The organism is Paenibacillus cymbidii, from assembly GCF_004764705.1.
GTDB classification, from domain to species: domain Bacteria; phylum Bacillota; class Bacilli; order Paenibacillales; family NBRC-103111; genus Paenibacillus_AN; species Paenibacillus_AN cymbidii.
This window is the reverse complement of sequence record NZ_SHLX01000053.1, coordinates 1-50962: the sequence shown is the minus strand read 5'-3', so window position 1 is coordinate 50962 and position 50962 is coordinate 1. Positions and strand designations below refer to the sequence as shown.

Annotated in this window: 56 protein-coding genes, 2 pseudogenes and 1 riboswitch; of the genes and pseudogenes, 7 read left to right on the top strand and 51 right to left on the bottom strand. The window is 58.4% G+C overall.

What is annotated here, in order from left to right; translation table 11 throughout:
* Nucleotides 1-206: hypothetical protein (locus EXY20_RS39635; RefSeq protein WP_207671401.1), on the top strand; the 206-nt coding region annotated here is incomplete at its 5' end.
* 128 nt (nucleotides 207-334) lie between these two features.
* Here the strand turns inward: EXY20_RS39635 and EXY20_RS37415 are convergent.
* The 7 genes from EXY20_RS37415 to EXY20_RS37385 all read right to left on the bottom strand — a co-directional run bounded on the left by EXY20_RS37415 (nucleotide 335) and on the right by EXY20_RS37385 (nucleotide 8459).
* Complete coding sequence (locus tag EXY20_RS37415; RefSeq protein ID WP_235886387.1) at nucleotides 335-1117, bottom strand: LamG domain-containing protein; 783 nt, start codon at nucleotides 1115-1117, stop codon at nucleotides 335-337.
* A gap of 79 nt (nucleotides 1118-1196) precedes the next feature.
* The gene (locus EXY20_RS37410) at nucleotides 1197-2732 is read right to left on the bottom strand and encodes an extracellular solute-binding protein (protein ID WP_167859791.1); all 1536 of its coding nucleotides are present in this window, start codon (nucleotides 2730-2732) and stop codon (nucleotides 1197-1199) included.
* 91 nt (nucleotides 2733-2823) lie between these two features.
* Nucleotides 2824-3696 carry a carbohydrate ABC transporter permease gene (locus EXY20_RS37405; RefSeq protein WP_235886386.1) on the bottom strand — a complete coding sequence of 291 codons (873 nt, stop codon included), beginning with the start codon at nucleotides 3694-3696 and terminating at the stop codon, nucleotides 2824-2826.
* Between the two features lie 38 nt (nucleotides 3697-3734).
* Entirely contained in the window at nucleotides 3735-4697 is a 963-nt protein-coding gene (locus EXY20_RS37400) for an ABC transporter permease (RefSeq protein WP_235886385.1), read from the bottom strand.
* A gap of 113 nt (nucleotides 4698-4810) precedes the next feature.
* Nucleotides 4811-6649: a cache domain-containing sensor histidine kinase gene (locus EXY20_RS37395; RefSeq protein WP_135557542.1), complete on the bottom strand. Its 1839-nt coding sequence runs from the start codon at nucleotides 6647-6649 to the stop codon at nucleotides 4811-4813.
* Entirely contained in the window at nucleotides 6646-7641 is a 996-nt protein-coding gene (locus EXY20_RS37390) for a response regulator transcription factor (protein WP_135557541.1), read from the bottom strand. The genes EXY20_RS37395 and EXY20_RS37390 overlap by 4 nt, the downstream gene beginning before the upstream one ends.
* Before the next feature lie 47 nt (nucleotides 7642-7688).
* Nucleotides 7689-8459 (bottom strand): phytanoyl-CoA dioxygenase family protein, encoded by a 771-nt coding sequence (locus EXY20_RS37385; RefSeq protein WP_135557540.1) that lies wholly within the window; start codon nucleotides 8457-8459, stop codon nucleotides 7689-7691.
* 149 nt (nucleotides 8460-8608) lie between these two features.
* On the opposite strand from EXY20_RS37385, the gene EXY20_RS37380 reads away from it, so the two are divergent.
* Nucleotides 8609-9448 carry a helix-turn-helix domain-containing protein gene (locus EXY20_RS37380; RefSeq protein ID WP_167859790.1) on the top strand — a complete coding sequence of 280 codons (840 nt, stop codon included), beginning with the start codon at nucleotides 8609-8611 and terminating at the stop codon, nucleotides 9446-9448.
* Nucleotides 9449-9469: 21 nt separating this feature from the next.
* Here the strand turns inward: EXY20_RS37380 and EXY20_RS37375 are convergent, their stop codons facing one another.
* The 16 genes from EXY20_RS37375 to EXY20_RS37300 form a co-directional block, all read right to left on the bottom strand.
* Nucleotides 9470-10327: an AraC family transcriptional regulator gene (locus EXY20_RS37375; RefSeq protein ID WP_167859789.1), complete on the bottom strand. Its 858-nt coding sequence runs from the start codon at nucleotides 10325-10327 to the stop codon at nucleotides 9470-9472.
* Nucleotides 10328-10471: 144 nt separating this feature from the next.
* Nucleotides 10472-10984 (bottom strand): DNA-deoxyinosine glycosylase, encoded by a 513-nt coding sequence (locus EXY20_RS37370; RefSeq protein WP_235886384.1) that lies wholly within the window; start codon nucleotides 10982-10984, stop codon nucleotides 10472-10474.
* A complete protein-coding gene (gene murA, locus EXY20_RS37365; RefSeq protein ID WP_135557537.1) occupies nucleotides 10975-12297 on the bottom strand; it encodes a UDP-N-acetylglucosamine 1-carboxyvinyltransferase in 1323 nt (440 codons plus the stop codon). The genes EXY20_RS37370 and murA overlap by 10 nt, the downstream gene beginning before the upstream one ends.
* Before the next feature lie 187 nt (nucleotides 12298-12484).
* The gene (locus EXY20_RS37360) at nucleotides 12485-12736 is read right to left on the bottom strand and encodes a DUF1146 family protein (protein ID WP_135557536.1); all 252 of its coding nucleotides are present in this window, start codon (nucleotides 12734-12736) and stop codon (nucleotides 12485-12487) included.
* A 21-nt stretch (nucleotides 12737-12757) separates the two neighbouring features.
* On the bottom strand, nucleotides 12758-15580 hold the full coding sequence (locus EXY20_RS37355) for a S8 family serine peptidase (RefSeq protein WP_135557535.1): 2823 nt from the start codon (nucleotides 15578-15580) through the stop codon (nucleotides 12758-12760).
* Between the two features lie 1158 nt (nucleotides 15581-16738).
* Nucleotides 16739-18256 (bottom strand): NADH-quinone oxidoreductase subunit N, encoded by a 1518-nt coding sequence (locus tag EXY20_RS37350; RefSeq protein ID WP_135557534.1) that lies wholly within the window; start codon nucleotides 18254-18256, stop codon nucleotides 16739-16741.
* Between the two features lie 3 nt (nucleotides 18257-18259).
* Complete coding sequence (locus EXY20_RS37345) at nucleotides 18260-19888, bottom strand: complex I subunit 4 family protein (protein ID WP_135557533.1); 1629 nt, start codon at nucleotides 19886-19888, stop codon at nucleotides 18260-18262.
* On the bottom strand, nucleotides 19878-21800 hold the full coding sequence (gene nuoL, locus EXY20_RS37340; protein WP_135557532.1) for an NADH-quinone oxidoreductase subunit L: 1923 nt from the start codon (nucleotides 21798-21800) through the stop codon (nucleotides 19878-19880). The genes EXY20_RS37345 and nuoL overlap by 11 nt, the downstream gene beginning before the upstream one ends.
* 76 nt (nucleotides 21801-21876) lie before the next feature.
* On the bottom strand, nucleotides 21877-22188 hold the full coding sequence (gene nuoK, locus EXY20_RS37335) for an NADH-quinone oxidoreductase subunit NuoK (protein ID WP_135557531.1): 312 nt from the start codon (nucleotides 22186-22188) through the stop codon (nucleotides 21877-21879).
* 1 nt (nucleotide 22189) lies between these two features.
* Nucleotides 22190-22726 (bottom strand): NADH-quinone oxidoreductase subunit J, encoded by a 537-nt coding sequence (locus tag EXY20_RS37330; RefSeq protein WP_135557530.1) that lies wholly within the window; start codon nucleotides 22724-22726, stop codon nucleotides 22190-22192.
* On the bottom strand, nucleotides 22710-23168 hold the full coding sequence (gene nuoI, locus EXY20_RS37325; protein ID WP_135557529.1) for an NADH-quinone oxidoreductase subunit NuoI: 459 nt from the start codon (nucleotides 23166-23168) through the stop codon (nucleotides 22710-22712). Before nuoI ends, EXY20_RS37330 begins: the two co-directional genes overlap by 17 nt.
* A 19-nt stretch (nucleotides 23169-23187) precedes the next feature.
* Nucleotides 23188-24195 carry an NADH-quinone oxidoreductase subunit NuoH gene (nuoH, locus tag EXY20_RS37320; RefSeq protein ID WP_135557528.1) on the bottom strand — a complete coding sequence of 336 codons (1008 nt, stop codon included), beginning with the start codon at nucleotides 24193-24195 and terminating at the stop codon, nucleotides 23188-23190.
* Complete coding sequence (locus EXY20_RS37315) at nucleotides 24195-25295, bottom strand: NADH-quinone oxidoreductase subunit D (protein WP_135557527.1); 1101 nt, start codon at nucleotides 25293-25295, stop codon at nucleotides 24195-24197. The genes nuoH and EXY20_RS37315 overlap by 1 nt, the downstream gene beginning before the upstream one ends.
* Before the next feature lie 6 nt (nucleotides 25296-25301).
* Nucleotides 25302-26324, bottom strand: a complete 1023-nt coding sequence (locus EXY20_RS40560) for an NADH-quinone oxidoreductase subunit C (RefSeq protein ID WP_135557526.1) — start codon at nucleotides 26322-26324, stop codon at nucleotides 25302-25304.
* The gene (locus EXY20_RS37305) at nucleotides 26321-26839 is read right to left on the bottom strand and encodes a NuoB/complex I 20 kDa subunit family protein (protein WP_135557525.1); all 519 of its coding nucleotides are present in this window, start codon (nucleotides 26837-26839) and stop codon (nucleotides 26321-26323) included. Before EXY20_RS37305 ends, EXY20_RS40560 begins: the two co-directional genes overlap by 4 nt.
* Nucleotides 26824-27189, bottom strand: a complete 366-nt coding sequence (locus tag EXY20_RS37300; RefSeq protein ID WP_135557524.1) for an NADH-quinone oxidoreductase subunit A — start codon at nucleotides 27187-27189, stop codon at nucleotides 26824-26826. The genes EXY20_RS37305 and EXY20_RS37300 overlap by 16 nt, the downstream gene beginning before the upstream one ends.
* Nucleotides 27190-27645: 456 nt before the next feature.
* Here EXY20_RS37300 and EXY20_RS37295 point away from each other — a divergent pair, with 456 nt between their 5' ends.
* Both EXY20_RS37295 and EXY20_RS37290 read left to right on the top strand, forming a co-directional pair.
* A complete protein-coding gene (locus EXY20_RS37295; protein WP_135557523.1) occupies nucleotides 27646-28185 on the top strand; it encodes a hypothetical protein in 540 nt (179 codons plus the stop codon).
* Nucleotides 28186-28212: 27 nt separating this feature from the next.
* A complete protein-coding gene (locus EXY20_RS37290; RefSeq protein ID WP_135557522.1) occupies nucleotides 28213-28797 on the top strand; it encodes a hypothetical protein in 585 nt (194 codons plus the stop codon).
* A 79-nt stretch (nucleotides 28798-28876) separates the two neighbouring features.
* Here EXY20_RS37290 and EXY20_RS37285 read toward each other — a convergent pair.
* The 8 genes and pseudogenes from EXY20_RS37285 to EXY20_RS40770 all read right to left on the bottom strand — a co-directional run bounded on the left by EXY20_RS37285 (nucleotide 28877) and on the right by EXY20_RS40770 (nucleotide 33772).
* Nucleotides 28877-29848: pseudogene (locus EXY20_RS37285) on the bottom strand (ABC transporter permease).
* A gap of 149 nt (nucleotides 29849-29997) precedes the next feature.
* Nucleotides 29998-30375 carry a helix-turn-helix transcriptional regulator gene (locus EXY20_RS37280; RefSeq protein WP_135557521.1) on the bottom strand — a complete coding sequence of 126 codons (378 nt, stop codon included), beginning with the start codon at nucleotides 30373-30375 and terminating at the stop codon, nucleotides 29998-30000.
* 122 nt (nucleotides 30376-30497) lie between these two features.
* Nucleotides 30498-30938, bottom strand: coding sequence for a CdaR family protein (locus tag EXY20_RS37275; RefSeq protein WP_268966457.1), 441 nt, complete (start codon nucleotides 30936-30938; stop codon nucleotides 30498-30500).
* A gap of 39 nt (nucleotides 30939-30977) precedes the next feature.
* The gene (locus tag EXY20_RS37270) at nucleotides 30978-31241 is read right to left on the bottom strand and encodes a hypothetical protein (RefSeq protein WP_135557519.1); all 264 of its coding nucleotides are present in this window, start codon (nucleotides 31239-31241) and stop codon (nucleotides 30978-30980) included.
* On the bottom strand, nucleotides 31238-32287 hold the full coding sequence (locus EXY20_RS37265; protein WP_135557518.1) for a cache domain-containing protein: 1050 nt from the start codon (nucleotides 32285-32287) through the stop codon (nucleotides 31238-31240). The genes EXY20_RS37270 and EXY20_RS37265 overlap by 4 nt, the downstream gene beginning before the upstream one ends.
* A gap of 65 nt (nucleotides 32288-32352) precedes the next feature.
* Complete coding sequence (locus EXY20_RS37260; RefSeq protein ID WP_135557517.1) at nucleotides 32353-32565, bottom strand: sulfatase/phosphatase domain-containing protein; 213 nt, start codon at nucleotides 32563-32565, stop codon at nucleotides 32353-32355.
* On the bottom strand, nucleotides 32562-33047 hold the full coding sequence (locus EXY20_RS37255; protein WP_135557516.1) for a sulfatase-like hydrolase/transferase: 486 nt from the start codon (nucleotides 33045-33047) through the stop codon (nucleotides 32562-32564). The genes EXY20_RS37260 and EXY20_RS37255 overlap by 4 nt, the downstream gene beginning before the upstream one ends.
* Nucleotides 33048-33496: 449 nt before the next feature.
* The gene (locus EXY20_RS40770; protein WP_407944956.1) at nucleotides 33497-33772 is read right to left on the bottom strand and encodes an FAD-dependent thymidylate synthase; all 276 of its coding nucleotides are present in this window, start codon (nucleotides 33770-33772) and stop codon (nucleotides 33497-33499) included.
* Between the two features lie 68 nt (nucleotides 33773-33840).
* Here EXY20_RS40770 and EXY20_RS40555 point away from each other — a divergent pair, with 68 nt between their 5' ends.
* The gene (locus EXY20_RS40555; protein WP_328592626.1) at nucleotides 33841-33984 is read left to right on the top strand and encodes a DUF6809 family protein; all 144 of its coding nucleotides are present in this window, start codon (nucleotides 33841-33843) and stop codon (nucleotides 33982-33984) included.
* A 233-nt stretch (nucleotides 33985-34217) separates the two neighbouring features.
* On the opposite strand, the gene EXY20_RS37245 is transcribed toward EXY20_RS40555, so the two are convergent.
* The 20 genes from EXY20_RS37245 to EXY20_RS37150 all read right to left on the bottom strand — a co-directional run bounded on the left by EXY20_RS37245 (nucleotide 34218) and on the right by EXY20_RS37150 (nucleotide 49833).
* Nucleotides 34218-34619 (bottom strand): F0F1 ATP synthase subunit epsilon, encoded by a 402-nt coding sequence (locus EXY20_RS37245; RefSeq protein WP_135557515.1) that lies wholly within the window; start codon nucleotides 34617-34619, stop codon nucleotides 34218-34220.
* Nucleotides 34620-34634: 15 nt separating this feature from the next.
* Nucleotides 34635-36041 (bottom strand): F0F1 ATP synthase subunit beta, encoded by a 1407-nt coding sequence (atpD, locus tag EXY20_RS37240; RefSeq protein WP_135557514.1) that lies wholly within the window; start codon nucleotides 36039-36041, stop codon nucleotides 34635-34637.
* Between the two features lie 96 nt (nucleotides 36042-36137).
* Complete coding sequence (gene atpG / locus EXY20_RS37235; protein ID WP_135557513.1) at nucleotides 36138-37001, bottom strand: ATP synthase F1 subunit gamma; 864 nt, start codon at nucleotides 36999-37001, stop codon at nucleotides 36138-36140.
* Nucleotides 37002-37017: 16 nt separating this feature from the next.
* Nucleotides 37018-38532, bottom strand: a complete 1515-nt coding sequence (gene atpA / locus EXY20_RS37230) for a F0F1 ATP synthase subunit alpha (RefSeq protein ID WP_135557512.1) — start codon at nucleotides 38530-38532, stop codon at nucleotides 37018-37020.
* Between the two features lie 16 nt (nucleotides 38533-38548).
* Nucleotides 38549-39097: a F0F1 ATP synthase subunit delta gene (locus EXY20_RS37225; protein ID WP_135557511.1), complete on the bottom strand. Its 549-nt coding sequence runs from the start codon at nucleotides 39095-39097 to the stop codon at nucleotides 38549-38551.
* Complete coding sequence (gene atpF, locus EXY20_RS37220; RefSeq protein ID WP_135557546.1) at nucleotides 39094-39579, bottom strand: F0F1 ATP synthase subunit B; 486 nt, start codon at nucleotides 39577-39579, stop codon at nucleotides 39094-39096. The genes EXY20_RS37225 and atpF overlap by 4 nt, the downstream gene beginning before the upstream one ends.
* Before the next feature lie 105 nt (nucleotides 39580-39684).
* On the bottom strand, nucleotides 39685-39909 hold the full coding sequence (atpE, locus tag EXY20_RS37215) for a F0F1 ATP synthase subunit C (protein ID WP_135557510.1): 225 nt from the start codon (nucleotides 39907-39909) through the stop codon (nucleotides 39685-39687).
* Between the two features lie 103 nt (nucleotides 39910-40012).
* Entirely contained in the window at nucleotides 40013-40804 is a 792-nt protein-coding gene (gene atpB, locus EXY20_RS37210; RefSeq protein WP_135557509.1) for a F0F1 ATP synthase subunit A, read from the bottom strand.
* Between the two features lie 124 nt (nucleotides 40805-40928).
* A complete protein-coding gene (locus EXY20_RS37205; RefSeq protein WP_135557508.1) occupies nucleotides 40929-41303 on the bottom strand; it encodes an ATP synthase subunit I in 375 nt (124 codons plus the stop codon).
* The gene (locus EXY20_RS37200) at nucleotides 41296-41526 is read right to left on the bottom strand and encodes an AtpZ/AtpI family protein (protein WP_135557507.1); all 231 of its coding nucleotides are present in this window, start codon (nucleotides 41524-41526) and stop codon (nucleotides 41296-41298) included. Before EXY20_RS37200 ends, EXY20_RS37205 begins: the two co-directional genes overlap by 8 nt.
* A gap of 205 nt (nucleotides 41527-41731) precedes the next feature.
* Complete coding sequence (wecB, locus tag EXY20_RS37195) at nucleotides 41732-42877, bottom strand: non-hydrolyzing UDP-N-acetylglucosamine 2-epimerase (RefSeq protein WP_135557506.1); 1146 nt, start codon at nucleotides 42875-42877, stop codon at nucleotides 41732-41734.
* Between the two features lie 63 nt (nucleotides 42878-42940).
* Nucleotides 42941-43570, bottom strand: a complete 630-nt coding sequence (gene upp, locus EXY20_RS37190) for a uracil phosphoribosyltransferase (RefSeq protein ID WP_135557505.1) — start codon at nucleotides 43568-43570, stop codon at nucleotides 42941-42943.
* Between the two features lie 29 nt (nucleotides 43571-43599).
* A complete protein-coding gene (locus EXY20_RS37185; RefSeq protein ID WP_135557504.1) occupies nucleotides 43600-43926 on the bottom strand; it encodes a hypothetical protein in 327 nt (108 codons plus the stop codon).
* Between the two features lie 20 nt (nucleotides 43927-43946).
* Complete coding sequence (locus tag EXY20_RS37180) at nucleotides 43947-44648, bottom strand: pirin family protein (protein ID WP_135557503.1); 702 nt, start codon at nucleotides 44646-44648, stop codon at nucleotides 43947-43949.
* Nucleotides 44649-44772: 124 nt separating this feature from the next.
* A complete protein-coding gene (locus EXY20_RS37175) occupies nucleotides 44773-45705 on the bottom strand; it encodes a cell wall anchor protein (RefSeq protein WP_135557502.1) in 933 nt (310 codons plus the stop codon).
* A 152-nt stretch (nucleotides 45706-45857) separates the two neighbouring features.
* Entirely contained in the window at nucleotides 45858-47108 is a 1251-nt protein-coding gene (locus EXY20_RS37170; RefSeq protein ID WP_328592625.1) for a serine hydroxymethyltransferase, read from the bottom strand.
* Nucleotides 47109-47157: 49 nt separating this feature from the next.
* Nucleotides 47158-47787: a TIGR01440 family protein gene (locus tag EXY20_RS37165; protein ID WP_135557501.1), complete on the bottom strand. Its 630-nt coding sequence runs from the start codon at nucleotides 47785-47787 to the stop codon at nucleotides 47158-47160.
* Between the two features lie 54 nt (nucleotides 47788-47841).
* A complete protein-coding gene (gene rpiB, locus EXY20_RS37160; protein ID WP_135557500.1) occupies nucleotides 47842-48300 on the bottom strand; it encodes a ribose 5-phosphate isomerase B in 459 nt (152 codons plus the stop codon).
* Between the two features lie 98 nt (nucleotides 48301-48398).
* Nucleotides 48399-48479, bottom strand: a riboswitch (ZMP/ZTP riboswitch).
* A 75-nt stretch (nucleotides 48480-48554) separates the two neighbouring features.
* Nucleotides 48555-49133 (bottom strand): low molecular weight protein arginine phosphatase, encoded by a 579-nt coding sequence (locus EXY20_RS37155; RefSeq protein ID WP_135557499.1) that lies wholly within the window; start codon nucleotides 49131-49133, stop codon nucleotides 48555-48557.
* Between the two features lie 133 nt (nucleotides 49134-49266).
* On the bottom strand, nucleotides 49267-49833 hold the full coding sequence (locus EXY20_RS37150; RefSeq protein ID WP_135557498.1) for a manganese efflux pump MntP: 567 nt from the start codon (nucleotides 49831-49833) through the stop codon (nucleotides 49267-49269).
* A gap of 143 nt (nucleotides 49834-49976) precedes the next feature.
* On the opposite strand from EXY20_RS37150, the gene EXY20_RS37145 reads away from it, so the two are divergent.
* Entirely contained in the window at nucleotides 49977-50522 is a 546-nt protein-coding gene (locus EXY20_RS37145) for an MOSC domain-containing protein (RefSeq protein WP_135557497.1), read from the top strand.
* 271 nt (nucleotides 50523-50793) lie between these two features.
* A pseudogene (locus tag EXY20_RS40830) lies at nucleotides 50794-50962 on the top strand (IS1182 family transposase); the annotation flags it as partial.

Here is a 50962-nt window from a genome sequence, read left to right as displayed (position 1 = left end):
TACGGAGCAAAAAAATAACCTCCCGCGCCTTCGCTTGGGCTACGGCCGCCCACAACCTTTTACACCAAACAAATGACCCCCATCGTCCCGATGGAAGAACCTACTACACAAACTACTTGACGGCACCCACCAACGAAGAAATAGCCAGTGAAATCACTGGCTATTTCGCTAAAAAGGTCGATTTTGAGGCTGTCTGGTCAGAATAACCAGTGTTTTCGCTGGCTATTTTCGACGAAGCACCTGAAATAGAGGAAATAGGCCATTTTTCATGGCCTATTTCCCGGAAGCGGGCACCTGCCGCGCCCACCCGCGCCGGAGCGACCCGCGCCGCCCGCTACTCCCGCGTCGCCGCGGCCAGCTCGCGCAGTTCGTCCGCGCCGAGCGCGCGCTCGAACACCGCCAGGCCGCCCAGCAGGCCGGTGTAGAAATTGCCCGGCTCGCCGGAGCGATCGACCGCGCACACGGTGAAGTCGGCGCCCTCCGCGCCGCCGTCGAACAGGCCGCCTTCGTAGCGGTACGGGTTGTACGTCTCCCGCGCGTCCAGCCGGCCGTCCAAATAGGCGCGCGCTTCCTTGCCGTCGTACGTAAACGCGACGAAATGCCACTCGCCGCGCGGGACCGGCGTCGCGCCGATGGCCGAGTCCATACAGTACTTGTACCCCGGCGTCGGACCGCCGACGGACGACACATGGCCGCACACCTGCTCGGCGCTGTCCCAGATGCGCAGGTTCAGAAACAGGCAATACTGCCGCATCTTGCGCGACTCGTCCCACTGACCGGCAATCGCCTCGCAGCCTTTGTAATCGGACTCGCCCCAATGCACCCACGCCGCCACGGTCACCTGAGCCTCCGGCCCGTGCAAATCAAGCGCCGGGCACGCCGCCCGCGGAATGCTGAACCATTGGCCGAACGCCACATCGGCCGCATAAGGGCCGAACACGCCGTCCTCCGCCCGCTCCACCGGCCCTGCCATTTCCCGCAGCCGATACGGGTGCGGGCCTTGCGCCACCCGCTCCTCCCCGGCTCCCTCCTGGAAATCCCAGAAGCTGATCAATCCTGGCCGCTCCAGCACCGCCTGCGCCCGCGCCTGTCCCCGCTCCGCACTCGTCATCCCCATCGTCTCCCTCTCCTCTCCTCGAATCGGCACAATCGCGGCAAAACCGCCCCCGCACCCGGGGACGGTTTCGTCGCGAGATTTACTTCGCATTATAAGCGTCGGCCAACGCTTTGACAACATCTTCGCCGCCGGCCTTTTGCCACTTGCCGACGAATTCGTCGAAAGCCGAAAGCGGCATCGCGCCGGTAATGATTTTCAGGAAATACTCCTGCTTCAGGTCGAGAATTTCTTTGCTCTTCTTGTCGGCCGCTTCGACCGGAGGCAGCAGGTCCGTGACGTTCTCATACTTGGACGACTTGAGCAGCGGGTTGAAGTAAGGCGCGAACCCTTTCTGCTCCATACGCTGCAGGCCAAGCTCGATCGTGTCGAACATGTTGTAGTAGACGCGGAACCGGATTTTTTCCGCTTCCGGCGTGGCGACGTATTTGCCGTCCTGTTTATTGTAGTGTTTGCCAAGATCGCCGAAGGAGATGTAGTCGATCAGTTCGTTCGTCGATACCTTGTTCAGGAACTGTACGACTTCCTTCGCCTTTTTGCTCGCCTTCGGCACGACCATATAGCGGGTCACGGAGCTGAGCTTCGACATGCCGTTGGCGCCGTTCGTGCCCGTCACGGCGTCAATGTAGCCGAGATCGGATGTGGCGATTTTCGCCTTGATCGCGTCGCCGGTCGTTTTGGCGTCGGCCCAGCCCATCGTCGTCATGAACGCCTTGCCGCTGACGAGCTTCTCCTTGACGTTCTCCGACTTGTTGACGACCGACTCCTTGTCGAGCAACCCTTCGTTGTACAGCTTGTTGGCGAAGGTGAGGAAATCTTTGGCCGCCGGCTGCGCCGGGTTGTAGGTGACTTTGCCGTTCGCGTACGTATAGTCGACCGGCGGCACGAACATCGCCATGATGCCGTCGAGGCCGGACAGCCCCTGCGAAAGGTTCGCCGTATACGGAATCATATCCGGCTTCTTCTCCTTGATCGCCTTGAGCGCCGCGTACAGCTCATCCTGCGTCTTCGGCTCGGCGATGCCAAGCTCCTTCAGCACGTCCTTGCGCGTCAGCAGGCCGGAGTTCGGCGTGCCGAAGTAAGCGGCGCGAATGGCGTACAGCTTGCCGCCGGACATAGCCGATTTCATCTGGTCGGGCGTAAATATTTTTTTGATGTCGGGGCCGACTTCGTTGACCAGCGCATCGAGCGGCGCCAGCAAACCTTGCTGCACGAAGCTGCCGAACAGCGCCTTGTCGTTCATAATCAGAAGGTCTGGCGTATCGCCGGAAGCCATCGTCAAATTCATTTTCTGGCGCGCCGCCTCGGCGTCTTTCGGCAGCAGCTCCCATTGCACGTTGAAGCCGGTTTTTTCGCGGATCATGTTAGCGATTTCATTGTTGTTCACGTCGGAGCCGGCCGGAAATTCTTCCACGTTGTTCGGTACGAGCACCTTCAGCGTAACTTTCTCCTTCGGCGCGGCGGATGCAATCGCCGTCGGCGCGGACGAGCCGGCCGGCGACGAAGAAGCAGCCGTCTTCGTATCTTCCGTTTTGCCGCCGCAGCCGGCGAGCGCGGTGCCGGCGAGCAGCGTCGCCGCCATCGTCAGCCCGATCTTTTTCGTGTAGCCCTGTGTCATCGGTAAATCCTCCCCTGATTTCATAGTAATCGCTTCCCCATTGACTGACCAGATGCCTACTCTTGCCATTTGCCCGGCATGTTGCGATATATCAGCCTTTTACGGCGCCAAGCACGACTCCTTTGACGAAAAAGCGCTGCAAGAACGGATACACCAGCACGATCGGCAGCGTTGCCGCCACGACGGTCGCGCCGCGGATCGACTCCGTCGACACGTTCACTTGCGACAGCATGTCGACGTTGTTGCTCGCATCCGACGCGTTCAGAATCATTTCCCGCAGGAACACCTGCAGCGGCAGCAGCTTCGCGTTGTTGATATACATCAACGCTTCGAAATAACTGTTCCAATACTCCACCGCGCAGAACAACGCAATGGTCGCGATAACCGGCATGGCCAGCGGCACCATGATCGATGCCAGAATGCGGATGTTGCTGGCTCCGTCTATTTTGCCCGACTCTTCCAGGCTATCCGGCAAGTTCATGAAATACAGCCGGACGATAATCATATTGAACGGACTGACAAGTCCCGGGATGATGAGCGCCCAGAGCGAGTTGACCAGGCCCGCGCTTTTGACAATCAGATAGGTCGGAATAATGCCGGCGCTGAACAGCATCGTGAACACGTACAGCATCATGATCGTCTTCTGTCCCTTCAGCCGGCTGCGGGACAACGCGTATCCGGTGCATACCGTCAGCAGCACATTGATCAAGGTGCCGGCGATCGTGATGAACACGGAATTGCGGAACGACGTCAGAAATTTCTGGCTGCCCAGCACAATATCGTAAGCCCCCGTCGTAAAATGCACCGGCCAGATCAGTACCTCGCCGGCCATGACGCTCGCCTCGTCGCTGAGCGATTTGGCGGCGATATTGAGCACCGGAATCAGGCAGGCCAGGATGATCAGGGAGAGCAGCCCGTAATTGAACCATTCGAAAATCATTTCGCCCCTCGTCCGAAGCTTCATGGCGATCTCCTCGCTTTCTCTCTCGCGGGCCGTCCCGCTTACCACAGGCTGCGTTCGCCGAATTTTTTGCTGAAATAGTTGGCCGTGGCGATCAGCGTCATGCCGATGACCGACTGGAACAAGCCGATGGCGGTCGTGAAGCTGTACTTCATCTCGGTAAGACCGATCCGGTACACGTATGTGCCGATGACGTCGCCGACGCTGTACACGAACGGGCTGTAGAACATGAGCACCTGCTCCAGGTCGTTGCCGAGCGCGCTGCCGATTCGCAGCAGCACGATGAAAACGATGACGCCCCGGATACCGGGCAAGGTGATGTGCCAGATCTGACGCATTTTGCCCGCGCCGTCGATGCGCGCCGCTTCGTATTGCCCCGTGTCGATGCCCAGAATGGCCGACAGGTAAATGATCGAAGACCAGCCGGTTTCCTTCCAGGCGGTCGACAGCACGAGAATGCCGCGGAAGAAGCGCTCGTCGGCGATCATCATGATGTCCTGCATGCCGAACAGCGAGAACAGCCCTTTCAGCACGCCCGTCTGCGGCGACAGCAAGTTGATGAAGATCGCGCTGATGATGACCCACGACAGGAAGTGCGGCAAGTACGAGATACTTTGCGTGATTCGCTTGAAGGCGAGGTTGCGCACTTCGTTAATCATGAGCGCCAGCATGATCGGCAGCGGGAACTGGAACACCAGCTTATAAAAGTTGATCAGCAGCGTGTTGCGCAGCACCTCCCAGAACTTCGGCTGGTCCATCAGCTCGCGGAAGTGTTTCAGCCCGGCCCAGGGGCTTCCCCAGATGCCGTCGAACAGGTTGTAATCCTTAAAGGCGATGATCGCCCCGAACATCGGCGCGTACCGGAACATCAGCAGGACGATCAGCCCGGGAACGAGCAGCAAATACAGGTCGTAATCGTTTCGCAGTATGGTTCGCCAGGCGCTTCGCCTTGCTGCAGGCTGCGCTTTCGGCGCTGTCATCGTGCCTTGCTGCGCATTTGCCATGTGTCGGCCCTTCCTTTCCATGTTGCCATCGCTTGTCTGGTTGCAATCGCTTTCACTTGACTCTTCTGATTATAAGAAACAAAAAAAGCCCCGAAAACGGGGCATCCCTACGATTAGGTGTCTGATCTTACGCTCTTTGGTTGCGCTTCCAACGAGGCCGCGGGCGCCGTTGACGCCGCCAGCAGCCGCAGCCGGATGGCGGTTCCGCCTCCGGGCTTGCTGCGGATCTTCACGCCGAACCCCGGCCCGTAAGCCAGCTGCAGCCGCTGGTGCACATTGCGCAGCCCGTAGCCGGGGCTTTCCGCCAGCAGCAGCGACGCTGCCGTTTCACGGCTCATGCCCGCCCCGTTGTCGAAGATGACAAACTCCACGATCTCCCCGCGCAGTTGCCCGCGCAGCGTAATCGTACCCGCTTTGCCCGCACGTTTATTGATCCCGTGGACGATCGCGTTTTCGACGATCGGCTGGAGAATCAGCTTCGGAATTTCGATTTTCTCCAGCTCCGGCTGGACGCGCGCGTCGTAATGGATCAACCCGCTGAAGCGGATGTTCTGAATCTCCATATACGCGCGCACGTGTTCGAGCTCCTTCTCCACGGCGATCGTCTCCCGGCCGCGGTTCAGGCTGATGCGGAAAAACTTCGACAAATTCGTCACCACATGCGCGATATCCGGCACCTTCGAGGCCAGCGCCAGCCATTTGACCGTATCGAGCGTGTTGTACAGGAAGTGCGAGTTGATGCGCCCTTCCAGCACCTTCATCTCCTCGCGCTGCTTGTTGATCGTGATCGTGTATACTTCGTCGATCAGGCTTTTGATCTGCACGGACATTTTGTTGAACCGGCGCTGCAGCAGCGAAATTTCGTCATTGCCCGACACCTCGACAACCTGGCCGAAATGGCCCTGCTCGATGCCCTTCATTTTCTCCCCGAGGATGTGGATTCGCTTCGTGAACGTGCGCGACAGCAGCACGGACAACGCCAGCACCAGCACGACGACCGACACCGACAGCAGCAGGATGTACCAGCCGAGCGACTTGCTCTGGCTGGCGATGCTTACCGCCGGCACGAGCACCGCAAGATGCCAGTCGGCGTTGCCGACCGGCTGCGTCAGCAGCAAATAATTGCTGCGGCCGAGCCGGACGTTGCGGTAGCCTTGTTCGGTCGCGGGAATTTGCCGCACCAGCCGCGCCAATTCATCCTTATCCGCGGCGAGTTGATCCGGCAGCTGCGCATACGTCGAGACGAGCGAATCTCCCTTGTACAGCATCGCGCGGTAAGGCAGCGCCAGGCTCATGTCCTCCAGCACGCCGGTCAGCGTCGCCTCGTCCACGTCGATCGCCATGAAGCCAAGCGTCTCGCTGACCGCTTCAAAATCCTTCATGACCCTATACAACGACACGATCGATTTCTGTACGTTGCCGATGTAGTTCGTCGTCCCCAGATAACGCCATTCCATCGCGCTCGGCTGCGCCGCGAGCTCCTTGTCCAGCTTGGCCGACTCCTCCGGACTGATCGGAAAAATGTTGTAGTTCTCCGTCGTGTACAGCGGATTGTTCGGCACCAGCAGCCGGATGCGGAAAATGTTGCGGCTCTTCTCCAGGTTGCGGATGATCTCGATGATCGCCTTGTAGTCGCCGATGACGTCGCCGATCGTCAGCTCCTGCCGATTCGCGCGGCGCAGGATGTTCTGCAGCTGCACGTTCGTGTAGATGATTTCGGCAATGTTCTCGACTTCGGTCAGTCGGTACGAAATGTTGATCGACGTCTGGCGCAGCGCCTCCAGATAAGCGCCGCTCGTCTGCTCCGCAATGACGGACGACGACTTGCGGTAGGAGAAGAAGCCGATGATCACCGACGGAATGAGCAGGATGACGATGAAGGCGATCAGCATCTTGCTGCGCAGCTTGAGCCGCGCGTCGAAACGCACGAACAGCCGGATCAGCCTGCTCATCTGGACCGCTCCCGGTATTCGCTCGGGTTCATGCCGACTTCCCGCTTGAACAGCTTGGTGAAGTATTTGCCATCCTTGTAGCCGACCCGCTCCGCCAAGTCGGCGATCAGGACTCCCGGCTCCTCGCGCAGCAGCCGCTTCGCTTCGTCGAGCCGCAGCCCGGTCAGCGCGTCGTTGACCGTCGCTCCGGTCTCTTTCTTGTACAGGTTGGCCAAATAGTTCGGCGACAGGTGCACATGCGCCGCCATCTGCGCCAGCGACAGCTCCTCGCGGAACGAGCGCTGCATGTACGCCGTGACGGCGCGCACCACCTTGCGCTGATCGGGCTTGTCGCGCAGCACGGCCGTCAGCTCGCCGAACTCGTCGCCGTCGCCGAGCGCATCGCGGTAAGCCGCAAGCTCCGCTTCGTCCAGCTCGCGGGACATCAGCTCCTGCTGGAACCGCTCGCGGACGAGCGGGCGAGACGCGCCGACGTTGCGCTCCAGGCTGCTCAGCCGATCGCGCATCGCCCGTTCCTCGTCGCACTCGCGCAGTACCTTGCGCAGAACGTCTTCGAGTTCCTCGGTATGGAACGGCTTCAGCAAATAGTCGACGACCTGCAGCTTAAGTGCCGACTTGATATATTCCACGTCTTCGTGCCCACTGATCATGATGACTCGAATCGTTTTGTCCGGGATGTCGGTGCGCAGCCGGCGGACGAATTCGATGCCGTCCATCTCCGCCATGACGACATCGGTCAGGACGATGTCGGGCCGCAGCGCGATCGCCATCTCGAGCCCTTCCCTGCCGTCGGCGGCGTCGCCAATCAGCTCGATGCCGTAAGCCGGCCAGTCGAGACAGCCTTTCATCCCTTCGCGGATCAGTTCCTCGTCCTCGACGATCATGAGCGAATACATCGTCTGCGCCTCCTCATGAACATGGCCGTCCCATGATAAGCTGAATATAAAACCTTTCCACTTGTCCGTCAATGCGCTGCCGCCGTCAGCATGCAAACACGCCTCCCCGGCGCCAGGTCCGGGAAGGCTCGGTCTTCTCGATTTTAAAGGAAATAGTATTGCGACAGGTCTCTGCCTTTAAGCGCGTAGCGTTTGTAGTGCTGGTAGTGCGCCTTGTACAGCTGGCCGTTCTTGGAGGGCGAATACGTCAGGTACATCTGCTTGCGGCTGACGTTCGACGTGTTCGGCCCGCTCTGGTGCGGCGTAAACGAGTGGAACAAAATGATGTCGCCGGGATTCGTTTCGACGAGTTCGCCGGTGGACAGGTCGATCTCCGCGATTTCTTCGGCAATCATGTTGCGCAGCGAACCCGGCTCGGAGCGGAAGCGGTCCTGGTAGCCGGGAAACAGCTCGAGCCCGCCGTTCTCCTTGGTCGCGCCGTCGATCGCCACCATCACCGAAATGAGCCCCTCCATCGGGAATACTTGCCAGTATGCCGCATCCTGATGCATCGTATAACCGTTCGTGCCCGGCAATTTGAAGATCAGCTTGTCTTTGAACAGCAACGGTTCGTCCATGTAGATGTCGCGCAGCGGCGCCAGGATCCGTTCGTCCTGCACGAGCGCCGCGAACACCGGCGACAGGTCGTGCACCGGATCGAGCTTCTCGATCTTTGCCCCGTCGTTCGGGTAATGGCGGTATGCCACCCGGGCGTTCATCGGATCGATGTACGGGCTCGGCTCGAGCAGCCGGTCGCATTCCAGCTGCATGACCTTCGCTTCCTTCTCCGAAAAAACATTGCGCAGCACAAGATATCCCTTTTTGTAATACGAATCGATCTGCTCCTGGGTGAGCAGGTTCAAAGCCTGTTTCATGTCGAATCGCGCCTCCGTTATGTTTTTTGTCTTATCATCGCCGGCTATGCTTTCATCCTAACGCAGGACCTTCCCAAATGCCATGCCGTGATTTATACTATTTCATATCCTTTTTTGCAACGTTCTACAGAGGGAGGAGAGAGCTTTCGATGCCGTCGATTCGGATCAAACGGTATACGTGCAGCGGGCCGCGCGAACAATTTTCGCTGGAGGAGGATGTGTACGAAGGCTGGGTCGTGTTGGCGGCGCAGACGGGGTCGTTTCTGTTTGCGATGAAGGAGGAAGGTGAAGAAGAAGATGAGGGAGAACAGAGGGGCGAGATTGACCGGTGGGAACGGGAAGGGGTGGCCGGCTTCGGCGAGCTGCTGTTCTGCCCGCCGGCGACAACGCTGTGGAGGCGGGCGCTCGAGCCGATGTCGTTCGTGTTTATCGAATGCGACGCCGCCGATAACGGCCTGTTCGCGACGATCCCGCCGCGCGGCGGCAAGGTGCTCATCCGCGACGTCCAGCGGCTCGGCTCGTCGTTCGGCTACCTGAACGAACTGCACGACCGCACCGGAGGAGCCAAACCGCATACGGTTCCCGAGCATTTGCTCGGCGACCTGCTGTTTCTGGTTGAATACGAGCGCAGCATAGCCGCCCATCTGCGGGAGCGACGCGCCGTAGAGCCGTTGATGCACCAGGCGGCCGCTTATATTGAACAGCACGCCTGCAGCGCCGACTTCACGCTCGGCGCGCTGGCGAACAAGCTCGGCATCGCCGGCCCGCAGCTGACGCGGCGCTTCCAGGCCGCCTACGGGACGGCGCCGGTCGCCTACGCCACGGAAGTGCGCCTGGCCCGGGCGCGTCGTTTGCTGACGGGGTCCGACGCCACGCTCGATCAAATCGCCGACCAATGCGGGTATCCGAACGGCTTCTACTTAAGCCGCGTGTTTACACGCGCCATCGGCAGCAGCCCCTCGGTTTACCGCAAAACGCATCGGATTTGACAAATTGGCTCGCGAAGCCGATCAGCCCCAGTCGTGATGCCGCATCCGGCGCCTGAACTCGACCGGGCTGCAGCCGGCAGCCTTGCGGAAGGCGCGGGAGAAATAATTGGCGTCGGCAAAGCCGAGTTGCAGCGCGATGTCCGAAATACGCGATTCGGTTCGCTGCAGCTCGGTTTTGGCATGTTCGGTCTTGAGGAAATGGATATACTTGAGCGGGGACATCCCCGTATCCCGATAGAACAGATGCCGCAGCTGCGCCTCGCTGAGCTCGACAAGGTCGCACAGATCGGCCAGCATCGGAAATTTGCCGGGATGGCAAATCATATACTCGATCACCGTTTGCACGCGCGGATCGATATCGAACGGTTCGCGGCTCGGCTCTTTTGCCGGTATGGCTTCATGGCCTGCCAGCGGGTGCGCCCGGTCGATCACCAGCCCGATCAGCTCCGTCAGCCCGGCGTGCAGCAGCAGCGATTGCGCGGCGCTTTGCCGCGCTTCTTCCGCCAGCATGCGCTCGACAACTGGCGCGAACGACGCCTGCGGCACATCGGTCGTTACCGGCAGCCGCAAAATATCGATCCAGCCGCGATGCTTCAGAATCGATATTTCCGCTTGAAACCGGACGCTGACATACGTCATGCGCTCCGTATGCGTCTTGCAGTCCACCCAGGCGTTGCACGGCAGCAAATACAGCCGGCCCGCCTGCCCCGCGTGCGCCGCGCCGTCGACATAAACGGTAAACTCGCCCTCCGTCACGTACCACAGAATCGAATAGGGCAGCCGCCGCGGCGGCGTTTTCCAGCCTTCCAGCCGGAACACCGACATGGAGATGAATTGCAGCGACAACGCTTCCACAAGCCGTTTGACCGCGTTCGCCATCGTGGACCCTCCAATTTTCCCGCATCCCCTGAATGCGAAAGCATCCTCGTCTTTTCTATGCGAAGGTATGGTTACCTTCATTATAGAAAAACCGGGGATGCGTTTTTAGACGGGCAATCACTCATTAATAGCACAAATCGCTGGTCAGCGGTGCATTTCCAGCGTGCGCCTGACTTGCTGCCAATCAAGCAGCTTGCGCGGCAGCGTCAAGGTGCGGGCCGGGCTGGAGGAAGGCAGCAGGTGCAGCGCCGGCAGCTTCGCCGCCGCGGCAGCGCAAGTCGGCACGACCAGCCGGCGAAACAGCTGCTCCGCCTTGCTGCCGTTGAAGAAAATCGCCGCAACGCGCGGGTAGCGGCCCAGCAAGGCCGCAAAATCGTTGGCCTCGGGCGCGGTGATATCGGCGTCCAGGCTGCCTTCGCGCTCGCAGCGGGCCAGCACGTCCCACAGGGCGACTCCCTGCCCTCTGGCGAACGCGAGCCGGCTCTCGTACGCTTCGTCCGGCTGAAGCCCGTACAAGCCGTACAGCAGCGGCCAGAAATGATTGCGCGGATGGCCGTAATACTGCTGCTTCGCCAGCGATTGCACACCGGGCATCGAGCCGAGCACAAGCACGCGCGAATCGTCGTCGATCACCGGAGGGAACGCCGTTACGCCCACGTCGGCTGCACCGCGAAGATCGCGATTTCCTTCTCCAAGGCGACCGTATCCTCCACATCCGTACGGCGAATGTCCGCCCCAAGTTCGCGAAGCCGCGCCACCAGCTCGACATAACCGCGGTCGATATGATGGATGTCGGCGATTTCCGTTTCGCCGTCCGCCGCCAGCGCCGCCAGCACAAGCGCCGCCCCGGCCCGCAGATCGGTCGCCCGCACCTTGGAGCCTTTCAGCTTCGTATTGCCGCTCACGACGGCCGTGCGTCCTTCCACGGAAATGCGCGCGCTCATTCTGGCGAAGGCGTCCACATGCATAAACCGGTTCTCGAACACGGTTTCCGTGATGAGGCTGGTGCCGTCGGCCGTGAGCAGCAGCGCCATCATCTGCGACTGCATATCGGTCGGAAAACCCGGATAAGGCAGCGTCTTGACATCCACCGCGCGCAGCGGACGATCCGCCCTCACAAGCACGCCGTTCTCCTCCAGCACGATCGTAACGCCCATTTCCTCAAGCTTGGAGATGACCGGTCCCAGATGATCGGCAATCGCTCCTTCGACGTATAGCGTACTGCCGGTGATGGCGGCGGCGATCATATAGGTGCCCGCTTCGATCCGGTCCGGTATGACCGTATGGGTGGCGCCCTGAAGCGAATCCACCCCTTCGATCCGGATCATGCCCGTCCCCGCGCCGCGCACCTTGGCCCCCATCGCGTTGAGGAAATTGGCCAAATCGACGATTTCCGGTTCTTTGGCCGCATTTTCGATAATCGTCGTACCGACGGCAAGCGTGGCCGCCATCATGATGTTTTCCGTTGCGCCGACACTGGCGACGTCGAGGTATATTTTGGCCCCCTGCAAACGCCCTTTGACGCTGGCTTCAATAAACCCTTGCCCGACTTCGATATCGGCGCCCATCGCTTCGAAGCCTTTCAAATGCTGATCGATCGGACGCGTTCCGATCGCGCAGCCGCCCGGCAGCGAAATGACGGCCCGGCCTTTGCGCGCAAGCAGCGGTCCCATGATGAGGAACGAGGCGCGCATCTTGCGCACCATGTCCGGCGACGCTTCGCACGCAGGCACGCGCCCGGCGGCAACGGTCAGGCTGCTGCCGTGCGGCTTGATGCGGATGCCGAGGCTTTCCAACACCCGCTGCATGGTGACGACATCATCGAGCGAAGGCACGTCATGAATGATGCTTTCCCCGTCGCTGGCGAGAATCGAGGCGGCGATGATGGGCAATACGGCGTTTTTGGCGCCGCAAATTTTCACTTTTCCCGTTAGCCGGTTGCCTCCGCGGACGATTATTTTGTTGCCCATGGGATCTACCTCCGCGCTTCATAGTTGATTGCAACATCAAAGGGTTCGTGACCGCGGGCCGATTTCAGTACGGCCTTTTGCCGTTTCGATCACTTTGCCCGATATTTCTCCGGGTGAACACATTACTCATGATTCATTGTTAGCAGCCAAGCCCGATGTTATGCGGCTCCGCGCGGCGCGTTTCCCGTTAAAACATGCCTTTGAGCAGAGCCGACCAATTGAAATAATCGATCAAAAATCGCGCCGCCTCGTACCCGAGCGCAACCGACAGCAGGATTTGCAGCATTTTGCTTTGCCCGCTCTTGGGCTGGCGCAGGAACAGGTCGAGGCGGAGCTGTTGCAACGCCCACCAGGCAAGCCCGATGCATACGATCGTAATGACGATATACAGCAAGCTGCTGGTCGCCAGCGACGAGCTTAACGAGTCGTTGTCCCCCAAGACGAATCCCCCCTTTCAAAGTTACCGGTTGAGCGCTCTGCTCAGCATGGCGCTGAACGCCGCCCGGGTGACCAGGCTGTCGGGACGGAACGTGCCGTCTTCGTAGCCTTCGATCATCCGATTATCGTACAGTTCGTTGAGCAAGCCGGCCCCCCAGTAGTCGAACGGCACATCGGCAAAAGGGGTCGGCTTCGCCTCCGCTGCATGATTTCCGTCCAATTGCAGCACGCGAGCGAAAATCGATGCCATTTCAATCCGTGTCAGCCCTCGATCGGGACCGAAGGTGCCGTCGCTGTAGCCGGTCATTACCCCGGCCGATGCCGTTTTGGCAATGGCCGCGGCGGCCCAATGACCGGAAGGCACATCGCGGAACGGCTGCGCCGAGGCCTTGCCGTATCCGAATCCGCGGACGAGCATGGCGGCCGCCTCGGCCCGCGTCACCGGCCAGTCGGGTTCGAAGCGGAAATTGCCGAAGCCGTCGACGATCCCTTTGGCGACAAGCGCGGCGATCGGTTGCTCGGCCCAATGGCCGGCAATGTCGCGGAAGCCGGCCACGAGCCGGGATGCCTTGACGTTCAGCCGGTACATGCTGTACGGGTCTCCCTGAGTGGCCGCCAGCTTCGCATAATACGTACCGGCGGCGAGCCGGAACGTCCCTTCATACGAGGCTTGCTTCAATGACAGCGTGCCACCGATGGCCGGTTGCAATGCATTGTCGTACAAGGAGAAATTCGTTGCGATTCCTGCCTGGAGACCGCTCATCGACACGTCGACGATGCTTTCGGCATCAAGCTTGAACCGATACCAGTCGACATCCTCCTTCGGATCGAGCACGCCGAAATAATTTTCCCCGAGCTGGATTGGCGTCGCCTGGAACGAACGGTCGTTCGGCTCGTTCGGATCGGTCATTTTCGTCAAATACTCGATGTCGAGCGTATATTCGCCCAGCACCGGATAATGGTAATCGTCCAGATTGCTGACCCGTATGTAGTACACGCCAGGCTGCACATCGATCGGCAGCGATGTTTCCGGATTGCCGTCGCCTTTCTGGTCGATCGTTGTCGCCTTTTCGCCTTTGCGCTGAACGAGCAGCACCGGGTCCATTCGCGGCGTATTGACATTCACCTTCAGCTTGAGCGTGCCGAACTGCGACAGATTGATCATATACCAGTCCTGGTCGTCCATATGGTCAAATGTGCCCGTGATCGTTTGCGACCGGTCCGGCAGCCCGTAAGCGAGAAACATCCGGTCGTTCGACTCGTACGGATCGGCATAGATTCCTTCCAGCGCCGTCAGCTTGTAGCCAATTGTCCGCGTGCCGGTCTTGTCGGCGAGACGCAGCCGGATGTAGCTGATCCCTTTGGCCGCCTGGACGGTAACGCCATCCGCCAACCCGGACGTCCACGTCGTTTGTTGCCCGTCGGCCGCCACGTACATCAGCTCGATCTGACCGTCAAGCGCATCCGCCGCCGTCACCTGGAACGTCAACGTGCCGTTGTATGCGGCCTCCAGCGCATACCAGTCGTTATCGGCGCCGCCGCTTAATTCGGCGTCCGCCATTTTGCCGATGGGCAGCGGCTTCGCGGCGCTTTGCACATCGTTGCTTTCGAACCGGTCGGCCGCGTATTCGGCCGCAACCGCCCGATCTGCGCGCAGCAGGCCGTAGCCGTTGTGCGCGTCCCAGCCCGCGGGGCCGACGTCTTCGGCCGTCCGGCGAATGATGCTGCGCACCTGGTACGGCGCAAGCTCCGGGCTGCGTCCGAGCAGCAGAGCGCACACCGCGGCGACTTGCGGCGCCGCCATGGAAGTGCCGTCCTTCTGCACGTACTTGCCGTCCGGCGCCGTCGTGAACACGTCCCACGGGGCGATGACGTCCAACTCCGAGCCGAAGTTGGAGCGTTCGTCGGCGGTCTTCTGCCGGGTGGCGCCGCCTACGGCCAACACAGTCGGATACGCGGCAGGATATTTGACCGCGCTGCCTTCATTGCCGGATGCCGCTACTAGCAGAACGCCTTTCCGCTCCGCGTAATCGACAATCTCTTTCATATAGGCCGAATATTTGTTCAGTCCGAGCGACAGGACGACGATCGCGGCGCCATGATCGACGGCGTAACGAATCCCTTCGCCCAGCTTGTCTTCCTGCCCGGTTCCGTCCGCCTCCAGCGCCTTGATCGGCATGATCTTCGCCTTCCAGGCAATGCCGGCGATGCCGATATCGTTGTTTGCGGCGGCGGCAATTACTCCCGCTACAGCGGTTCCGTGGCCGTTGTCGTCGCTCGGCGGCCGGCCGGGGGTGATCAGATTCGTCCCCTCTACCAACTGGTCCTGCAAATCCGGATGCGTCAAGTCGACACCCGTATCGACCAGCGCGATGGTCAATCCGGCGCTAGGCACCGCCTGGTCCCATGCTTCCTGGGCATGGATGAGCTCCAGGTAGCGCTGGTAGACCAGCATCGGGTCATTCGGCGCCTGCGCGATACGGGCTGTTTGATTGAGCTCGAAGCTGGCGACGCCGGGCGCATGCTCCCAGCGATCCAGCCAATCTTGCGTCTTTCGACCCATACGGGGCGACGCCACGGTAACGCCGGTTTGCGGGTATTCCGCACGAATGTCACTGTCTGCGTAAAAAGCCGGGTCCGGCGCCCCTTGCCAGCGCACGATCCAGGAAGCCGCGGCACGCTCTTGATCTGCCGCGTCCGAAGCCGCCGCAGGCGCCGGACCGAAGCCGCCTGCGGCCATCGCCGCGACGAGCAACGATGCGACAACCGCCGTTGCGACTAACGCCTTATGTAGGGTATGCCATCTATTCACCATAGCAAGCAAGAATCGAATCGGGTTGGTCATGGGAGAGGGATTTCCTAACTTGTTGCGCTTGTTTTCGAACCCTGTACTGTTTCGGCAAAATCCGCGCAATTCCCTGCCTCCGGAAACAGATTGGTTCGGAAGTCCCTGTTTTATATAGGACGCGTGTCGTCAGATGGTAGAATTCGGAGAAACGATGCGATGCTAACTGCGTCAGCTTCGTCACGCAAGATGATCACGGCGTGGCTGTTTATATAAATTATTATCTATATTTACTATTTAATGGATATAATCGGCTCATATAATTATCACGCCTTTCGTCTGCCCGTTATCCCATTGGCTCAATGGAGAACTGATCCACTACACGTCCTTTTAACCGTCGGATACGCAGCGCCGCGATGAGGCGTTGACGCAGAAGCACTGACCGGGACACGCCACTTAGCGCCCAACGCCGTGGCCTTGCGTGTAATGAGATACGCTACGCGGCACGGCCGATTGAGTCGAGGGGATACTGCTCAGATGGCACGACACCGCGGCAGTTTGAGTCGAGGGGATACTTCGCAGATGGCACGGTACGGCGGCTAACTGAGTCGAGGGGATACTGCTCAAATGGCGCGACACCGCAGCATGTTGAGTCAAGGGGATAATACTCAGATAGCGTGGTACGGCAATAGTAGATTGAGTCGAAAGGATACTGCTCAGACGACGCGATACTGCAGGAGCAGATTGAGTCGAAGGGATACAGCGCAGATGGCGCGACACCGCAGCCGATTGAGTCGAGGGGATACTGCGCAAAGCCTAAAATAACCTGCAGAGCCGAATTCGGCGCCGACCCGCACCGTCAACCGACGAAAATTGTTGTCGGCCCCTCCGGATATGGGTGTGCGATGAAATAGGCCATTTTTTCTGGCCTATTGGGCCAAAAATGGGCCGTCTCGACAAAATAGCCCATGATTTCACTGGCTATTCGCGCGAAACGCTCGATTTTGGCGCCAAATGGCCCCAATAACCAGTGTTTTCACTGGCTATTTCCGAAGCGGCGTACGAAATACGGTAAATAAGCCACTTTTTATGGCCTACTTACCGTGACCAGCCTGTAGCGGCTCCATCCGGTGCATTATGTCAGCTTTTTGCCCCGTCCAAAGTTGTCCAAATCAAAACGTCCGCCCCCGAAGGAGCGGACGCCTGTCCTCACAACGCTTACTGCGGCAACAACATCCAATCCGACAGCTTCGTCACCTGGTCGATACCGTCCAGCACCCCTTGCGGGTAGAAGCCCATAACCAGCGTGCCGATGACGCACAGCCAAAGCGTAATGCCGAGTATAACCGGTACACGGACCGGGTTTTCTTCCGTGCTGCGCATGAACATTTGGCGCACGATGCTGAAGTAGTAATAAAGCGAAATGACGCTCGTTCCGATCATGATCGCAGCCAGCCAGTACTTGTGCGTTTCCACCGCGCCCAGCATGATGTACAGCTTCCCGAAGAAGCCGCCCGTCACCGGCAAGCCCGCCAGCGACAGCACGATCACGACCATGCCGGCCGCCGTCCAGGGCGCACGGTAGTAGAAGCCGGCGAAGCTTTTGACGTCTTCGCTGCCGCCTGCGCGTTCGACGATAGCCAGCGCCGCAAACGCGCCGACGTTCATCAACGTATACGCGATCAGGTAAAACATCAACTCCGACACGTTCGTGTAGTGCACAAGCCCATAGTAGGAAGCGACCGGCACCAGCAGGTAGCCGGCATTCGCCACGCCGGAGAGCGCGAGCAGCCGTTTCATGTTCGTCTGGCGCAGTGCCTGAATGTTGCCGATAATCATCGCGGCGGCGGCCAACACGCCTACGGCCAGCAGCACGTCGTATTGAATCGGATATTCCGACGAGCCAACGCCGTCGAAAACGCGGTAGAACACCCGGAACAGCAGCGCGAATCCGGCGCCCTTCGAGACGACCGCCAGGAAAGCGGATACCGGCGTCGGCGCGCCCTGGTACACGTCCGGCGCCCAGTTGTGGAACGGGGCGGCGGCGATTTTGAAGCCGAAGCCGGCCAGCAGCAGGAAGAACGATACGTAGATCAACGCGCCGAACGAATCGGTGGACGATTGCAGCACCGCATTGATCTCCATCAGGTTCGTCGTGCCCGTCATGCCGTACAGGAACGACATGCCGTACAGGATGACCGCCGACGAAATGCCGCCGAGCACGATGTACTTGAACGCGCCCTCGTTGGAGGCAAGCTGCTTCTTGCGCATGCCCACCATGACGTAGGACGTGATGCTGAGCAGCTCAAGCCCGACGAACAGCGTAATCAGATCGGCCGACGATGCCATGATCAAGGCGCCGAGCGTAGCCGGCAAGTAGAAGTAGTAATATTCGCCCACATGATGAGGCACGTTCTCTTCGTTGATCGAGCCCAGGCTCATCAGCACGGCCAGCGCGGTGCCGCCGAGGAAGATCAGCTTGAACAGCGCGGCGAAGCCGTCAACGCGATAGCTCTGGCCGAGGATGTCGATTGGCGCGTCCACGCCCAGCTGCAGGGCGGCGAATACGCCTGCGATCACGACGGCAACCAGCGTCAGCCAGCCGAGCAGCGCGCGGTTCGCGCGTCCCGGCAGGAACAGATCCAGGAGGCTGAGCACGACGGCGGCGATGACGAGCGTCAGTTCCGGGCCCATGTCGGCAAGCTGACTCCATTCCAGTCCGTGAAATGTTTCCATGGCTTACCCTCCTGTTCCGGTGACGATCGTCTGAATGAATTTGTCGAAGCCGCCGATCGTTTGCTGCAGCGACTGGCTGAGAATCGCCGGATAGATGCCGATCAGCAGGATGAAGGCAACGAGCGTAATCATCGGGATGACTTCCATCAGCCGGGCGTCCTTCATGCCGCGGTGCGCGTCGCGAATCGGCCCGAACGTAATGCGCAGCACCCCGCGCAGCACGTACACGGCGGTCAGAATGATGCCAAGCGTACCGACGACGGTAATGACCTTCATCGAGCCGAACAGGCCAAGGAAGGCGAGGAACTCGCTGATAAAGCCGGACAGCCCCGGCAAACCGAGCGAAGCGAGACCGGCAACGAGCAGGATGCCGCTCAGGAACGGCACGGATGCCGCAAGCCCGCCCAACTCGTCGATCGTCGTCGTCTGAGTGCGCTCATAGATCGCGCCGACCAGCAAGAACATCAGCGCCGAGATGAGGCCGTGCGACACCATCTGGAACACGGCGCCTTCGAGGCCGATCTGGTTGATCGCCGCAAGGCCGAGCAGCACGACGCCCATATGACTGATACTGGAGTAAGCCAGAATCAGCTTGAAATCCTTCTGGACAAAAGCGAGCACCGCGCCATACAAAATGCTCACGACACCGAGGATCGCCAATGCAACGGCGCAATTGTTCGCCTGTTCCGGAAACAGCAGCAGCCCGAAGCGGATCAGTCCGTACGCGCCCATCTTCAGCAAAATGCCGGAGTGGATCATGACGATCGAAGGCGGCGCTTCGGCGTGCACTTTGAGCATCCACGTATGGAACGGCAATATCGGCAGCTTGATCCCGAACGCGATCAGCAGCAGGATGAAAATGGTCAATTTCATGCCGCCGTCCAAATAAAACGGGTTGTTCGGGTCCAGGTAGTTGACGTACGAATCCGGATTGTCGAACAAGTTGTGCATGATCTCGGTAATGTTGCCGCTGAAATAGATCGCCGCGGAATCGCCGGACGGCGTCTGCGAGAAACCGGCCGTGGCGATAATGAGCAGAAAGGCGATCAGCATGACGGCAGAGCCGAGGCCATTGTAGAGCAGGAACTTGTTCGCCGCACGCTCGCGGTCGGTGTAGCCCCAGATGCCGATCAGGAAGTATGTCGGCACAAGCGTAAGCTCGAAGAACACGAAAAATTCGAACAGATCCTGCGCCATGAACACGCCCAGCATGCCGATCTCCAGCAGCAGGAACCAGATGAAATATGTTTTCCAGCGCTTCTTGATGTAAACGGAAGCGAGCGCCGCCATCGCCGAAACGAGCGCGGTCAGAAACACCAGCGGCAGCGACAGGCCGTCTACAGCCAGATGGTAGTCGAAGTTCAGGTAGAACGAAGTCAAATCGCTAAGCCCCTGCACTTCCTTGTGCAGCGGAACCGATATCCACGTGTAATGCTCCTCGTATTGCAAGCCGCTGGCCGCTTGGCTGAAATCGGCGTACAACCACGCGGATAACACGAGCGGCAGGAACGCCGCCGCGATGCCGATCGCCTTGATTGCGCGGCCTTGGCTGCCGCGAACGAACAGCAAGGCAATAATGCCGAGCAGCGGCGAAAAGGCGATCAGGCTGAGAATGGGAAAATTATCCGACATGGAGGAACCTCCTTCCCGCCAGCACCAGCGCAAAGATGACGAAGCCGAGCAGCGTGATCAGGCCGTACGTTTGCAGTTGTCCGTTCTGCAGGCGCGTGGCGATGCGGTTCACGCCAACGACGCCGGCGGCAACAAGCCGGACGAGCCCGTCGATCACATAATCGTCAATCCATTGCAGCAAGTAGCCGACGCCTTTCAAAGGCGCCACGATGAAACGACCGTACAGCTCATCGATGTAATATTTGTTGTACACGAGCGTATGCAGCCATTGCGGGCGCACATGGATCGCACGTCCCGCCGCGGTGGCGCGGGAACCGTACATCATCCAGCCGAGCGCGATGCCAAGCAGGCCGGCGGCGTTCGAGAGCAGGACGACGGCGATGTTCAGCTTCTCTTCGTCATGCTTGTCGGTCAGCCATTCGCCGAGCCACGGGTTGACGCCGGGCATCATCGCCAGACCGGCGATTACCGCCAGCACCGCCAGGATGATCAGCGGCAGCGTCATGGAAGCCGGCGACTCGTGCGCTTCGCCATGAGCTTGGGCGCCTTCGTGCTTGTCAAGCGCCGGACGACGTTTGCCGGCGAACACCAGGAAGAACAGCCGCGACATGTAGAACGCGGTAAAGAAGGCGGCGACGAGCGCTACCCAGAACAGGATCTGGTTATGCTCCCAAGCCTGCGCGAGTATGGCGTCCTTCGACCAGAAGCCGGACAGCGGGAAAATGCCGGACAACGCCAGCGCGCCGATCCCGAACGTCCAGGCGGTGATTTTCATTTTGCGGCCGAGACCGCCCATCTCGCGAATGTCTTGCGTATGCGCGGCATGAATGACGCTGCCGGCGCCGAGGAACAGCAGTGCCTTGAAGAACGCGTGCGTCATCAGGTGAAACAGGCCGGCCGAATACGACGCCCACGTGCCGATGCCGAGCGCCATCATCATGTAGCCAAGCTGGCTGACGGTGGAGTAGGCCAGCACGCGCTTGATGTCGTTCTGCGCCGTGCCGATCGTGGCGGCGAAGATCGCCGTGAACCCGCCGATGATGGCAACGACGAGCAGCGCGTCTTCCGACGCCAGAAAAATATCGAACGTCCGCGCGACCAGATACACGCCCGCAGCAACCATGGTGGCGGCATGGATGAGCGCGCTGATCGGCGTCGGGCCTTCCATCGCGTCCGGAAGCCATGTATGCAGCGGGAACTGGCCGGATTTGCCGACGGCGCCGACGAAGATCAGAATCGCGATCAACGTGACCGTACCGGCCGCGATGGTCGTATTATTTTGGAACACGTTATGGATGGAACTGAAATCAAGCTCGTGGTTCGGCATGTACCAGAACAGCAGCAGGATGGCGATGAACAAGCCGACGTCGCCGATCCGGGTGACGATAAACGCCTTCTTCGCCGCCGCCTTGGCCTCCGGCTTGAAGTACCAGAACCCGACCAGCAGGAACGAGCAAACGCCCACCAGCTCCCAGAATATGTACAGCTGCAGCAGGTTCGGCGACAGCACGAGCCCGAGCATCGAGAACGTAAACAGCGCCACATAGCCGAAGAAGACGGAAATGCGCTCGTCTCCGTGCATATAGCCGCGGGAGTAGATATTGACGAGCAGGCTGACGAGCGTCACGATAACGAGCATGAGCGCGTTCAGGTTCGTCACTTCGAAGCCCATTTTGAGCGAGATGTCGCCGATTTTGACCCAGTGCAGGTCGCTCCACGTATAGTTCTCCATGTGCTCGCCGAGACGGCCGATGAAGATCAGCAGCGCCACAACGAACGACGCGAAGGCGGCGATGATGCCGACAATCGGTCCGCTATCCTTGGCCTGGCGCCCGAGCGCCGTCAGCACCAGAAAAGCGAGCAGCGGGAACAACGGGACGAGCCAGGCATATTGTGAATAATCCGTTCCCATGGAAATAGGCTTCCTCCTTCATTCGAATCTCAGGCTTCCGGTTGTGCGATCAGCGGCGGTTGCGGATGGTGCGGCGTCAGCGCTTCAAGCCGTCCATTTCGCTAACATCGGTCGTGCCTTTGTTGCGATACAGGGCGATGAGCAGCGCGATGCCGACGGCCGCTTCCGCCGCGGCTACCGTAATCGTGAACAACGAGAAGATTTGACCGGTCATGGAAGGATGAACGCCAAATTTCGCGAAGGCAATCAGATTCAGGTTGACGGCATTGAGCATCAGTTCGATCGAAAGCAGGACAACGATGGCGTTGCGCTTCGACAGCGCGCCATAGAGACCGACGCAGAACAGAATCGCGCTCAGCATCAGATAAGGGGCAATCAGGTCGCTCACCTTAATCCTCCTCTCTCTTGGCTACGATGATGGCGCCGATGAAAGCGACCGTCAGCAGCACCGACATGAGCTCGAACGGAATGACGTATTGGTTGAACAGCAGGTTGCCGATTTCCAGCGTGTTGTCCTGGCCGCCGTCAAATGGCTGCGCATCCGGAAACGTCGACTTCTGAATGGCGTAGAACAGGATGCCGAGCAGCGCGAGAACGCCGATACCAAGCAGCACATTGTGCACCGGACGCCGCTGTTCCTGCTCCTCTTCGCTGCGGTGCTTCGTCATCATGATCCCGAAAATCATCAGAATCGAGATGGCGCCCGCGTAGATGAGAATTTGCACGAAAGCGACGAATTCGGCGTTCAGCAGCACGTAGAAGCCTGCCATGCTGAGGAACGTGAACGCCAGCGCCACGACCATGTGAATGACGCGGGTGAAGCTGATCATGTACACGGCGCCGCCGATTGCGCATAACGCGAAGAGGAAGAAGACGATGTTCCGCCCGCTTGCGAACAAGTCGGGAATGTTACTCAGATCCAGCATCTTTCTTCGCTCCTCCTTTCGGCTGCGCCGTGTTCTCCTGGCGGACGTTCGTATCGTTTTCGCTCAGCCAGCGCATATCCTTGAACAGCTCGTCACGGCTGTAGGTCGCCAGCTCAAAATTGTTCGTCATGACAATCGCTTCGGTCGGGCATACCTCCGTGCACAGGTCGCACAAGATGCACAGCTCGAAGTTGATGTCGTACGTATCGATGACCTTGCCCTTCTTCTCCGGATCGGGATTCGCCTTTCCCGTCAGCGTGATGCAGTCCGTCGGACAGATGCGCGCGCACATGTTGCAGACGATGCACTTCTCCGGGTCGAAATATTGAATCCCGCGGAAGCGGTCCGGCATATTGAGCGGTACGTCGGGGTAGGCGTAAGTTACTTTTTTGCTGGTCATCGCTTTGAACGTGACGCCCATCCCTTTAATTAAACCCTTCATGTTCTCAACTCCTTCGACATTATCGCGTCAGCTCGATGTACACGGCCGTGATAAAAATGTTGAGCAGCGACAGCGGCAGCAGCACTTTCCATCCGAGTCCCATCAGCTGATCGATACGAATGCGCGGCATGGTCGCACGCAGCCAGAACAGGAAGAAGACGATGAACGAAAATTTGAGCAGGAACCACAAAATGCCCGGGATAAAATCAAGGAACGGCAGCGGCGCATGCCAGCCGCCCAGGAACAGGATCGTGGTCAGGCTCGCAATCGCAAACACATAGACGTATTCCGCCAGCATGAAGAAAGCGAAACGGAAGCCGCTGTACTCGACGTGATAGCCGGCGACAAGCTCCGATTCCGCCTCCGGCAAGTCGAACGGCGTCCGGTTCAATTCGGAAATGGCGGCGATCACGAACACGACGAAGCCGACGATCTGCGGCAGGAAGTTCCACTCCCAGAACGCGTCGCCCTGATCGCCGACAATCGTGCGCAGGTTGAGGCTGCCGGCCATCATGACGACGCCGGTGACGGAAATAACGAGCGGCACTTCATAGCTGATCATCTGCGCCGCCGAACGCATGCCGCCGAGCAGCGCGTACTTGTTGTTCGACGCCCAGCCGCCCATAACGATGCCGATCGTCGAAATGCTGGACAGCGCCGCGTAATACAGCACGCCGACATTCAGGTCGGCAAAATACAGTTTATTGGTGTAAGGGAACACCGCAAGCACCGTAAACGCCGGAATAAACGTCAGCGCGGGCGCGAGAATGAACAGGTGTTTCTCCGCCTTGGACGGAATCGTGTCTTCCTTGATCAGCAGCTTCGCCACGTCGGCGACGCTCTGCAGCAAGCCGAGCGGGCCGGTGCGGTTCGGGCCGATGCGGAACTGCATCCAGCCGATGACCTTGCGTTCGAAATAGATGGCGTAGGTGACGAACCCGAGCACCAGCAACAGCATGACGATGCCCCAGAACAGGAAAATGAAGAAGTTGCCCCAGGTCAGTGTTTGGTTCAACAAATCGCCCATCAGCCGTCAACCTCCCCTACGACGATATCGATGCCGCCCAGGATGGTGATGAGGTTGGTCATCATTTCGCCTACGAGCAGCTTCGGCAATATTTGCAAATTGACGAACGACGGCCGGCGGAACTTGAGCCGGAACGGTTTGTCTTTCCCTTTGGAGACGATGAACACGCCGATTTCGCCGCGCGGCGACTCGATGCGCGAATACACTTCGCCTTCGGGCACGCGCAGCACTTTCGGCACTTTGCCCATGAACGGGCCTTCCTCCGGGAACTGCTCCAGTGCCTGCTCGAGAATGCGCAGCGATTGACGGATTTCGTCCATGCGGATCAAATAGCGGTCGTAACAATCTCCTCCGCTGCGAAGCGGAACGTCGAACTGGAATCGATCGTATATACAGTAAGGCTGGTCTTTGCGGATATCCCAATTGACGCCGGTGCAGCGCAGGTTGGCGCCGCTCAGGCCGTAATCGATCGCCGTCTGGGCGTCGTACTTGCCGACTCCCTTGATCCGGCTGAGAAAAATTTCGTTGCCGCTGACCAGCGCGTGGTACTCGTCAATCTTCTTCTTCATGTGCTGGACGAACGCCCGCACCTTGTCGAGCCAGCCTTCCGGCAGGTCCCACTTGACGCCGCCGATGCGCATGTAATTGTACGTCAGGCGCGCGCCGGACAGCTCGTTGAACAGGTCGATGATCGTTTCCCGGTCGCGGAAGGCGAACAGGAACGGGCTGATCGCGCCGATGTCGAGCAGATAAGTGCCCCACCAGACGAGATGGCTGGCGATGCGCTGCAATTCCATCACGACGAGCCGAATGAATTCGGCGCGTTCCGGAATTTCCAGCTGCATCAGCTTCTCGACGGCGTTGACCAGCACGTAGTTGTTCGTCATCGCCGATACATAGTCGAGCCGGTCGGTATAAGGAATGATTTGCGGATAGGTCAGGTTCTCCGCCAGCTTCTCCGTGCCCCGATGCAAGTAGCCCATGACGGGCGTCGCTTCGGTGATGATCTCGCCGTCCAGCTTGACGATGATCCGGAATACGCCGTGCGTGCTCGGATGCTGAGGACCGACGTTGAGCAGCAATTCTTCAGTGCGTATCACCTGCGGTTACACCTCCGGATCGAGCGGTTCGTAGTCTTTGCGCAGCGGATAGCCGACCCAGTCGTCCGGCATCATGATCCGACGCAAGTCGGGATGCCCGGGGAAATCGACTCCGAGCAGGTCGTACACTTCGCGCTCATTCCAGTTGGCAGTTGACCAGATCGGAGTAACGGACGGAATGGATGCCGCGTCGCGGCTTGTTTTCACTTTCGCGACGTAGTCGCGTTTGGTGGACAGCGAAACGAGGTGGTACACCACTTCGATGTGCGATTCCATATCCACGCCGGTCAAATTGCGCAAGTAATTCAGCTTCAGCTCGCTGTGGTCGCGCAGCAGTAATGCGCACTTCGGCCACATGTCGCCTTTGACGACGATGCTCGGCACGTGCCCGTCCCGTTCGTTAATGTACGCCTGTTCGATTGCGTCGGCTCCGATCTCTTCGGCCACGATCGCCTGCAGCCGATCCAGCAGCGGCTGATTCGGCGACGGCTCCTTCGGCGCAGCGGGGGCGTCGCCCTCCGTCTTCGCCGCGCGCGCCGCCGCACGGGCCGCTCTCGCTTCGGCCGCGGCCTTCGCCTTCGCTTCCGCGTCGTCGCCGCCCGCCGCTGCTGCCGCGGGCGCTGCCGGCGCGTCGGCTCCGCCTGCGGCGGCTTGCTGCGCTTCGCGCGCTGCGGCGCGGGCCGCTCTCGCTTCCGCGGCGGCCTTCAGCTTCGCTTCGCGCTCCGGATCGACCGGCGCCGCTTCGCCGCTACCTTCCGCCGACGCGGACGGCGGCACGGCCGCCTGCGCGCTCGGGCTCTCGCCGCGCGCCGCCGCTTCGTCCTGCCGGCGGGCCGCCGCTTCGCGCTGCGCTTCCGTGCTGTGGCTGGACGCGACATCCGCGGAATCGGGTGCGTCGCCGCCTACCTGGGCACCCGCTTCTTTCACCGCGGCATCGCCGGAGGCAGCTGCAGACTCGTTGGCCGTATCCTTCGCCGGTTCGGCCGCTGGCGCTTGTTTCTCCTGGTTCTCTTTATTCTCTTCGCTCACCGGCTCGTCACCTGCTTCCCGGTTTTCGCCTCATAGCGAATCTTCTCCTGCAGCTTGTTGATGCCGTAGATGAGCGCCGCCGGGTTGGGCGGGCAGCCCGGAATGTACACGTCGACCGGCACGATCTGATCGACGCCCTTCACAACGGAGTACGACTTGATGTACGGCCCGCCGGCAGTCGCGCACGACCCCATGGCGATGACCCACTTCGGCTCCGGCATCTGATCGTAAAGACGGCGCAACAGCGGCGCCATCTTCTTCGTCACCGTGCCGGCGACGATCATGACGTCCGACTGCCGCGGCGACGTGCGGAAAATAACGCCGAACCGGTCCAGGTCGTAGTGCGACGCGCCGGTGCCCATCATTTCGATGGCGCAGCAGGCGAGCCCGAACGTCAGCGGCCACAGCGAGTTGCTGCGCGCCCACGCCTTGAGCTGCTCGAGCGTCGTCATGAATACGTTGCGGTCGAGTTCCTCGCGTTCCTCCGGCGAAATCCGGCTCAGATCGAAGTCCATTGCAGCACCTTCTTCCTCCAGGCATACAGCAGTCCGACGAGCAGGAGCCCGACGAAAATGCACATTTCCACCAAAGCAAAGAGCCCTAACTTCTGGTAAGCTACGGCCCACGGGTATAGAAAGACAGTCTCCACATCAAACACGACAAACATCAGCGCAAACAGGTAATATCGAATGTTGAACCGAATTTGGCCTTCGCCGACAGGCTCGTTACCGCTTTCATAAGTGGTATACTTGTCGTGCATCGGCTTGTTCGGTCGCAACAGCTTGCCAATCGTCAGCGCCGCTATCGGCAAGAAGATCGCAAGTCCGAGGAAAATCGCCACGATGACATAGTTATTCGTAAACATACTCGCTGATGCCCCCCGTACGCCTGAAATAAACATCCAAACAATTATAACAAACCAAACGTAAAAGTGTCTAACCTTTTCCAGACGGCTCCGCGTTTCCTTCCACGACGACCAGCCTCTCGTTCCAGTATCGGAAACGAGCGGCGAATGCATACATAGGTCGGCCACCGGCGACATCCGCGGCTTCCTCTTTAGGAGGGAAAGAGCTTACGTGCATTTTTGCGTTTAAAAATGCCTGAAGCGGCCGTTTGTGAACATTAAGTGTTATTTCCATTTTTTATCTTAAAAGTATACTTCCGCTTCGGTTTCTCTCACCAAAATAACAATTTCATTGTCAGGATTAATATCTTTTAAAATTTTGCCCCCTTTGTTGCATCTCTCTTGCTCTTTGCAGTGAGTGCTTCTGTAGTCAATGCGAACTCGACAAGTTGTTATGTGTTAGGATCTGACTACCCCTTGTACTCAACAATGTCGTGGTACACAAATAGTAGCCTTAATTCCAATCAAGTTACAGCAGCAATCAATGCTACTGCGACTTGGAATTATGCTTACACTGGTCAACCCGTAGTTTATTATCACGCGGGTAATTCCAGTGCAACAATTGTATTTAATGACTCTACAAGTGAAGTAGGCAAGGTGAACTTTTATACGATCGGATTTCCTGGTAGCAGTAATGCTGCTAATGCACTAGCCACTAGTTCGGGGAGAATTCAAAGTTTTGATCTGCTGTTAAACGATGTTCAAGCATGGGGCGACGGTTATAGTAACTATTACAACGATAACACAGGGATCTTCACCCATGAGTTTGGCCATTCCTTAGGGTTGGATGATTATAGCGCGGCAGAAGGCTCAGGCACTTGGAGCGGTGATAGTGATGTTCCAACAATGTGGTACTCAAATAGAGCAACAGCAACACGCTTGAACTTAACCTACTATATGCGTGATCTTTCCAATGGCGATATTCAAGGCATAAAGCAATCATTGTCAAGATTTTAATGAACATTATAGAACGGAGGAGAGAATATGACAGTAAGAGGGATTTTAAGTAAGAAGATTACTTATGTATTATTTGTTTCTGCTTGTCTGGTTTTACTAGGTTATTTCGTTTCTCACACATCTTCATCGAAAAACGATCAAATTAATCTGAGTTTCTCTAAAGATTCTTCATTCGATGAGACTAAACTAGTTAACGAGTCCGATGCAATTGTGGTAGGAAATATTTCAGAAATGAAAGACAAGATAACGAAAAAAATTAGTTCTCTTACAAAAGAGGGAAAGTCGGTTGAAGTTCAAGTACCGTATAAGGTCTATGACTTTACTGTTTTAGAAGATTTGAAAAAAAATACGGGCACACCAAAAACGATTCAGGTAGTGGTTCCGGATGTAAATGTCGACGGTTCAGCAATAGATTTCAAAAAAAATGAGAAGTATGCTCTGTTTCTATACAAATTTGATAATTTTTCAAGCAATGCTTATGCTATCATCGACTTCGAGGAAGGCATTTTGGAGAGCGACGGGAAAGACGGCTTCAAGTCCAAGAGCAAAGATTCGGCAACTATGAATCTCGAGCAGATCAAACAGTTCGTACATAAATACCAGAAACAATAATGATGAGCAATTAGCAACATTATGTTACCAAACAATAGAGCGTTCGCTCCAGGTTGTATCGGGAGCAACGCTCTATTTGTCATGCTCGTTTATGGTTTAATTCACTCAATAACTTGCGCCGGGCCAGCCGGTTGACGACGACCAGCAAGAAGAAATTGATCACCGAATTGAACAGCCCGATCGCCGAAGCGAAGCTGTACTGTCCTTGCACCAACCCGCTGCGGTACACATAGGTCGAAATGACGTCGGATGCGTCCATGTTGAGCGGATTTTGCAGCAGGAACACTTTCTCGAAGCCGACGGACATGAAGCTGCCAACGTTCAGAATCATCAAGATGACGATGGTGGGCAAAATGCTAGGCAGATTGATATGGACAATCCGCTGCATCCGGGTCGCGGCGTCGATCATGGCCGCTTCGTGCTGCTGCGGGTCGACGCTGGCCAGCGCCGCCAGGTAAATGATCGTCCCCCACCCCATGTTCTGCCAGACGCCGGACAGGACGAACACGGTCTTGAACCAGGAGGGTTCGGTCAGGAACGGAATCGGCTGCCCGCCAAGCCCCTTGATCGCCAAATTCACCTGCCCCGAGCCGGGGGACAAAAAGGCGATGACCATTCCCGACAGCACGACGACGGAAATAAAATGGGGCGCATACGTAATCGTTTGCACAATTTTTTTGTAAGCGCCGTTTCGCAGTTCGTTCAGGGCGAGCGCAAGCACGATCGGAACCGGCATGCCGACGAGCAGTTCGTAGACGCTGATGCCCAGTGTATTTTGGATTAGGCTCCAGAAATAATACGAATCGAAAAACCGTTACAAATGGGCAAAACCGACCCATTCGCTGCCCCAGATTCCTTTACTCGGGATGAAATCCTTGAATGCAATCTGCAAGCCGTACATCGGGATATAGTGAAAGATGACGAAGTAGGCGAGCGTCGGCAGAGCGAACAGGTACAGCTCCCAGTTTTTATAAAAGCGTTTCCAACGACGTTTGCGCGCCGGCAGGACGACTTCCCGGGAAGGATACGAAGCGGTATCGACAGTTGCCATCATACAACCTCCTTTCACTGGGTGGATAGCGCTATCATAGGCTCGCGAGGCCGCAAACGTAAACTTGTCATCTTCGCCGCCGGGTTGTCGTTCTTTACAAAACGCCAAAAAACTCTCTGCCCCTATGGACAGAGAGTGTTGACAATGGGCTACAATGCCTTGTCGTTCGTGTTCGCATACAGCTGCCGGTATTGACCGAGGGTGATGCCCTCCGCCTTCTTGAACTTGCGCAAGAAGTTCGGCACGTCGATATAACCGACGCCGGTTACGATGTCCTTGATCGCCTTGTCCGTGCCGCGCAGCTCCTGTTTGACTTCCTCCATCCGCATATTCGTCAGCAGCTCCATAAACGTCAATCCCGTCTGGTCCTTCAGGAACCGGCTGAAGTACGAAATCGAAATTTTAAACTGATCGGCGATTTTCTCCAGCCCGATGTCGTATTCCCGAAAGTGGTCGCGAATATAGGCAGGATATCGTCGCGCAGCGCGGTGTTTTTGCTTTCCTTGCTCGCGCGGACGCGGTCGCACAGCTCGCCGAGCAGCTCGTTCATGGCTGCGCCCAGTTCCTCCGGCGTGACGAACTCCGCCATGGCACGGCGGCTCGCGAGCGGCAGCTCGATGCCAGCTCGTTCATCGTGCGCAGCACCGTATTAATCAAGTCGTAGCACATGCATTTGAGGTAGAAGACCGAAATCTCCTTGCCCGCTCAGGTCGCGCAGAATGGCCGCCATCGCTGCGCCTGCCATCTCGCGGTCGCCCTGCTTGATGCTTTGCACCAGGCGCACCTGCTCTTCGATCGGGTACCAGCCGTCGCTCTCTTCCTGCAAGGCCGCAATCTCGTCGAAAAAAATGATGTTGCCCTCGCGGCTCTGCAATCGGTAATCGACCGCGGCCATCGCTTCGATGTAGGAACGGTTGATGCCCGGCAGCCCGGCAACGGGATTGCCGACGCCGATCGTCGGCTTGCTTCGCGAAATTCGTTCGATATGCCGCGCCATCTCCTCGGCGATCCGCTGCTGCAGCTGGCGCACGTCCCGGCTGTCCGCTTCCGCCGCCAGGCTAACGACAAGGGCGATTGCGTTCTCGTGGATCAGCTCGACGCCGAAGATGCTTGGCTGGGCCCCGGAGGGCTACGCAGCGGCGGATAGCGTCCGCAGCGCCTCTTCGCGTTGATGGGACGAAACGTATTCCTTTGCGCCCCATTTCACAAGCGCGGCAAAATGCGCATTCCCGCCAAGCGCGATCCCTTCGCGGAACATAAACGCTTCCGCCGTGTCGGCGGAGCCGGCATGCCCCATCAGCAGCCGCAGAAAAAATTGCTCCTGCGCCACAGGCCGCAAATGCGCGATCCGCTGCTGCAAATCCGCGTTCGCATCGACCGTTTCGCGATTCATCGTCCACTCGTCGCTCGGCCCCCGGGCTGCGCCGGACCGCCCAGCGTCGAGCGAATATGCTCCACGATGCCGCGGATCGGCCGGTATTGCAGCCGGGTCAGCAGCACGGCCGCAGCCAGGCCGACGCCTGTCACCAACGCGCACAGCAGCAGCACCAGCGTCTTCATCTTGAGCACCCGGCCCATGAATTGATCCGTCGGCATCACGGCCGCGTACGACCAGCCGGCGATCGCCGATTTGGCTACCATCACCGAATACTTTTCCCTGCCGATCGTTGTGCCTTGGATGCCGGGGTCGGCATGGTTCCGCAATGCCTCGACCGTCTCCTCTTTGCCGAGCCGGCTTCCTGCACTTCGCGAAGCGAGCGCATTCCCCTTCTCGTCCAGCACGTAGACGGCGCCTTTGAAGTCGCCGAGCAGCTGTTTGATCCGATCGGTGAACACCGACTCGCGAATAATGAACATCACCGTCGCGTAAGGCGACGGCGAATTGCGGGGAATCTGGACCAGGTAGGTCAGCATATTCGCTTTTTCGTTGCCCGCTGCCACCGGTTCGGCCGGCCGGATATGCAAGGAGGTTGGCTCGTTCAGATCGCTGTAGAGGCTGTTGTTGTTCCAATCGCTGAAGCCGTAAACCGCGCTCGTAAACGTGCTCAGCGAGATTTTGCCCTTGGAAGAATAGATGTCGTCATCGCCGCGGAAATAGAGTAGCACTTCTTCCGCAAGCGTGTTGTTGGCTTTGTACTTGGCGAGCTCCTCGATCGCCTCGATCGTCTGATAGCTCCCGCTGCGCACCATGTAAGGCGTCAAACGCGGGTCGATCGAGATGCGGGCGGCCGTTTGCTCCAGACTGCTCTCCATCAAGTCGAACGTGTCCCTGACTTGATTCAGCTTGTCCAGATTGGCGGCCTCAATCCCGTGCCGCAGGCTGACGACGGCATTATAATAGACGAATACGGCAAAGACGACGAAAGGCACCGCGAACACAAGCAAATAAGACAAAAATATCCGGAAAATGACGCGGGATTTCGGCCTTATTCGATTCATGGTTCCTCCCCCTTCATACATCTGCTCTATTATATGCCGCCGCCACGTGAAATCCCAGCTTGGCGCTATTCCATTTTTAGCCGGACAAACTGCCTGAGCAATCCGTCCTCGTGACGCTCCATCCAGTCGGCGAGGCTCTGCCGCATCTCCTCAAGCAGCTTAGCGCTGCCCTTGTCATGAATCAGATTGCGCAGCTCATGCGGGTCGGCGGCCAAATCGTACAACTCGTCCAAATCGCCGCAGTTAAACACATATTTTACGTTGCTATTGCGAATCATCCGCTGCCGAAGTCGTCGCCTTCGTAACCGAGATCGGAAGGCAGCGAACGGAAGCCGGCGGCGATTTCCGGGAATGACATATAAGCCAGATTGCCGCGCAAGTAGTTTCCCATTTCCGGTCCGAATCCGAGATGCCATTTGCCGGTATAGCCGATGCTGTACGACGCCTGCTCCATTTGGCGGCTCAGCAGCCGCGGCATGTCCGGCAGCTCCTGCACCGTGGAACCGAGGCCGTAGCTGTTCGTCTGCATCCCGTGCTTGAACGGGTACATCCCCGTTTGCATCGAGGCACGGGCAGGCGTGCAGACGGGGCAGCTGGTGTAAGCGTTTGCGAAAACGACGCTTTCCTCCGCAAGCCGGTCGAGGTGCGGTGTCTGGCAGACGTTTCCTCCGTAAGCGCGCAGGGTGTCGATCCGCTGCTGGTCGGTCTGAATGAACACGATATTCGGCTGGCGTATTGCCTTTTCCGCGCGATGGGTCATGAGTGGGTAACCTCCCTGTACAGATGCTGTAACGGTTCACCCCCCATTATCGCCCCGATTGTCCCCACCTCGTAAATATGTGAATCGTGCTTGCGATTGTCGGGTTTTTACATGTGTTGTTGAGGTGGATGGAGAGGAGTCCCTGATCAGGATCGTAATCGACGGCAACGGGGAGTGGCTTTATTTATCTATATTATCTAAGTATAAGGAACTAAGATCGGAAGGTTTAATACTGAGGATAGGTATGAGGGGACAGATTATAATCTCTGAAGTTGAATCTTTGTACTTATTTTCTGAATAACCCGGTATTCTGTTTTTTTACGAGGAGGAAGAAGAAATATCAAGCAGACGGGACAAAAAACTGCTTCAATTCTCCTAAATCGAAGCATCTCTTGATACACATGATGCGGTGTATTCCCGTCTGTTCTTTGATATTTTAACTGTAACGGTTATCTTATAAACGGATTAAAAAACGTTCGAGGATTGGTTACCCTTATATGCTTGGAGAACTCCGGAATCTTTTCCACAATACGTTCATACATTTGGTATGCTATTTCTCTATAGCTAAAATGTCCGGCTGAACCGCTCCTAAGTTCAATTATATATGCCGCTTCACTCAAATCCATCTGATGTAGTGATCTACACTTTGCAGCCAGTGGCAGCAAATAACTAATTTGATCTTTACAGATTGATAAACTTTCCAGCTTACTGTAGTGAGTATTCATTGCGCTAATATAATTTGACTGCAAATCAATATCATTATAGAACTTTGGAATCGTATAGCCATTATTCAATGAAATTTCTTGCAGAGTCAGTGGACAGTATGCATGTCGAAGCTGCCTTTATTAATGGGTTCAAGCTTGGCGCCAATATGATCATTGAAGTCATGAGCAGAAGCGAGGAATTGGTTCCGAGTGCAGCTTCGGGCGTGACATAAACGTTGTCAGGTCAAAGCGAAGTAGTCGAGGGACTTGCGAAATAAGCCACTTTTTATTGCCTATTTCACCAAAATGAGTAGTAGTTGCGAAATAGCCAGTGTTTTCGCTGGCTATTTTCCGCGCGGCGGTTGACGATAGGTGAAAACAGGCGAATAGGCTATTTTTTATGGCTTATTTCCCACAGAAAAAAACCGGCCGAGCGGAAGTGTCTCCGCTCATGCCGGTTTCGCTTTTATTTCCCGCCGCCTGCGACGTCGATCCGCGACAATGCCCGCTGAAGCGCCAGTTCCGCACGCTTGAAGTCGACGTTGTCCTTGGAAGCGAGCCGCTTCTCGGCGCGATCCTTCGCATTGCGCGCCCGCTCGACATCAATGTCGCCCGGGAGCTCCGCGCTTTCGGCGAGGATCACCACTTTGTCTTTCCGCACTTCGATGAAGCCGCCGTTCACGGCAATCAGATCGGTCTGGTTGCCGCGCTTGATCTTAACCGGCGCCACCTTGAGCGGAGTCACAAGCGGAATGTGCTGAGCCAGAATACCAAGCTCGCCCGACACGCCTTTGACGACAACCATATCCGCTTGCTCGGCAAACACGATCCGCTCGGGGGTTACCACTTCCAATAAAAACTTGCTCATTCGGTTCCCTCCGGATTACAGAGTCTTCGCCTTCGCAATCGCGTCTTCGATAGAGCCGACGTTGATGAACGCCACTTCCGGCAGATCGTCGTGCTTGCCTTCAAGCAGTTCCTTGAAGCTGCGCACGGTGTCTTTGACCGGACAGTAGAGACCAGGCATATTGTTGAACGCCTCGGCGACGTGCAGCGGCTGGCCCAGGAAACGTTCCACGCGGCGTGCGCGGTTAACCGTAACCTTGTCTTCGTCGCTGAGTTCGTCCATACCGAGAATCGCAATGATGTCTTGCAGTTCTTTGTAGCGCTGCAGCAAGCGTTTGACGCCTTGCGCCACTTCGTAGTGCTCTTCGCCCACGACTTGCGGGTTCAGAATGCGCGAGCTGGATGCCAGCGGGTCAACCGCCGGGAAAATCCCTTTCGCCGCGATGTTCCGCTCCAGGTTCGTCGTTGCGTCCAAGTGGGCGAACGCCGTAGCAGGAGCCGGGTCGGTGTAGTCATCCGCAGGAACGTAGATCGCCTGGATCGCCGTAACGGAACCGTTCTTCGTCGAAGTGATCCGTTCTTGCAGCTGACCCATCTCAGTAGCCAGCGTCGGCTGGTAACCTACCGCGGAAGGCATCCGGCCGAGAAGGGCCGAAACTTCCGAACCCGCTTGGGTAAAGCGGAAGATGTTGTCGACGAACAAGAGCACGTCCCGGTTTTCTTCGTCGCGGAAGTATTCCGCCATCGTCAAACCGGACAGGGCCACACGCAAACGCGCGCCCGGCGGCTCGTTCATCTGACCGAACACCATCGCCGTTTTGGCGATAACGCCGGTTTCGCTCATTTCATGGTACAAGTCGTTTCCTTCGCGCGTCCGTTCGCCTACGCCGGCGAATACGGAGATACCGCCGTGCTCCTGCGCGATGTTGTGGATCAGCTCTTGCATCGTAACGGTTTTGCCTACGCCCGCGCCGCCGAAGAGGCCGATTTTGCCGCCCTTCATGTAAGGAGCAAGCAAGTCGATAACCTTGATGCCGGTTTCCAGCATTTCCGCAGCCGTCGTCAAGTTCTCGAACGATGGCGCCTGACGGTGGATCGGATTCGTACGGGTACGATCCGCTTCGCCCTTGCCGTCGATCGGATCGCCGAGTACGTTGAACACGCGTCCGAGCGTAGCCGCCCCGACCGGTACGCTGATCGGGTGGCCCGTATCTACCGCTTCCGTGCCGCGCACGAGACCGTCGGTCGATGACATCGCGATGCAGCGAACGATGTTGTCGCCCAGATGCACGGCGGTTTCAACCGTCAAGCTGATATCGCGATCATTCGCGGACTCGGCTTTTTTCTCGATTTTGATCGCATTCAGGATCTCCGGGAGTTGCCCGCGTTCGAACTCGATGTCGACGACGGGACCCATGACCTGCAACACGCGTCCTTTGCTCATTTGATACCCTCCTAAATAATCCCACCAAAGTGACGTGAAGCTTCGAAGCTCACTCCGGCTACTTTGGCGGGGCCCCGAATATTCCCAACAAGCTTTTTATATCGCGTTCGCGCCGGCGACGATTTCCGTAATTTCCTGCGTAATCGCGGCTTGACGCGCGCGGTTGTACGTCAGGGTAAGATCGGCAATCATCTTCGTCGCGTTTTTCGTTGCGCTGTTCATCGCCGACATCCGTGCGCCGAACTCGCTCGCCTTGCCTTCCAGCACCGCGCTGTAGATCAGCGTTTCCGCATACTTCGGCAGCAGCACTTCCAGCACGCCTTCCGGCGACGGCTCGTATTCGTATTGCGCGGACGGACCGCCCTTGCCCGACTCGACATCGCCAAGCGGCAGCAGCTGACGGATCACCGGCGTCTGCGAGACGGCATTGTTGAATTTGTTGTACACGAGGTGCAACTCGTCATACAACCCCTTCTCGAAGTTGCCTACCGCTTGCGCCGCCACCGACTTGATGCCGGCGAACGTCGGCGAATCGCTCAAACCCGTTACTTCGCTGACAATCGGGATGCCCCGCTTGTTGAAGAAGTCGCGGCCTTTGCGTCCGATGACGAAAATCGCGTATTCGCTAGGCGACTTGTGCTTCTCGCGAATTTCCGCCATTACCTTGCGCAGCACGTTGGCGTTGTAGCCGCCCGCCAAGCCGCGGTCGGAAGTGATGACCAGATAACCGGTCCGCTTCACTTCGCGCGTTTGCAGCATCGGGTGCTTGACGCCCTTCGTGCCGGCCGCAATGCTGGAGACGACTTCTTTCATTTTATCCGCATAAGGACGGGCGGCTTCCGCAGCCTGCTGCGCTTTGCGCAGCTTGGATGCGGCAACCATCTCCATCGCTTTGGTCGTTTGCTTCATGTTTTGCTTGCTCTTGATTTGGCGTTTGATCTCGCGCAATCCTTTAGCCACGTATGATCATCCTCCCTTACGCCGAAGGGGCAAAGCTCTTTTTGAACTTCTCGATCGCTTCTACCAGAAGTTTCTCGGTATCCGCCGACAAGTCTTTCGAATCGCGGATCGACGTCAGCACTTGCGGATAGCTCGAATCGACGAAAGCGAGGAACTCTTTCTCGAAGCGCGTGATGTCGACGATCGGCACATCGTCCAGATGACCGCGGGTAACCGTATAGATGCTGGCGACCTGGCGTTCCATCGAGAACGGTTCGCCTACGCCCTGCTTCAGCAATTCCATCGTGCGTTGACCGCGCGACAAACGGGCTTGCGTCGATTTGTCGAGGTCGGAGCCGAACTGGGCGAACGCCGCGAGCTCGCGGTATTGGGCCAAGTCGGTTTTGATCGTGCCTGCAACCTTCTTCATCGCCTTCGTTTGTGCGGAACCGCCTACCCGGGATACCGAGATACCGACGTTAACCGCCGGACGTTGACCCGAATAGAACAAGTCGGCTTCGAGGAAGATCTGGCCGTCCGTAATCGAGATAACGTTCGTCGGGATGTACGCCGAAACGTCGCCCGCTTGCGTCTCGATAAACGGAAGCGCCGTCAGCGAACCGGAGCCGAGCGAATCGTTCAGCTTGGCTGCGCGTTCGAGCAGACGGGAATGCAAGTAGAAGACGTCGCCCGGGAAAGCTTCCCGGCCCGGAGGACGACGGAGCAAGAGCGAAAGCTCGCGGTATGCGGCCGCTTGCTTCGACAAGTCGTCATAAATCACGAGCACGTGCTCGCCTTTATACATGAAGTATTCGCCCATTGCGCAGCCGGCATACGGCGCCAGGAACAGCATTGGCGACGGCTCGGATGCGCTCGCGCTGACGACGATCGTGTAGTCGAGCGCGCCGTTCTTGCGCAGCGTTTCGACAACTTGACGAACCGTCGATTGCTTCTGGCCAATGGCAACGTAGATACACTTCATGCCATTGCCCTTCTGGTTGATGATCGTGTCGATCGCGATCGTCGTTTTACCGGTTTGGCGGTCGCCGATGATCAATTCCCGTTGGCCGCGGCCGATCGGAATCATCGAGTCGATCGCCTTGATGCCCGTTTGCATCGGCTCGTGAACCGACTTACGCGCCATAACGCCAGGCGCCGGAGATTCGACCGGACGGAATGCCGTCGTGGCGATCGGACCGTTGCCGTCGATCGGCTGGCCCAGCGCGTTGACGACGCGGCCGAGCAAAGCTTCGCCGACCGGCACTTCCATGATGCGGCCGGTGCGTTTCACCTGGTCGCCTTCACGGATGTCCTTATACGGGCCCAGGATAACGATACCGACGTTGTTTTCTTCGAGGTTGAGCGCCATCCCCATAACGCCGTTGGAGAATTCGAGCAGCTCGCCCGCCATCGCGTTCTCAAGACCGTGCGCGCGCGCGATACCGTCACCGACCTGGATAACGGTGCCCACGTCCACGACCTGGATCTCGGATTTATATTGTTCAATCTGCTGTTTGATCAGCGTGCTGATTTCTTCCGGTTTGATACTCAACGAATGTCACCCCATTCTAAAATGCTTGCGATACCAACAGCGATTTCTGCATGCGCGCCAGCTTGCCGGACAAGCTTCCGTCGTACAAGCGGTCGCCGATGCGCACCGTCATGCCGCCGATAAGGCTTTTGTCGACGACGTTTTCAACGCGAATCGTTTTGCCGGTCAGCTTGCCGAAATGGCTCGCGATTTCTTTCGTTTCCTCCGCGGAGAGCGGCGCCGGCGTCGTGACAATCGCCTTCGCCTGACCAAGCTCCTGATCGGCGATCGCGAGATAAGCGTCGCGCAGGTCGCCGAACATCGTCTCGCGCCCGCGTTCAATCAACAGCGCAAGCGTCTGGAACACCGCGTCCGACAGTTTGCCTTCGAACACGGTGCGCAGCAAATCGATTTTATTCGCCGTGTCGAAATTCGGATGCTGCAGCAGCTTCTCGAATTCGGCATTGGCTTTAATGGCCGCTACGACGGCCGTCAGCTCATCATCCACTTGAGCGACCGCTTGCTGTTCCTTCGCTACCTCGAACAGCGCGCGGGCGTATCGTTTCGCTACGATCGAGTCGCTCATAGGTTGCCTCCTACCTCTTTGAGGTATTTCTCAACCAGCTCCTGCTGCGCTTTCTCGTCGACTTGCTTCTCGATGATCTTCGACGCGATCAGGACGGACATTGCACTGACTTGACTGCGCAAGGCGGCAACGGCTTTGTTCTTCTCGGTTTCGATATCGCGAAGCGCTTCTTCCTTCAGGCGGACGGTTTCCGCTTTGGCGGCGGCGATCAGCTCGTCGGCTTGTTTGCCGCTCGTCTTGCGGGCTTGCTCCAGAATCTCGTGCGCATCCTTGCGCGCGTTCTGGATCGCTTGTTGTTGCTCGGCAAGCAATGCCTGCGCTTCCTGGCGGTTGCGCTCGGCGGTGCCGATCTGATCCTCGATCAACTGACGGCGCTGCTCCATAATGCCGAACAGCGGACCGAAAGCGTATTTGCTAAGCAGCCATAAAAGCAGCAGGAACGCGATGATCGCGATGACCGTCGTTTCCCAGTGAAAACCGATAGCATCCAAACCCACTGTGGGTCACTCCCTTCCCGCGAGACTCTCTCAGACATAATGAAGGCGTGGACGACTCAGGCCTTCCGCGCCAAACCTTATCTTATACGATTAGCGTGCACCGTAGAACATGAACGCCAAGACGAGCGTGATAACCGGCAGTGCTTCGACGACACCGATACCGATGAACATCGTGGTTTGCAGAACGTTGCGAAGCTCAGGCTGGCGGGAAATGCCCTCTACCGTACGACCGACGATCAAACCGTTACCGATACCTGCGCCAAGCGCACCCAGACCAAATACGATTGCTGCTGCAACAAGTGCCAATGCTCCCATTGTGAAAATCCTCCTCGATTTTTGAAAATGTGGTTGTGGACCGATCTTGCCTTACTGCTGTATCGCACTTGTCCGGTTGCCGGACAAGGTTGTTACCCTCGTGCTAGTGTTTCGCTTCGGCATGTTCCTCGTGCGTAATTTTGCCGCCGATGTACACCATCGTCAACATTACGAAAACGAACGCCTGAATCGCGCCGACAAATACGGAGAAGCCCTGCCATACCGAAAGCGGCAGCCATGCGACGTAGAACGGAAGCTGAGCGATGACGGCGATCATGACTTCACCGGCGAAAATGTTGCCGAAAAGACGAAGACCAAGCGTCAGCAGGTTCGCGAATTGTTCGATCAGGTGGATCGGCAGGAACGCGATGGACGGCTGCGCATAGTGCTTGAAGTAATGCTTCGTGTTGCGCGTAACGCCGAGGAAGTGCGACATGACGATAACGATCAGCGCCAGCCCCATCGTAACGGATGCGTCGGCGGTCGGCGATTTCCACCATGAAATTTCGACTTCGTGCTTGCCTTGATCGTGCGCCGCCGTGAACGCGTCAACCGACACCTCGTGTCCGAAGACGATCGGCGGATGCTCGTGACCCGATACGAAGGTGAGCGGCAATCCCAGCATGTTGCCCACGAAAATAAACATGATCAGCGTAATGCCGAGCATGACGAACGAACGGCCTTGCTTCATGTCCATGTTGCTGGCGACGATCCCTCTTACGAATTCGACGACCCATTCCAGGAAGTTCTGCAACTTGCCGGGCTTATCGACAGACAATCGGCGGGTGCCGGCGAGGGCGAGCAGGAACACGATGAGGAACGTAACCAGAATCATCGCGATCGCCGCCAGGTCGAAATTGAGACCCCCGAGCTGAATTACCGGTGAGCTATGCATGTTGTGTTGTTTCACCCCTTTCCAGCTTCGTCGTTGCGATCTAGTAACGCAAAGCCGCCCGCTTGCCGCTTGATGCTGCGGCAGCGCCAGGTCGACTGCACATCGGCCTAACCGGACCGGTCGGTCATTCAGGTTTCTTGCGCAAGGTAATAATGCCCAATAAAAGTGTTGCCAATTGGAAAGAAAATAATCCCGCTACGGTTGCGGCGAGGCTCAAATGCAGCCGCTCGGAAACGATTACACTGAGGACCACGACGGCTGCCCGGGTAAGAAAGCCGAGCCCTACTTTACGCTTGCTTGGCTCGATCGCCGCTTGCCCGACGCGATTGACTTTCCAGGCGAGGAAAATGCCGTTAACGATACTGGCGACAACACCGACCATCAGCCCTCCGACTTGCGGCCGAATCGACGGCATTAGAGCCCATACGACAAGGCAAAGCGACAAAAAAAACAACGTAATCCGCGCGGTCTTGATGACTTGACCGGTATAGTCATGCATGAGGATCCTCCGTGAAGCGCTTGATGAGATAAGCGATGCTGTATCCGCCGGCTACAAGGCCGAGCAGCACACCGCCGAGCTTCCAGAACACCGAACCGCCGAACCAGTTCCCGACATAGGAGCCGAGATAATAACCGGCAACAACGAGTACGGCCAGATCCACGCCCATCGCACTGACGAGCCATAATCCGCGCCACGGATTGTCGTCCGTTTTTTTGTCCATATCAGCGCCACTTTCGCCGGAAAGGCCAGAAGGACAGACCGAGTCCCCCCGACAATCCTTATTTATTTTATCCAAGCAAAGTCCCGTTTGTCAATTCTATTAAATCCAAACATTATGTGAACGAAACGCCGAAAACCCTTGTAAAATAAGGGATTTCGCCGCCTCCAAACCAAGCAGTACAACTGTATAGTCGGAGCCTGCCGGTTTATTTCGCGCCGAACGGCAAAGGACGGTCGGGCGAAAGGCCGAAATGGTGCTTGATCGCCTGCACGATCCTCTCCGATGCACGGCCGTCTCCGTACGGATTGGCCGCATTGCTCATGCGCTCGTACAGCGCCTTGTCGGTCAGCAGCGCCTTCGTCCGCTCGTACACGAGCGCCTCGTCCGTGCCGACCAGCTCAAGCGTTCCCGCTTCGACGCCTTCCGGGCGCTCGGTCGTATCCCGCAGCACCAGCACCGGCACGCCGAACGAAGGCGCTTCCTCCTGCAGCCCGCCGGAATCGGTCAGGATCATATGCGTATGCGGATAAAAGTTGTACATGTCCATGACGTCGAGCGGCTCGATCAGCTGAATGCGCGGATGGTTGCCGAGAATTTCGTGCGCTGGCCCGAGCACGGCCGGATTGAGATGAACCGGGTAGACGATGGCGATGTCGTCGAACTCGTCGGCAATGCGCTTCACCGCGCGGAAAATTTGCCGGTGCGGCTCGCCCTGCGACTCGCGGCGGTGCGCCGTCATCAGAATGAGCCGCTTGCCCTTCGCCCAGTCGAGCATCGGATGGCTGTAGCCTTCGCGCACCGTATAGCGCGGCACGTCGGTAATCGTATTGCCGGTGATGTAGATCGACGCTCCCGGCTTGCTTTCCTTGCTCAGGTTGCCGCCGGACCAGCCGGTCGGCGCAAAATGCAGGTCCGCGAGCACGCCGGTCAGCTGCCGATTCATTTCTTCCGGGTAAGGCGACAGCTTGTTCCACGTGCGCAGGCCCGCTTCGACGTGGCCGACCTGGATTTGCTGCAGGAACGCGGCATAGCTGGCGAGGAACGTCGTCGACGTATCGCCGTGCACCAGCACGATGTCGGGCTTCGCTTCGCGCAGCACCGGATCGAGCCCTTGCAGCACGCGCACCGTCGTCTCCAGCAGCGACTGTTTGTCCCGCATCACGTCAAGGTCGTAGTCGGGTTTGATGCGGAACGCTTCCATCACCTGGTCGAGCATTTGCCGGTGCTGCGCGGTGACGCAGACGACCGACTCGATTTGTTCCGGGTGACGCTGCAGCTCAAGCACGAGCGGCGCCATCTTGATCGCCTCCGGGCGCGTGCCGAATATGGTCATGACTTTGATTCGTTTCATAAGGGATAAGTTCCGTCCTTCCGCAAAGTTAAGAATGATCGACCGGCGCTTCAAAAAAATACGTTACCTCGTGCCGAACAGCCGGTCGCCCGCGTCGCCCAGCCCCGGCACGATGTAGCCGTGGTCGTTGAGCCGCTCGTCAATGGCCGCCACGTAAATATCGACGTCGGAGTGAGCCTCGCGCACCGCCGCAATGCCTTCCGGCGCGGCGATGAGGCACATCAGCCGGATGTCGCGGCAGCCCTGGCGCTTCAAGTAGTCGATCGCCGCGATCGCCGAGCCGCCCGTCGCCAGCATCGGGTCGATGACGATCAGCAACCGCTCGCCGGCGTCGGCCGGCAGCTTCGTGTAGTATTCGACCGGCTGCAGCGTGGCCGGATCGCGGTACAGGCCGATATGGCCGATCTTGGCCGCGGGCAGCACCTTGAGGATGCCGTCCGTCATGCCGAGCCCCGCCCGCAGAATCGGCACGAGTCCGGGCATCCGGCCCCGGATGGCCAAGCCTTCGGCCGGCCCGACCGGCGTCTGCAGACGGACCGGAGCAAGCGCGATGCCGCGGGTGATCTCGTACGCCATCAGGGTCGCCACTTCGTCCACGCATTCGCGAAACAGCTTCGTATCGGTCCGTTCGTCGCGAATAAACGTCAATTTATGCTGAATGAGCGGATGGTCGCATACGACCACGTTTCCCATGCAAGCCCCTCCCGAATTATAGCACAATTTTACTTGAGGAAATCGTCCGGTACGTACTCGATCCGCGAAGCCGCCACAATCGTCAGCACCTCGCGGCCGGCGTCATAGGCAACGGGGCCGTCGCTCACGTAATACCATGTTTTCCGCGTCGGACGGTCGGCATACTCGTGGAACAGAAACACGTTCAGCTCCTGCTTCAGCCGCAGCAATTCCTCCACGTCGGCGCAATTCGGCCACTCGACGGCAAACATCCACCCGTCGCCGTGCGGCGTTACTTCATACGCAAGCGGACGTTTGGCGGTGTCGATGTAAATTTTGCCGCCGACGGCGTGTTTGACGATAAACGTTTCTTTCATCGGAAAAAGCCCCCTTTGGGTCAAGGCATGTCGATCAGCATGAAAAAGGTATCGTCCGCAGAAGACCGCAGCGTCAGCTCGGCAATGTCCTCAATGCGGGCGGTATCGCGCGTGCGAAGCGGCGTCCCGTTCGCTTCCAGCGCGCCGGCGATGACGAACAGGAACATTCGGCGTCCCGGCGCTTGCCGGTGAACGAGCGTTGCGCCGCGCGTCGGCCTGCTGAGATAAATCGTCATGTCCTGGCCGATCCAGGCGACCTGTGCGGAAGCTTCGTGCGACACGACCGGCAGCAGGTTGTCGACCAGACGGGAGGTATCGTAAGCGGTCGTTTCGTAGGTTGGCGTCGCGCCGCGTTCGCGCGGCATGAACCAGAGCTGGAGCAGCTCGAGCGGCTCCGTGTCGGACGGGTTGTACTCCGCGTGAATGATGCCGGTTCCCGCCGACATGCGCTGTACGGCGCCGGTTCCCGCCGTTTCGATATGGCCCAGATTGTCTTCGTGGCGGATCGTTCCCTGCAGGATAATCGACACGATCTCCATGTCGCTGTGCGGATGGGCGCCGAAGCCGCGGCCCGGCGCGACCCAGTCGTCGTTGCAGACGCGCAGGACGCCGAAGCCCGTATTGGCCGGATCCTGATAGTCGCCGAACGAGAAGCTCGGCCGGCCGCGCAGCCAGCCAAGATCGACCTTGTAGCGTTCGTCTGCGGGATATACTTGCAGCATGAGGAAGCCTCCTTTTCGGGTGCAGCCGAATCTCCTTTTATTATAGTGGCCGGCCGCGGAATTGCGAAGCGCAATCGGCGGCAGCAAAAAACAGACGCATCGCTGCGTCTGGAAAGGAGTTGCTTTATTGCAGCGGCGTCGACCCGGGCTGCGATTGTTGCGACGACGACCCGCCGCCTCCGTTGCCGTTCTGGTTCATCGACACGTAATCGACCGTCCAGTCGACCATGCTGCTGATCATCGTGAGCAGCAAATTGGCCACTTCGTCGCTCGCCTGGCCGCCCGATTGCGAGACGACGTATTGCTGCATATCGGCTTCCAGCTTGTCGGCCATCCCCTTCAGTTGGAGCATCTCATCGGCGAATTGCGACAAGTTGCGGTTCCCGCTGCCGTTCGACGAGTTGGACCCGCCGTTCTGCTGGCCGCTTCCCGCTCCGCCTTGCGCGCCATAACCGCCGCCGTTGCTGCCGCCGCCATTGCCCTGCTGCCGTCCGCCGCCACTTCCGCCGTTGCCGCCACTGCCGGCTTGTGCGGATTGGCTGTCGCCCTGCAGATCGTTTCTGCGGCTCCACCGCGCCCCTTGGCCGCCGCTCTGCTGCGACTCGCCGCCGCTGCCTCCGCTTCCGCTGCCCTGCGCTCCGCGCTGCTGCCCGCCGCCTTGCTGCTGGCTGCTGTCGCCGTTGCTGCCGCCGCCGCTGCTCTGCGCTCCGCGCTGCTGCCCGCCGCCTTGCTGCTGGCTGCCGTCGCCGTTGCTGCCGCCGCCGTTGCCTCCGCTGCCCTGCGCCCCGCGCTGCTGCCCGCCGCTTTGCTGCTGGTAGCCGTCGCCGTTGCTGCCGCCGCCGTTGCCTCCGCCACCGCTGCCTTGCGCTCCGCTTTGCTGATCGTCGCTGCGTTGACGGCCGCCCGACCATTCGCCCGCTACGCCGCCTTCTCCCCTGCCGCCGCTCCCGTTTTGGCCCATAAAAAACTGCTTCATTTCGGTCAATTCGATCATAAGCAGCGCATTTTGCTTGGCCAGCTCGTCGATTTGCATCTTCAAATCCTGCGTCCTGATCATCGCGCCCCTCCGGCTATATAATTGTTCCCTTGCCGATATTGTTCCCGCTTGCAGGTAGAGTATCCGCAGGCGTCAACGGGGCAGAACGGCGGAAAACGCAGAAAACGCCCGTTTGCCCCCGATCGCGCAGGGAAAACGGGCGTTTGTAAATTCTAGTAAGCCAATCCTTTATATAGCGGGAACTGGGCCGTCAAATCGCTCACCATGCCGCGCACCTTGTCGAGTACGGCGGCGTCGTTCGAATTTTTCAGCGCCGTGGCGATAATGGTGCCGATCGTTCGCATCGCATTTTCGTCCATGCCGCGTGCCGTCGCCGCCGGCGTGCCGATGCGGATGCCGCTCGTAATGAACGGGCTCGTCGGATCGAACGGGATCGCGTTCTTGTTGACCGTTACGCCGACTTCGTCAAGCAGATGCTGCGCCGCTTTGCCGGTCATGTTGATGTTGCGCAGGTCGACAAGCATCAGATGGTTGTCCGTGCCGCCGGATACGATATTCAGCCCTTCGGCCATCAGCGTTTCCGCGAGAACGGCGGCGTTTTTGACCACGTTCTCGGCATAAGTTTTGAAGCTTGGCTGCAGCGCCTCGCCGAAGGAAACGGCTTTGGCGGCGATGACGTGCATCAGCGGGCCGCCTTGCGAGCCGGGGAATACGGCTTTGTCGATTTCCTTGGCCCACGCCTTGCGGCACAAAATCATCCCGCCGCGCGGTCCGCGCAGCGTCTTGTGCGTCGTCGTCGTCACGAACTGGGCGTGCGGTACCGGGTTCGGATGCAAACCGGCGGCGACAAGGCCGGCGATATGCGCCATGTCGACCATGAACAGCGCGCCGACATCGTTCGCGATTTGGGCGAACGCTTCAAAGTCGATTGTCCGCGGATAAGCGCTTGCGCCCGCTACGATGATGCGGGGACGGTGCTTGAACGCCGCCTTGCGCACTTCGTCGTAGTCGATGCGGAACGTCGATTCGTTCACGCCGTAAGCGACAAAATTATAAAGCAAGCCGGAAGCGTTGACCGGGCTGCCGTGCGTCAGGTGACCGCCGTGCGCCAGGTTCATGCCGAGCACCGTATCGCCGGGCTTCAAAGTCGCGAGATAAACCGACATGTTCGCCTGCGCGCCCGAGTGCGGCTGCACGTTCGCATGCTCGGCGCCAAAAATTTGCTTCGCCCGGTCGCGCGCGATGTCTTCTACCGTATCGACGTGCTCGCAGCCGCCGTAGAAACGGTTGTTCGGGTAGCCTTCCGCATATTTGTTCGTCAGCACCGAACCCATCGCTTCCATAACCGCTTCGCTGACGAAATTTTCCGAGGCGATCAGCTCGATTTTGTCCCGCTGCCGGTTAAGCTCCAGTCCCATCGCGGCGATAATCGCCGGGTCCGCCTTGCGCAAATGTTCCATCATAGTTCGTCGTTCCTCCCACTGGTTTCGGTTTTCTATGTCGTTTAAGCCGTCAATCGCAATTTCCCGCCGCTTCTTCCGTATAGACCGCTCTTGCCCCGCCGATCAGCTTCGGCCGCGTATAGGCCATACTGACGGGCGCTTGTCCGATCGTGCGCACCGACGGTCTGGCCGGCACCGCTACCCGGCGCAGATGCATGCCGATCAGCGTGCCGCCGATATCGACGCCGGCATGGGCCGCGATCGTCTCGACGAGCGCCGGCTCCCGCAGGTGCCGGTAAGCGTAAGCGGCCATCGAGCCGCCGGCCTTGGGCACCGGAATCGCGGCTACTTCTTCCAGCCCGGGGTACCGGGCGAGCAACTCGCGCTCGACGACGAGCGCCCGGTTCAGGTGCTCGCAGCATTGGAACGCGGGGTAGAAGCCGATCGCCTCCCGCGCCTTCGCCACGCCGGCGAATATCGCCGCGGCCGCTTCCAGCGTGCCGGACGTGCCGATGCGCCGGCCGATCACTTCGCTCGTGCTCGTGCCGAGCACCAGGATGTGCCCGGGCGCCAGGCCGCCAAGCTGCGCCAATTCGCCGATGATCGCCGCCACCTGCGACGAGATCGTCGAGGCATCGAGCGCGGACTCGGCCGTTCCCGCCGCTTCGGTTTCGGCCGCCGGCCGATTCGTTTCCTTCATCGCCATCGCCGCCTTTCCATTCCGGCCAGCCGCCGGGCTGGGCCGGATGCGATTCTACGGGTGCAGCGCGTACTTGTCTTCGAGAGCCTTGATTTTGCCGACGCGCTTCGCATGGCGCTCGCCTTGCGAGAATGCCGTTTCCAGCCACAGCGCAACGATGTCCTGCGCCAGCCCGGGGCCGACGACGCGTTCGCCCATCGCCAGCACGTTGGAATCGTTATGCTCGCGGGTCGCTTTCGCCGAGAACGAATCGTGCACCAGTGCGCAGCGAATGCCCGGTACTTTGTTGGCGGCAATCGTCATGCCGATGCCCGTACCGCAGATAAGGATGCCGCGGTCCGCTTCGCCGGACAGCACACTTTCGCAGACGGGAAGCGCATAATCCGGATAATCGACCGAATCGGCGCTGTCCGGGCCGAAATCTTTCACTTCATGCCCAAGCGATGCGATAAACTCCTTCAATTCATTCTTCAGCCGAAATCCGCCATGATCCGCGCCAATGGACACTTTCATCGTCGAATCTCCTCCCGTTTGCTTGTTGGATGCGCAGTAGTATGCCCTGCCGCCCCCGGAAATAGAAAAAGAGCAGGACGCGTGCATGCACGCTCGTTGCTCTTTGCCCAGGCGACCGGCCGTATGTCTCGGTGCTCCATTGTGGTTAAACCCACTTGTCGCCAGTTACACCGAGTCCTTCTTTTGCTCCCATCATAGCGCATTCGGCTGCGGCTGTAAAGCCCTTCCGGCGGCCCGCGCCTGCTTGCCCCCGGTCATCCGCCGAGCCGCTTAAGCAGCTTGGCCAGGCTGGCCTCGATTTCGGCCGCCACCGCCTCGTAGTCCGCCGCCGTACCACCATACGGATCGGCAATATCATGATCGGGCGCCCCCCGCTCCAGTTGGCGCAGCTTCGTGCGCTCCTGTTCGGTGATCGGCTGGCCGAGCGCCCTTTTGATCTCGAGCTCTGTGGATAACTCTTCTCTCTCGCGAATGTTATCCAGCATGTGCGGCCGGTCTTCCACATATTCTTTCAATGTGAAGGTTTTATCCACAGCTTGGGGATAACGCTGGATAACTGCCCGCTTATGGCTCATGGTCATGGTCAGTATAAGCGTTGCCCGCTCGATATCGGTTGTGGATAACGTTGTGGACGCGAAAGCGTCGGACACGCCCTTCCGTCGCAAAATGTCGACCGTATGCCGGGACGCCGGTGCGCCGTTCGAAGCCGCCACGCCCGCCGAACGGACATCGAGCGCAATGCCGCTCCGCTTCGCCATCGCACGCAGCATTCCTTCCGCCATCGGACTCCGGCACGTATTGCCGGTGCACACGAACAAAATCGATGCCTTCATGCGATCCCTCCTTGTTTTCTTACACTTATTGTATCAAAAAAAACGCAAAAAACATCCGCAGCGCCCCGCTTGTCCGGCAACCGGACGCAGGAAGCGCGACGAATGCCTTGCCGGGCTTCCCGGCGGCAGCCGCTTAAATCAGGAACAGGACGCCGAACACGAGCAGAATCAACCCGCCGAACGCTTCTCCATAACCGCCGACCCAATGGCCGGCACGGCGCCCGATCATCAAGCCGGCAATCGACATGGCGCCGCCGAAAGCGCCGAACAGCAGCACCGCCATCAGCAGGTCCGAAGCGAATATGCCAAGCGACACGCCGACCGAAAACGAATCGATGCTGACCGTCAGCGCAAACAACAGCAAGCCCCATAACGAGCGGTGATCGATCGATTGCACGGCATCGCCGCGGACGGCGCTGTACACCATGTGGCTCCCCAGAATGATCAGCAGCCACCCGGCCGTCACCGTAGCGACATCGCCAAGCAGTTCGCTGACGTAATGTCCCATAAACATGCCGAGCAGCGGCATGATAACATGAAAAGCGGCAATGACGAGGCCGATCTTGGCGATGTCGAGCAGGCGCACGCCCTTCAGACCGATGCCGATGCCCAGCGACAGCGCATCCATGCCAAGCGCAACCGCCATCAGCAGCAAAGTGGAATAATGATGCCAGGCTCCCGGCACCGAGGCTGCTCCCATGCGGTCTCCCCTCCTTGTCCTGCACACTCTTGTTCAACATATGCGGACGAAGGGGGGCCTATGACTTGTTCGACAGGAAGATTGCAGCGTATTATACCAGATATATGGAGAAAACAAAGCGCGGAAAATGGGAGGTATTGTGCATGGCTGCTCCGCTTGTTGTGTCTGTCAGTCGCAGCTCCACGCATTCGTTCAGCAAAGAAGTCGTCGACGCGATTGTGCTTCTTGCCGGTCTGGGCGTCGAAGGCGACGCGCATATGGGGAAAACGGTGCAGCACCGTTCCCGGGTAGCGCAAAACCCGCATCAACCCAACCTCCGCCAGGTCCATCTCATCCATGCTGAGCTGTTCGACGAGCTGCGTCAGGACGGTTTCCAAGTCGAACCCGGGCAAATGGGCGAAAATATGACGACCCGCGGCATCGATTTGCTCGGTTTGCCGACAGGGACGAAGCTTCATCTCGGCGAACAAGCCGTTCTTGAGCTTACGGGACTTCGCAATCCTTGCGTGCAAATCGATCGCTTTCAGTCCGGGCTCATGAACGCCGTGCTGGATCGCGACGAGAACGGAAATGTGATTCGAAAAGCCGGCGTCATGGCGAGCGTGCTCACCGGGGGAGAAGTCCGAAAGGGGGACGCGATCCGGACGGAGCTGCCGCCTGAACCGTTTCGTCCGCTGGAACGGGTGTAGGACGGCGGCTGTCCGCGGCTTCGTTCAAATAAGCCATGTTTTATTGGCTATTGCCTAAAAAACGGACAGCAGCAACGAAATAGCCAGTGAAATCACTGGTTATTTCTTAGAAAGGGTCGATTTTGGCATCGTTTGGTCAGAATGAGGGTGTCCCAAAAGCCATGAAAATGGCTGAGGGGGCACCCGCGTTACAATTTGTACAACAAAAAGAAACCGTTCCTTGGTAAAATGGAGGTACCACCCAACCATAAACCTAAAGGAGTCGGTTTCTTTGTACATTCAATATAGCATGGATCAACTTTTCCTACCAGTGGATTTAGCAGTAGATATTCCTGCCAATCATCTGGTTCGCGTGGTCAACGCCGCCGTAAACCGTCTCGACGATGCTATCTTCGACGCTGCTTACCCAGGAGGTGGACGAGATAGTTACCACCCCAAAA

What these genes read in the sequence shown, in the direction of transcription:
- EXY20_RS37270 (WP_135557519.1), bottom strand. Translation starts at nt 31,241, where the DNA reads ATGAATCGCGAAACGGTCGATGCGAACGCGGATTTGCAGCAGCGGATC.
- EXY20_RS37300 (WP_135557524.1), bottom strand. Translation starts at nt 27,189, where the DNA reads ATGTTTACGAATAACTATGTCATCGTGGCGATTTTCCTCGGACTTGCG.
- rpiB (WP_135557500.1), bottom strand. Translation starts at nt 48,300, where the DNA reads ATGAAAGTGTCCATTGGCGCGGATCATGGCGGATTTCGGCTGAAGAAT.
- EXY20_RS37350 (WP_135557534.1), bottom strand. Translation starts at nt 18,256, where the DNA reads ATGGAAACATTTCACGGACTGGAATGGAGTCAGCTTGCCGACATGGGC.
- EXY20_RS37290 (WP_135557522.1), top strand. Translation starts at nt 28,213, where the DNA reads ATGACAGTAAGAGGGATTTTAAGTAAGAAGATTACTTATGTATTATTT.
- atpE (WP_135557510.1), bottom strand. Translation starts at nt 39,909, where the DNA reads ATGGGAGCATTGGCACTTGTTGCAGCAGCAATCGTATTTGGTCTGGGT.
- EXY20_RS40555 (WP_328592626.1), top strand. Translation starts at nt 33,841, where the DNA reads ATGAAATTTCTTGCAGAGTCAGTGGACAGTATGCATGTCGAAGCTGCC.
- EXY20_RS37255 (WP_135557516.1), bottom strand. Translation starts at nt 33,047, where the DNA reads ATGACCCATCGCGCGGAAAAGGCAATACGCCAGCCGAATATCGTGTTC.
- nuoI (WP_135557529.1), bottom strand. Translation starts at nt 23,168, where the DNA reads ATGAAGGGTTTAATTAAAGGGATGGGCGTCACGTTCAAAGCGATGACC.
- EXY20_RS37175 (WP_135557502.1), bottom strand. Translation starts at nt 45,705, where the DNA reads ATGATCAGGACGCAGGATTTGAAGATGCAAATCGACGAGCTGGCCAAG.
- EXY20_RS37155 (WP_135557499.1), bottom strand. Translation starts at nt 49,133, where the DNA reads ATGAAGGCATCGATTTTGTTCGTGTGCACCGGCAATACGTGCCGGAGT.
- wecB (WP_135557506.1), bottom strand. Translation starts at nt 42,877, where the DNA reads ATGAAACGAATCAAAGTCATGACCATATTCGGCACGCGCCCGGAGGCG.
- EXY20_RS37400 (WP_235886385.1), bottom strand. Translation starts at nt 4,697, where the DNA reads ATGGCAAATGCGCAGCAAGGCACGATGACAGCGCCGAAAGCGCAGCCT.
- EXY20_RS37170 (WP_328592625.1), bottom strand. Translation starts at nt 47,108, where the DNA reads ATGATGGAACATTTGCGCAAGGCGGACCCGGCGATTATCGCCGCGATG.
- EXY20_RS37200 (WP_135557507.1), bottom strand. Translation starts at nt 41,526, where the DNA reads ATGGACAAAAAAACGGACGACAATCCGTGGCGCGGATTATGGCTCGTC.
- EXY20_RS37345 (WP_135557533.1), bottom strand. Translation starts at nt 19,888, where the DNA reads ATGTCGGATAATTTTCCCATTCTCAGCCTGATCGCCTTTTCGCCGCTG.
- EXY20_RS37305 (WP_135557525.1), bottom strand. Translation starts at nt 26,839, where the DNA reads ATGGACTTCGATCTGAGCCGGATTTCGCCGGAGGAACGCGAGGAACTC.
- EXY20_RS37205 (WP_135557508.1), bottom strand. Translation starts at nt 41,303, where the DNA reads ATGCATGACTATACCGGTCAAGTCATCAAGACCGCGCGGATTACGTTG.
- murA (WP_135557537.1), bottom strand. Translation starts at nt 12,297, where the DNA reads ATGGGCAACAAAATAATCGTCCGCGGAGGCAACCGGCTAACGGGAAAA.
- EXY20_RS37385 (WP_135557540.1), bottom strand. Translation starts at nt 8,459, where the DNA reads ATGAAACAGGCTTTGAACCTGCTCACCCAGGAGCAGATCGATTCGTAT.
- EXY20_RS37165 (WP_135557501.1), bottom strand. Translation starts at nt 47,787, where the DNA reads ATGAAGGAAACGAATCGGCCGGCGGCCGAAACCGAAGCGGCGGGAACG.
- EXY20_RS37395 (WP_135557542.1), bottom strand. Translation starts at nt 6,649, where the DNA reads ATGAGCAGGCTGATCCGGCTGTTCGTGCGTTTCGACGCGCGGCTCAAG.
- EXY20_RS37405 (WP_235886386.1), bottom strand. Translation starts at nt 3,696, where the DNA reads ATGAAGCTTCGGACGAGGGGCGAAATGATTTTCGAATGGTTCAATTAC.
- atpB (WP_135557509.1), bottom strand. Translation starts at nt 40,804, where the DNA reads ATGCATAGCTCACCGGTAATTCAGCTCGGGGGTCTCAATTTCGACCTG.
- EXY20_RS37415 (WP_235886387.1), bottom strand. Translation starts at nt 1,117, where the DNA reads ATGGGGATGACGAGTGCGGAGCGGGGACAGGCGCGGGCGCAGGCGGTG.
- atpD (WP_135557514.1), bottom strand. Translation starts at nt 36,041, where the DNA reads ATGAGCAAAGGACGCGTGTTGCAGGTCATGGGTCCCGTCGTCGACATC.
- EXY20_RS37380 (WP_167859790.1), top strand. Translation starts at nt 8,609, where the DNA reads ATGCCGTCGATTCGGATCAAACGGTATACGTGCAGCGGGCCGCGCGAA.
- EXY20_RS37410 (WP_167859791.1), bottom strand. Translation starts at nt 2,732, where the DNA reads ATGACACAGGGCTACACGAAAAAGATCGGGCTGACGATGGCGGCGACG.
- EXY20_RS37180 (WP_135557503.1), bottom strand. Translation starts at nt 44,648, where the DNA reads ATGCTGCAAGTATATCCCGCAGACGAACGCTACAAGGTCGATCTTGGC.
- nuoH (WP_135557528.1), bottom strand. Translation starts at nt 24,195, where the DNA reads ATGGGCGATTTGTTGAACCAAACACTGACCTGGGGCAACTTCTTCATT.
- EXY20_RS37185 (WP_135557504.1), bottom strand. Translation starts at nt 43,926, where the DNA reads ATGAAAGAAACGTTTATCGTCAAACACGCCGTCGGCGGCAAAATTTAC.
- EXY20_RS40770 (WP_407944956.1), bottom strand. Translation starts at nt 33,772, where the DNA reads ATGAATACTCACTACAGTAAGCTGGAAAGTTTATCAATCTGTAAAGAT.
- EXY20_RS37245 (WP_135557515.1), bottom strand. Translation starts at nt 34,619, where the DNA reads ATGAGCAAGTTTTTATTGGAAGTGGTAACCCCCGAGCGGATCGTGTTT.
- EXY20_RS37355 (WP_135557535.1), bottom strand. Translation starts at nt 15,580, where the DNA reads ATGACCAACCCGATTCGATTCTTGCTTGCTATGGTGAATAGATGGCAT.
- EXY20_RS37375 (WP_167859789.1), bottom strand. Translation starts at nt 10,327, where the DNA reads ATGGCGAACGCGGTCAAACGGCTTGTGGAAGCGTTGTCGCTGCAATTC.
- EXY20_RS37265 (WP_135557518.1), bottom strand. Translation starts at nt 32,287, where the DNA reads ATGAATCGAATAAGGCCGAAATCCCGCGTCATTTTCCGGATATTTTTG.
- EXY20_RS37330 (WP_135557530.1), bottom strand. Translation starts at nt 22,726, where the DNA reads ATGCTGGATCTGAGTAACATTCCCGACTTGTTCGCAAGCGGGCGGAAC.
- EXY20_RS37260 (WP_135557517.1), bottom strand. Translation starts at nt 32,565, where the DNA reads ATGATTCGCAATAGCAACGTAAAATATGTGTTTAACTGCGGCGATTTG.
- EXY20_RS37150 (WP_135557498.1), bottom strand. Translation starts at nt 49,833, where the DNA reads ATGGGAGCAGCCTCGGTGCCGGGAGCCTGGCATCATTATTCCACTTTG.
- upp (WP_135557505.1), bottom strand. Translation starts at nt 43,570, where the DNA reads ATGGGAAACGTGGTCGTATGCGACCATCCGCTCATTCAGCATAAATTG.
- EXY20_RS37225 (WP_135557511.1), bottom strand. Translation starts at nt 39,097, where the DNA reads ATGAGCGACTCGATCGTAGCGAAACGATACGCCCGCGCGCTGTTCGAG.
- nuoL (WP_135557532.1), bottom strand. Translation starts at nt 21,800, where the DNA reads ATGGGAACGGATTATTCACAATATGCCTGGCTCGTCCCGTTGTTCCCG.
- EXY20_RS37145 (WP_135557497.1), top strand. Translation starts at nt 49,977, where the DNA reads ATGGCTGCTCCGCTTGTTGTGTCTGTCAGTCGCAGCTCCACGCATTCG.